Source organism: Sphingomonas sp. OTU376, assembly GCF_038440415.1.
GTDB lineage: Bacteria > Pseudomonadota > Alphaproteobacteria > Sphingomonadales > Sphingomonadaceae > Sphingomonas > Sphingomonas kyeonggiensis_A.
In genome coordinates this window covers 1-48,604 of sequence record NZ_JASATQ010000040.1, presented here as the reverse complement: position 1 = coordinate 48,604, position 48,604 = coordinate 1, and the positions used below count along the sequence as shown (strand labels likewise).

Here is a 48,604-nt window from a genome sequence, read left to right as displayed (position 1 = left end):
CCGCGGGGGCCCCGGGTTTCCTCTCCCGCCCCGCGCGGTACCCCGGGCCCCGGGCTTGCCCCGGGGAACGGAAAGCTCAGCGCACCACCGGCACCCGGCTCGCCACCACCTGCCGGGCCTTGCGCTCGATCGACCAGAGCGTGCGCGGCTGCACCGGGTCCCAGGTCACCGCCTGGCCATTGGTCGGGATCGGCACCGTCGCCACCCATTCCAGCAGCGTGCCCGCCTCGGGCAGCTTCACCGCATAAAGCTCGGGCCGGTCATGCCCGGTCACATAGAGCAGCCCGTCCTTGCCCCAGGAACCGCCCGAGCTGCTCATCGGCGCGAACCGCGCGAGCAGTTCCGGCGGGAAGTGCCAGGAGCGGAGCGGCTGGAATTGCGCATCCAGCTCCATCAGCACCGTCCAGCGATGATCGCGCCCGCCCTCGCCGCCGTGATCGGCCGGATAGTTGGCGAACATCGCCCACCATGTGTCGCCCTTGCGCTCGATCCAGGTGAGCGAGCCCGGGAATGGCGCCAGCGCGACGCTCCTCACATGCCGCATCGTGCGCGTGTCGAAGAACTCCACCGCGCTCGCCATCGGCACGGCGGGATAGTTGGACGCCGCGCATACCAGCATCGCACCGTCGATCACGCAGGAGTTCATATGCGGATAGAGCCGCTTGTCGCCCTCCCAGCGGGCGATGCGCTTGCCCGTCTTCTTGTCGTACTTGCCGATCAGGTTGTTGCTGATCGCGTAGAAATGCCGGGCATCGGCGACGACGCCCTGCTTGGCTTCCTCGGCATCCCAGCGCGCAGTGACTTCGGCCGGCGCGAGCATGGGGGCTTCGCGCGCCGGCGGCGATGCGTCCTGGCCGCCGGGTGCGGCGGCCAGGAGCAGGATCGAGGCGATCAGCATCAGAACTTCGCCGACACGCCCATGTAGAACGTCCGCCCATAGCGCTCGTTCTGGATGATCCAGTTGGTGTTGCCACCCTGATACTGGCGGGTCGGCTCGTCGGTCAGGTTCTGCGCCTCGGCGAAGATGCGCACGCCCTTCAGGATCGCGACGCTGGCCTTGGCATCCAGGCGGCGCAGATCGTCATTATACTGGTCGTTGTAGCTGGGATCGCCGACCGCGAGCAGCGCATGGCCGGTATTGTGATAGGCGATCGACGCTTCCACCGGCCCGCGCTGGTAGAACAGCTCGGCGCCGTAGAGGTAGCGCGACTGGCTCGGAAAGGTCGAGGTGCGGCCGTTGGGCAGCTTCAGATTGGAGTCGGTCAGCGTGCCGGTCAGCTGCACGCCCAGGCCCGACAACAGGCCCGGCAGGAAGGTGAACTGCTGCTGGTACTGCGCCTCGATGCCGATGATGTCGCCGCGATCGGCGTTGAACGGCTGGCTCACGCTGATCGTGGGATAGGTCACGCCCAGGATCGTCGCGTTGGTCAGCACCGTGGCCTTGCTGAAGATCGGGTTCTTGATGAACTTGGCGAAGGCGCCGACGCTGAACAGGCCGCCCGGCGCGAAATACCACTCGGCCGTCGCGTCGAGATTGTCTGCGCGATAGGGCTTCAGGTCCGGATTGCCGAATGAGGCGCTGTTGTCGGTGCCGAGCGCACTGATCGACCCGCCGGGGTTGAGGCTCGAATATTCCGGCCGGCCAAGGCTGCGCGAATAGGCCAGGCGGACGATCACCTGGTCCGACGGCGCGATCTTGACGATCAGCGACGGCAGGAAGTCGTCATAGCTGTTGCTGACCGTCACCGGCACGATCGCGGTGCCGCCACGCAGCGCATTGCCGCGATCGTCCAGGCTGGTGCGCTCGTAGCGCACGCCCGGCGTCACGGTGACCGCGCCGAACGTCAGATTGGCCATTACATAGCCGGCCCACACCTTCTCCTTCAGGCGGAAGTCGGACAGGCTGTTGTTGGCGAGCGTGGTCGCTGCGTCGAGCGGCATCAGCGCGTCGCCCAGATGCTGGGCCGTGAACGCCTGCAGCGCCGGGATGTTGAAGGTCGGGCCGTTGCTGAAGCAGCGGCCGGTGTTGTCGGGATATACGCACACCGCCGCACCGCCCAGGCTGTACTGGCCCAGCGTCCAGCGGTTCGCCGTTGCCGAAGCACGCACCCAGGTCGGGGTGTCCTGGTCGAACTTGCGGTCGGTATTGCGGTACTTCGCGCCGAACTTGATGAAGCCGATGTCGCGCACATCGATCGTGCCGTCGACCTTGCCCTGCCAGATCGTCTCGTCGTTGAGCTGGTGCGAATATTGATACTGGCGGAACTGCAGCTGGTTCGCGGCGCACTCGGCATCGGGCTTTGCCACGTACAGCGGCTCGCTGAAGTCGAAGGTGACGCGGCCCGGGTTGCAGCGGAACTGCCAGATCGGGAACTGGTCGAGCGTCTGATTGCGGCTGTAGCCGCCCTCATAAGCCAGCTTGAAGCCGCCGAAATCGGTCGTGCCGCCGACCATGCCGCTGGCCAGCCACTTGGCCTTGTAGTCGAGGCGGAGGTCCTCGCGGCGCTCCGGACCCGAACCGGGCGTGCCGGTGGCGCTGCTCGCCACGCCGTTGGTGAAGCCGGTCAGGCCGTCGGGATTGACGGTGAAGGCCGTGGTCGTGAAGTCCAGACGGTAGCGCGGACGGATCTCGTCCTCGGTGAACTTCGAATAGAAGCCGCGGACATAGAAGGTCTGGCGATCGCTGGGATGCCAGTCGAACGATCCGGTGCCACCCAGGCGGCGGCGGGCCAGCGAATATTCGGTGTACTTGATGTTGTCGGGCGTGCCGCCGCGCGCGAACCGCGCATCGGGCTTCCAGTTGTCCGGGTAGAAGCCTTCGCTGTTGAAGTCGCGATAGGAATAGCTGACGCCCAGCACTAGGCCGAACTGCTCGTCGGCGCCGAAGCGCGCCGCGAGGCTGGCGTCGCCCTGCACCGGCACCTTCTTGTTCAGCTCCTGATAGCCGGCCTTGGCGCTGGCCGAGAAGGCGAAGGCCTCCTTGAAGTCGAACGCGGTCTGCGAGACCAGGTTGATCGCGCCGCCGATGCCCTGCCCGTCCATGTCGGCGGTCTTGACCTTGGCGACCTCGACCCGGTTGAGCAGCTGGCCCGAGACGATGTCGAGTGGCAGCGAACGGGTGGTGCCGTCGGGGTTGCCGATCTCCATGCCGTTCAGCGTGTAGCCGTTCAGGTTCGACGGCACGCCGCGAATGGCGACATAGCGGCCCTCGCCCTGGTCATAGGTGACGCCCACCGCCGGAAGGTGCTCGACGACTTCGGAGACGTTGCGGTCCGGCAGGCGGCCCATCTCGTCGGCGGCGGCGACGTCGAGGATGCCGATCGCGTCGCGCTTGGCCTCGATCGCGCGCTTCTGGCTGGCGCGCTGGCCGGTGACGACGATCTCTTCCCCGTCACTTCCCTCGCTCACCGCGCTCTGCGCGTGCGCCGCGTTGGCGATGGTGAAGGAAAGCAGCGAAATGCCGAGCATTCCCAGCGTGCGTACCGTATGCATTTTGTCGATCCCCAATCCTTGGCAGGCGCCAGGCGGCGCGCGCAGCGGGGGCTTCGCAGTTGCAGCATGCCCCCGCCGCGCCCATCGGGGACGGCGATGACGATGGCGTTGCGGAAACACGACAGTTCCGCGACGCAGCAATAGTTTATGCGCGGGTGACATTGCCCATTGCGCATGGCGGCGCGGGACCGGAAAAGAGTTCCGGGCACATATCGGTTTCGAAAAGGGGGACAGGGCTTGAACTTCGCAATGGCACGCATCGCAAGGTTTCGCGCGTGAACCTCGGCAATAGCGGCCTTTCCGACGCGCTCGTCATCCTCGGTGCCGCCGGGCTGGTGATCCCCGCCTTCGCGCGCTTCCGGATAAGCCCGGTGATCGGCTTCATCCTGGTCGGCGCGCTGGTCGGCCCGTTCGGCCTCGGCAGCCTCGTGCCCCGCTACCCCTGGCTCTACCACATCACCATCTCGGACGCGCATTCAATCGAGCCGTTCGCCGAGTTCGGTATCATCCTGCTGCTGTTCTCGATCGGCCTCGAGCTGTCGTTCAAGCGCCTCTGGTCGATGCGCACCCTGGTGTTCGGCGTCGGCGCGGCGGAGCTGCTCGGCGCCGGCCTGATCCTCGCCGCCGTGCTCTACCTCACCGGCCTCAGCACGGGCGGGGCGATCGGCCTCGGCCTGGCGCTCGCGCTCTCCTCCACCGCGATCGTGCTGCCGATCGCCGGCACCACCAGCGCGGTCGGCCGCTCGGCCTTCGCCATGCTGCTCTTCGAGGACCTCGCGCTCGTCCCGATCATCTTCCTGCTCGGCGCGCTGGCCCCGGCGGCCGGCGGCGAGGACGGCTGGATCAAGCTCGGCCAGACGCTCGGATTCGGCATCGTCACCGTCGCGATCCTGTTCGTCGGCGGCCGCATCCTCCTGCCCCGCATGTTCGCCCAGGCCGCGCGCACCAAGAGCCCCGAGCTCTTCCTCGCCGCCAGCCTCCTCGTCGTCATCGCCGCCAGCCTCGCGACCAGCGCGGCCGGCCTCTCGCCGATCGTCGGCGCGCTGATCGCCGGCCTGCTCATCGCCGAGACCGAATATCACGGCGAAGTCGAGGCGATCACCGCACCGTTCAAGGGTCTCGCCCTCGGTGTGTTCCTGATCACCGTCGGCATGCGGCTCGACCTCAGCTTCATCGTCCACAACTGGGCGCCCCTGCTCGGCGCCTCGCTGGTCGTGATGCTGGTCAAGGCCGCGGTCACCACCGGCCTGCTCAAGCTCTCCGGCGCGCGCACCGGCACCGCGACCGAGGCCGGCGTGCTGATGGCCAGCCCGTCCGAGACCACGCTGATCGTGCTCGGCGTCGCCGGCGCGGCAGGGCTGATCAGCCCGAGCACCGGCGCCTTCTGGACCACCGTCACCGCGATCGGCCTCACCGCCACCCCGCTGCTCGCCAAGGCCGGGCGGATGATCGCCCAGCTGATCGAGCGCACCAAGACCGAGGAAGGCCCCGACGCCGACCTCGCCCATGTCCAGGCCGGCACGGTGGTTATCGGCTTCGGCCGCGTCGGCCGCACGGTGGCGGACATGCTGCGCCGCCACGGCCTGCCCTATATCGGCGTCGACGCCGACATCGACAACGTCAACGCCGCCCGCCGCGGCGGCTACAACGTCCTGTTCGGCGACGTCACCCGCTCGGAGCTGGTCGACAAGCTCAACCTCGGCCATGCCAAGGCGCTGGTGCTGACAATGGACGATCCCGTCCTCACCGTCCGCCTCACCCGCCGGGTGCGCGGCTGGGTGCCGGGCCTGCCAATCATCGCCCGCGCCCGCGACACCGCGCACGCCGCCGAGCTCTACCGCGCCGGCGCCAGCGAAGCGGTGCCCGAGGCGCTCGAAAGCTCGCTCCAGCTCTCCGAAGTGGTGCTGGTCGATCTCGGCATGGCCGTCGGCCCGGTGATCGCCTCGATCCATGAGAAGCGCGACGAGATGCGCAAGAAGATCAAGGACGTCGCCGGGCTCGACCGCGAACCGCGCTTCCGCCGCGTGAAGCTCGACCGGAACGGTGCCGACGAGGACGCCGACGCGCCGGCCTGATCGGCGGGCACCGTCTCGAAATGCGCATTTCCGGACAGACTCCGCTTGCCCGCCGCGCGGCCCCGGCGCATCTCATGGGCTACATCCTGTTCGGGAGTTTCGATGATGTTGACCAGCCTGCTTCTCCTCGCCGCCGCTGCCGCCGGAGGGCAGGCCGACGATCCGGTCGCTCCCGCCCGGGCGGGCAAGACGCAGTGCGTCGTGCCGGATCAGGCGAAGAAGACCTGCGTCGGCACGACGAGCTACAAGATCAGCGGAAACAGCTATGAGGCGACCACGCGGCTGTTCCTCGCGCCCACGCCGCTGATCACCATGGAGATCCGCACCCGGGGCACGGTCAGCGACGGCCAGCTCTGCGAGACGATCAAGCTGGCCGATTTCCAGGCCGGCACCGTCTACATGAACGGCAAGCCTGCCGAGGACGCCACCGCCAACGCCGTGAAGAGCCAGCTCACCGCCGCAGTCGCGCCGCTCGACGGCAAGAACACCTGCACCACGATCAAGCCGGCCGAGAACGGCCTGCTCCTCAACGAGCTCAGCGTCGATGGCGCGGTGCGCCCCGATCTCAGCCAGAAGTTCGTCTGGGTGAGCGACAAGGACGGCTACAAGCTGGGGAACTGACGATGATCGCCACTCTGCTCCTCCTCGCCACCGCGGCGCCGCAGCCGGCGCCTGCCCCCGATCTGCTCGACCCGGCCCGGACCGGCAAGATCCGCTGCGTCAGCCCGGATACCCGGCAGCGCACCTGCACCACCATGGTCCGCTACACCGTCCATGAGAACGGGACCTTCGACGCGACCGTCACCGGCGTAGTCTCCACCGAACCGACGATCCTGCTCGAATATCATATGTCGGGCCAGATCGAGGACGGCGCCGCCTGCTCCACCGTCCGCCCGATCGACTTCAGCTCGGGCAAGCTCACCAAGGACGGCGCCCCGCTCGCGACCGCGGTCGAGACTTCGGTCCGCCAACGCCTGATGCTCGCGCTCCAGCCGCTCGCCGGCAGGAAGCGCTGCTACCGCGACAAGGCGGACGGCGAAGGCATCATCTCGGACGTGACGATCGACGGCCTGGTCCGCAGCGACATGACCCAGCGCGCGCTCTGGGTCTCGCCGGAGGACGGCTGGGCGCCGGGGATGTGATCTCTAAAACTCCTCCCCGTTCCGGGAGGGGGACCACCGCGCAGCGATGGTGGAGGGGTTGCGCCAGAAGCGCGATCAGCGGGTTTGGAAGCACCGCTCAAATAGCCGCTCCCCCAGCAAGCTGGAGGAGGAACTGGGAAGCTCAAACCCCCGCCAGCGCCTCGGCCAGCGCAGCCTTCACCGCCTCGAGCGCCTCGGCGCCCTTGTCGCCATCCGGGCCGCCGCCCTGGGCCATGTCGGGACGGCCGCCGCCGCCCTGCCCGCCCAGCACCGCCACGGCGACCTTGACCAGGTCCACCGCGCTCGCCGCCACACCGGCAGTCACGCCGACCGCGACCGAGGCCCGGCCGTCATTCACGGCAACCAGCGCCACCACGCCCGAACCAACCCGCTGCTTGGCCTCATCGACCGCGCCGCGCAGTTCCTTGGGCTCGAGCCCATCGATCACCTGGCCGATGAAGTTGATGCCCGCGACCTGCTCCGGCCCAGCCGCCTGCGCGGTACCGCCGCCGCCCAGCGCCAGTGCCTTCTTGGCCTCGGCCAGCTCGCGCTCGAGCTTGCGGCGCTCCTCGACCAGCGCAGCCACACGGCCCACAACTTCATCCGCCGACGTCTTGAGCGCCGCCGCCGCCTCGCGCAGTTGCGCGTCGCGGCCGTTGAGCCACAGCCGCGCGCCTTCGCCGGTCAGCGCCTCGATCCGGCGCACGCCGCTCGACACGGCGCTTTCCGAGACGATCTTGAAGATCGCGATGTCGCCGGTGGCGTTCACGTGCGTGCCGCCGCACAGCTCGACCGAATAGGACGCATCCTCGCCCAGCCCCATCGACAGCACGCGAACTTCGTCGCCGTACTTCTCGCCGAACAGCGCCATCGCGCCGGCGGCGATCGCGTCGTCCGGAGTCATCAGCCGGGTCTCGACCGCGCCGTTGTGGCGGATCTGCGCGTTCACATCGGCTTCGATGTCCGCGATCTCCTCGGCCGACAGCGCCGAGGGGTGCGAGAAGTCGAAGCGCAGGCGATCGGGCGCCACCAGGCTGCCCTTCTGCGTCACATGCCCGCCCAGCCGCTTGCGCAGCGCCGCGTGCAGCAGGTGCGTCGCCGAGTGGTTGGCGCGAACCCGATCACGATGATCGGCATCGACGGTGAGCTGCACCGCGTCGCCGACCGCGACTTCGCCGGTCTCGATCTTGGCATGATGCGCGTGAAGCCGCCCAAGCGGCTTGGAGGTGTCGTTCACCGCCGCGCTCAGCTTGTCGTTCGAGATCACGCCGACATCGCCCATCTGGCCGCCGCTCTCGGCGTAGAAGGGGGTCTGGTTGGTCAGGATCGTCACGCTGTCGCCGGCAACTGCCTTGTCGACCTTGGCGCCGTCCTTGACGATCGCCACCACCTGGCCTTCGCCCTGGGTGCCGGCATAGCCGGTGAACTCGGTGCCGCCCAGCTCGTCGGCCAGGTCGTACCACAGCTCTTCCGAAGCCTTCTCGCCCGAGCCCTTCCAGGCGGCGCGCGCGGCAGCCTTCTGCGCGGCCATCGCGGTGTCGAAGCCGGCGCGATCGACGTTGATCTCCTGCGCGCGCAGGGCGTCCTCGGTCAGGTCATAGGGGAAGCCGAACGTGTCGTAGAGCTTGAACGCGGTCTCGCCGGGCAGCGTGTCGCCCGCCGCCATGCCGACAGTCGCCTCGTCGAGCAGCCGCAGGCCATTGGCCAGCGTCTGGCGGAAGCGCGTCTCTTCCTGCAGCAGCGTCGCTTCGATCAGCGGCTGCGCGCGGACCAGCTCGGGGAACGCGGCGCCCATCTCGGCGACCAGCGACGGCACCATGCGGTGCATCAGCGGATCCTTGGCGCCGAGCAGGTGCGCGTGGCGCATCGCGCGGCGCATGATGCGGCGGAGCACATAGCCGCGGCCTTCATTGGCCGGCAGCACGCCGTCGGCGACGAGGAAACCGGCCGAGCGCAGGTGATCGGCGATCACGCGGTGGCTCGCCTGGTTCTCGCCGGTGGTCGAGGCGCCGGTCAGCGCGCCCGAGGCGGCGATCAGCGCCTTGAACGTGTCGGTATCGTAATTGTCATGGACGCCCTGCAGCACCGCCGCGACGCGCTCCAGGCCCATGCCGGTATCGATCGAGGGACGCGGCAGGTCGCCGATGATCTCGTCATTCTCCTGCAGGAACTGCATGAAGACGAGGTTCCAGATCTCGACGAAGCGGTCGCCATCCTCTTCCGGCGATCCCGGCGGGCCGCCCCAGATATGGTCGCCATGGTCGTAGAAGATCTCCGAGCACGGCCCGCACGGACCGTCCGAGCCCATCGCCCAGAAATTGTCCTTGGTCGGGATGCGGATGATCCGCTCCTCGGGGAGCCCCGCGATCTTCTTCCACAGCTCGAACGCCTGGTCGTCGGTGTGATAGACGGTGGCGGTCAGCTTCGACGCCGGGATGCCCCATTCCTTGGTCAGCAGCGTCCACGCATGCGTGATCGCCTGCTCCTTGAAATAGTCGCCGAACGAGAAGTTGCCGAGCATCTCGAAGAAGGTGTGGTGGCGCGCGGTATAGCCGACATTGTCCAGGTCGTTATGCTTGCCGCCGGCGCGGACGCACTTCTGCGAGCTGGTCGCGGTCGAGTAAGGGCGATTCTCCAGGCCGGTGAACACGTTCTTGAACGGCACCATGCCCGCGTTCACGAACATCAGGGTCGGGTCGTTGTGCGGCACCAGCGGAGCGCTGGGAACGCGGGCATGTCCCTGGCCCTCGAAATAGTCGAGGAACGAACGGCGGATATCGTTGGTCGAAGTCATAAGCCGCCGACTTAGTTGCGGACAGGCTTTCGCTCAAGCGAAACACTTCGATCAGGGTAAAAGGTCCGCTATCTCACCGATTTGTTGCGGGCGCCGGCGCGCAGGCCTTGCAGGATATGGTGGCCGTCACTGCCCCTGAACGGCACGAGATTGGCGATTCCCATCCCCGCCGAGAGCAAGGCGAGCGCGCCGAGCAGCGCGCCGGCCAGAGTCGCGCTGCCGATCAGGGTGGCGCCGGTGCCGGCCAGCAGCGCGAGCAGCAGGTTCGCGATCGGCCCGGCGGCGGCGATCATCATGTGCTTGCGGCGCGCATCGATCCGGTCGAGCACATAGGACACATAGCCGCCCAGGTCGCCCATCCCGGCCCGCCATTTCAGCCGCAGCCGGCGCTGCCGCATGCTGTATTCGAAGGGCAGCACCACGATCGAACGGATATCGGCGCCCAGCCGGTGCGCCGCGGCGGCATGGCCCAGCTCGTGCACCAGCACCGCGATGAAGCAGAGCAGCGCGTCGACGATCAACCGCGCGGGCAGTCCGGCATCGCCCCGGAAATGCTCGCTCAGCACCCCCATCACGCCAAAGGCGGTGAGGAAGAAGATCACTATCGCCAGCGCCCGCATCGTCCCGTCCCCTGCCGCAGGTACCCTGTCAGCACCGGCCCGGATTGCAATGTAGGATTTCACCTGCTTCGCTCGCGCCGCCGGGTTTCATTCCCGCCGCTCTTTGATCCGTAGGAAGGAGAACAAGTTCTCGCCGGCGCGGGAAACTCAGCCCATCGGCGCGTCGATCGAGCGGGGCGGCTCGCTGAACCATTTCGGCCCGTTCTCGGTCATGTGGAAGCAGTCTTCCAGCCGCACGCCGAAGCTGCCCGGGATGTAGATGCCCGGCTCGTTCGAGAAGCACATGCCCGGCGCCAGCTTCGTCGCCTCGCCGCGCACCAGGTTGACCGGCTCGTGCCCGTCCAGGCCGATGCCGTGGCCGGTGCGATGCGACAGGCCCGGCAGCTTGTAGTCCGGTCCCCAGCCGAGCGAGGCATAGTAGCGGCGCACCGCGTCATCGACGCTGCCTGCGGTCGCGCCGAGCCTGGCGGCGGCAAAGGCGGTCTGCTGGCCCTTGGCGACCTGGTCCCAGACCTTGCGCTGCTCGGCATTGGCGCTGCCATGCACCCAGGTACGCGACACGTCGGACTGGTAGCCCTGCACCGTGCACCCGCAGTCCATCAGGATGATTCGGCCATCGGCAACCGGCGACGGGGTCTTGGTGCCGTGCGGATAGGCCGCGCCCTCGCCGACCAGCACCATGCTGAACTCGGGGCTGCCGCCAAGCTTCTTGGTGGCGGCGTCCATCAGCGCGGAGACGTCGCGCTGGCTCATCCCCTTCTCGACGCGCGGCTGGACCCAGCGATAGGCGGCGATGGTCACGTCGGTCGCGAGCTGCATCAGTGCGATTTCCGGGGCCGTCTTGATCATCCGGCAGCCCCGAACCACGGGATTGGCGGAGACCACTTCGAATCCCTCCTTCTGCAGCCCCCCGACTGCAAAATATCGAACGGTTTCCTCGATGCCGACGGGCAGATGCGCGAGCTTGCGGTCCTTGAGGAACACGGCAACGGTCTTGAGTGGGTCCTCATCCTCGTTCCACACCCGCACCTCGGCCGGGATCGCCAGCCCCTCGCGGGTGCGTGCTTCCTCAAAGTATGGGGTGACGATACACGGCTCGCCCTCGGCCGGCAGCACGACCGCGGTCAGCCGCTCGCTCCGCCCCCAGCGCAACCCGGTGAAATAGACCAGCGAAGATCCGCCCTCGATCAGCACCGCGCCGATGCCGTTCGCCTGCATCAGCTTCTGCGCCCGGGCAAGCCGCGCGGCGCGCTCTTCATTGCCGATCGGCACCGCCCCCTTGGTGATGTCCTGCAGCGCCGAAAGGTCCGGCTCGGCGGCACGCAGCACGCCCGGCAGGGCCAGCAAAGGCGCGGCGGCGGCGGCGCGGACGAGGGTACGGCGGTCGAGGCGCATCGGCATTCTCCGGACAGGACGGCGCATGCGATAGGGCCGCTTCCAAGGTCGCTGCAATACCCCCTGTGCATAGGGCAGCGCGCATCGGCTGGCCGCGCAGGGCTTGACCCGGGGCCCGCAATCCCCTTTGCCTGCGCCAAAGGATTTTAGGGGGACCCTGTTTTGGGCAAGCGACTTACCTGGTTCATTCTGGCAGCACTGCTGCTCGGCGGCATATTGGGCTATGTGCTCAACATCTCGCTCTCGGGCACGCCGGAAGGGGCGAAGGCGATCGAGAACTGGGCATATGGGCTCGACATTCCGACCCAGATGTTCCTCCACCTCATCAAGATGATCATCGCGCCGCTGGTGGTTTCCACCCTGGTGGTGGGCATCGCGCATATGGGCGGCGGCGGCGCCATCGGCCGCGTCGGCCTGAAGGCATTCTTCTGGTTCGTCTGCGCCAGCCTCGTCTCGCTCACCCTCGGCCTGATCTTCGTCAACCTGCTCCAGCCCGGCGTCGGCCTCAACCTGCCGATCCCGGCGGCCTCGACGTCCAGCGGCGTCGATCGCTCGAGCTTCGATGTCGCCAAATTCTTCATCCACATCATCCCCACCAGCGGGATCGATGCGATGGCAAGCAACGACATCCTCCAGCTCGTGATCTTCTCGCTGTTCTTCGGCGTCGGCCTCGCGGCGATCGGCGAAAAGGGCGAGCCGCTGGTCAAGGGCCTCGAAGCGCTCGTCCAGGTGATGCTCACCGTCACCGGCTATGTCATGCTGTTCGCTCCGGTCGCGGTGTTCTGCGCGGTGGCCAAGGCGCTGGCGACCAAGGGCATCGGCGTGGTGGGCGACCTCGCCTTCTTCATGGGCAGCTTCTACCTCGGCCTGTTCGCGCTCTGGGCGGTGCTGCTCGGCGCCTGCTTCCTGATCGTCGGCCCGCGTACCGGCACGCTGCTGCGCTATCTGCGCGACCCGATCCTGCTCGGCTTCTCCACCGCTTCGTCGGAAGCCGCCTATCCGCGCACGCTCGACGCGCTCGACCGGTTCGGCGTGCCCCCGCGCATCGCCAGCTTCGTGCTGCCGCTCGGCTATTCGTTCAATCTCGACGGCTCGATGATGTACATGACGTTCGCGTCGATCTTCATCGCCCAGGCGTACGGTATCCACCTCGACTGGATGACGATGATCCAGATGCTGCTGATCCTCATGGTCACCAGCAAGGGCATCGCCGGCGTGCCGCGCGCCAGCCTGGTCGTCATCACCGGCACGCTCAGCCACTTCAACATCCCCGAGGCCGGCATCCTGCTGATCCTCGCCGTCGATCATTTCCTCGACATGGGCCGCACCGCGACCAACGTGATCGGCAATGCCGTCGCCAGCGTCGTCGTCGCCCGCTGGGAAGGCAAGCTCGACGCGCCGGGCGATCCCGAGCCGGCTGTCCTGCCGATGCACGGCACCACCACCAAGACCGACAGCTTCGAGGATTATGGCCAGTCCTGATCCCGCGGCAGTGCCCGGCGCGGACCTGCCCGTCCGCGTCGCGGCACTCTACCAGTTCACGCGCTTTCCCGATGTCGAGAGCCTGAAGGCTCCGCTCCTCGCCTTGTGCGAGGGGCTGGGCATCAAGGGCACGCTGCTGCTCGCCAATGAAGGGCTGAACGGCACCATTGCCGGCAGCGACGACGCGATCGCGCAACTGCTCGACCATGTCCGCGCCCTGCCCGGCTGCGCTGGGCTCGACGTGAAATATTCGCGCGCCGCGGCGATGCCGTTCGACCGGATGAAGGTCCGGCTCAAGCGCGAGATCGTGACGATGGGCGAGCCGGACATCGATCCGCTCACCGATGTCGGCCATTATGTCGCGCCCGCGGAGTGGAACGCGCTGATCGACGCGCCGGACACCATCGTGATCGATACGCGCAACGCCTATGAAGTCGCGCTAGGAACGTTCGAGGGCGCGATCGATCCGGAGACGCGCAGCTTCCGCGAGTTCCCCGGGTGGTTCCGCAAGTTCCGCGCCGCGCGCGAGGCGGACGGTCCGATGCCGCGCGTCGCGATGTTCTGCACCGGCGGCATACGCTGCGAGAAGTCGACCGCCTTCCTCAAGGCGGAGGGCATCGACGAGGTCTATCACCTCAAGGGCGGTATCCTGGCCTATCTGGAGCAGGTCCCACCCGAGCAGAGCCGCTGGCAGGGCGAGTGCTTCGTGTTCGACCAGCGCATCACCGTCGATCATGCGCTGCAGCCGCGCAACCGCAGCCTCTGCCCACGCTGCCAGGGCCTCATCGCCAGTGAGGATGCGCCCTGCCCTGCCTGTGACGATCTGGCCTTCCGGGATCACGCATAGGCATAGGGCCCGCCGGCGGTCAGCGCCGCCTGATAGGCCGGGCGGGCGTGAATCTTCGCGATCCAGCCAGCGATGTGCGGGCGGCCTTCGGTGGCATTGGCACGGCTGACCGCGGCTTCCAGCGGGAAGCTCATCATCACGTCCGCAGCGGTGAATTCGGCCCCGGCGAACCAGGGCCGCGCGCCCAGCTCGCCCTCGACATAGTCGAGATGGACGTCGATCATCGGCTGGAACTTCTTCTGCGCCATCTTGCCGAACAGCGGCACCCGGCTCAGCACCAGCTTGGTGAAGAGCGGGGGCATGAGCGAGCCCTCGGCATAGTGCAGGAAATGCCGCCAGCGCAGCGCGTCTTCGCGGTGTCCCGGCGCGCCCAGCTTCCCATCGCCCAGCGCGACCAGATATTCGACGATCGCCCCGGTCTCCGCAATCGCCTGCCCGCCATGTTCGATCACCGGCGACTTGCCGAGCGGGTGCACGTGCCTGAGCTCGGGCGGCGCCAGCATCGTCGCCTTGTTCCGCTCGTAGCGCCGCACCTCATAGGGCAGGCCGAGTTCCTCAAGCAGCCAGAGCACGCGCTGCGAACGGGAATTCTCGAGATGGTGGACGATTACGGTCATGCAGCTTCCCCTGGACGGCGCGGGCGTTGCCGGGCCGAGATCGACTTGACGATGGTCCGCCCGCCCTGTGGCGGCAAGAGGCGCTTCGCGCGATCGAGCGCTGCGTCGATCAACGCGATCACCGCCGGTTCGTCGAGCAGCGCCACGTCCTTGAGGCAGACATAGCGTCCCACCTTGCCTTCGCCCTGCAACAACCCTTCCGGATCGGGCAGGCCGACGCCTGGGAGGAAATAGAGCAGGATGTTTCGGGGATAGATGGCGAGGCTGAACACGGCCTCGGACGTCTTCTCGCCAGGGCCGTAGCCGATCGCCAGCGCGTTGTAATTATCGTAGACGAGTTCGGTGGCGCCGGGCAGCCGGCTCCGCAACACCGTCCGGGCGGCGCGAACACGGTCGGCAATCTCCGATGTGAAGCGATCGATGAAGACCTCCACCTGGGCCGCAGTCGCCGCGGAATCCCCAGGATCGGCGGGTGTCATGCCCCACCCCCGACTGCTTCGAACTGGAGCGCGCGCTTCGCCGGATCGGCATCGACCAGCTTCACCTGCAACGCGGTGCCGGGCGCCGCGCCGGGCGCATCGATCCGGGTGACCACCGGCAGGTCGGAGAGCTGCATCCGCGCGCCGCGCATGTCGACATCGGTGACAACGGCGGCAAAGGTCTCCCCTTCGCGGCCATCAAGGATCACGGCTTCGGCAAGGTCGATCACCGCGCGGTCGATCTGGCCGCCCAGGGCATCGGCCCGGCCCATCACCTTGGGCAGACGTGCAAAGGCGTCGCTGACGGCCCCGGGCACCGGCTGGCCGTTCATCACCGCGAGCGTGGCACGGATCACATAGCGATCGGCGAGCCGGCGAAGCGGCGCGGTGGCATGAACATAGGGCGCGGCGACCGCGGCATGCCACGGCGCCGCTTCGGCGCTCCATGGCGCATAGCTCGCGCCCTGCCCTGCCCGGCGGATCGCAAGCATCAGCGCCGCCTGATGCGGATCGGCCGCATCCAGACCGTCGCGGAAGCGCTCGAGCGGCAGAGCCTCGGGCCATGCGATGCCGAACGCCCGGGCGCTGTTGCGCAGCCTGGCGACCGCCGCGGCATCGGGCTCGGCCATTACCCGGAACAGGCCCGTGTGATGGGCCTGCAGCACCTCCGCGATCGCGAGGTTCGCCGCGAGGGACAAGGCAGCATTCTGGTCCTCGGACGGATGCCGCGCGCGGAAGGCCAGCGCATAGCCGCCATTAGAGCGGCGGGCGACTTCCTGCTCCGGCGGATCGACCCGCGACGCACCGCGTGCGGCTTCGGCCAGCGCGATACGGCGTGCCAGTTCGGCGAACTGGGGTGGTAGCTCGCTGTCAGCCACTGTTTCATAGGCGAGCTTGGCGCGGCTGCGGACCAGCGCGCGCTCTGCTTCCTCGAGCTTCACCGCACCATCGGGAGCGACGCGGACGGTGAAGATCACGGCGGGACGGGGGCCATCGGGGAGGAGGCTGGCCGCGCCTTCGCTCAGCACCGGCGGATAGAGGCTGGCCTTGCCGTCGGGCAAGTAGAGCGTCGTGCCCCGGCGCCAGGCCTCGGCGTCGACCGGATCGCCGTCCGTGACGAACCAGGCCACGTCGGCGATGGCGTAGCGCAGCAGCAGGTCATTGCCGCTGGTCTCGATCGCCAGTGCCTGGTCGAGGTCGGTGGCGCTGGCGGGATCCAGGGTGACGAAGGGGATGTCGGTTCGGTCGACATGCTCGTCTGGTATCCGCCGGGCAGCGGCTTCCGCGGCTTCGAGTACCGGCTGGGGAAAGGCGCGCGGTACCTGGTACTGGGTTCGGATCGCGGTGAGGCCATTGGCCAGCACGCAATCGGGATCGAGAACTGCCTTCATCCCTGCATCTTAGCGCCCCCCGCAGCGGTGCAAATTCCAAAAATTCGCCGCCGGTCGCGCAAGGCGAGGGATTCGAACCGCCCTCCTCCACAAACGGGAAAGACCCGGCGCGGGGCAACGCGCCGGGTCTTCCGATGGGGCTGAGCCCGTGACCGCTGCCACACGCGTCGCACGCGGGCGCGGCCTGATATTCCATTATAGATCGTCGTCGCCGTCCTCGGCGTCGGGACCCGCCATAAGTCCCTCGGCAACCTTCTCGGTGCGCGCGCGGATCGCCTTTTCGAGACGCTCGCGCAGCTCGGGATTGTCGCGCAGGAAGTTCTTCGAATTCTCGCGGCCCTGGCCGATCCGGACGCTGTCGTACGAGAACCAGGCGCCCGACTTCTCGACCAGCCCGGCCTTGACGCCGAGATCGAGGATCTCGCCGATCTTCGAGATGCCCTCGCCATACATGATGTCGAACTCGACCTGCTTGAACGGCGGGGCGACCTTGTTCTTCACCACCTTGACGCGGGTGGTGTTGCCGATGATGTCCTCGCGGTCCTTGATCTGGCCGGTGCGGCGGATGTCGAGGCGGACCGAGGCGTAGAACTTGAGCGCATTGCCGCCGGTCGTCGTCTCCGGATTGCCGTACATCACGCCGATCTTCATGCGCAGCTGGTTGATGAAGATCACCATGCAGCGCGAGCGGCTGATCGAGCCGGTGAGCTTGCGCAGCGACTGCGACATCAGGCGGGCCTGGAGACCGACATGGCTGTCGCCCATCTCGCCCTCGATCTCGGCGCGCGGCACCAGCGCGGCGACCGAATCGACCACCAGCACGTCGATCGCGTTCGAGCGGACCAGCGTGTCGACGATCTCGAGCGCCTGCTCGCCGGTATCCGGCTGCGAGACGATCAGCTCGTCGATATTCACCCCGAGCTTCTTGGCATAGACCGGATCGAGCGCATGCTCCGCGTCGACGAACGCGGCGACGCCGCCGGTCTTCTGCGCCTCGGCGATCACATGGAGCGCCAGCGTGGTCTTGCCCGAGCTTTCCGGACCATAGACTTCGATCACGCGGCCGCGCGGCAGGCCGCCGACGCCGAGTGCGATGTCGAGCCCGAGCGAGCCGGTCGAGATCGCCTCGACCTGCATCGCCTCCTTGGAGCCGAGCTTCATTGCCGAGCCCTTGCCGAAGGCGCGGTCGATCTGCGCCATTGCGGCGTCGAGCGCCTTCTGCTTGTCCGAAGAAATCGCCATGTTGCCGTCAATCACCTTGAGCGAAGCTGCCATTGGAAGTCCCCGTCGCTAGAAGGTTTAGCACGCTGCATCAACCTGTGTTGGAACGCCGTGTATCGCCTTTGTTCCGCAAGAACAAGAGCGGAACGAAATTTTTGTTCCATAATCGTTCCACCTGCCCGGCAACGGGGCCGCGCCGGGCTTTCCCTGCCCCCTTCGCTTCAATAGGCTGGGCCCGAATACAGGGGGGAATGCAATGCGCGTGGCGACCGGAACGCTGTTCGGCAGGAAATCGCTCACGCTTGTCGAAGCGGGCGAGCCCGGCGCCGACCCCTGGCATTTCCTGGCATTCGAGGATGTCGAGGCACGCGAAATCATCCGGTTGGATGCGCGCTACCTGCTCGTGATCGGCTGCCGCGCCGCGCCCGAAGTGGATCCGGTCGCCCTGTTCGACCTGGTGGAACGGCGGCGCGTCTTCGAGATTCGCAGAAAGCGGCTTTCCTCGAATCGCTGGTGCTATTCGCCGGCGCGCCGCGCGTTCTTCTTCGCCCAGCATGACAAGGACTGGCGCTTCGACACCCTTTACGAGCGAGCGATCGACGGGGAGATCGATCAGCAACATCGTATCGACGGCTTCCGGATCAGCGAGTTCGAGGCCCGCGAAGACGGTACCATCGCGTGCGTGGAACAGGGCCTGCACGAGGACCGGATAGCGATCCTCGATCCCGCGACCGGCGAAGTGCGAATGACCCATCTCCCGCACCCGCCGCATGGGAGCCAGCCCGAAACCCGCCTGCGCTGGCTGAGCCCCGACGGGCGCTGGGCGCTGCGCAACCATCTCGACACCCTGCCCCGCGCCAGCGGGCGCACCGGCCTGCTTGCGCGTTTCCTGCGCAGCGCCCCCGCGGACAAGGCGCGCCACCCGGACCTGAGCGATGGCGAGCGGCGCTTCGGGATCGCGCTGGACCTGGTCCCGCTCGATCCCGAGGGAGCGAAACGCACCATCGTCATCCGCTACATGTCGCTCGCCGAGTTCAAGGGACTGCCCAGCTTTGGCGAAGTGCTGGATGCGCTGGCCAGCAGCGGCGAGCCCCTGCTTCCGCTGCGCGAAGGCAGCGAGGAGCCGATAGAAGACAAGCTGTTGCTGCACCTGCTGCACCATCTGCACGGCCTGGCATGGGACGCGGACAGCAAGGGGTTCACGGTATTCTTCGTCGATGTGCAGCGCCATGTGACGATCGACGGCGAGATCGGACCGCTCGAGCCGGTGACGGACTGGCGCAATCGGGACAAGCTGCCATCGCTGTCGGCGGACGTTGCGCGCGAGACAGCCAAGCCCATCTTGCGCGGCCGATCGAGCCAGCAGGTGGCGCTGGCCGACCTGAGCGGCCCCGCCATCACGGCCGCGCTGGACGAAATGCGCCAGCGGATCGAGACGCAGGGACCGGAGGCGCTGTCCTTTGCCGGGGTGCTTGCCTTCCGCTTCAAGACGGGTGGCAAGTCGATCGGCGAGAAGGCGCTGTTCCAGGCGGTGCGCGACCTGCCCGCCGACGAGCAGGCGGCGCTGCTGCCGGCCTTGCGGGCCTTGCTGGCCAGCTATGGCAGGACGGCGGGCAGCCCCTCCTGGCTCTCTTCGGGCAGTTCGGACACTGCCCCCGGCGCGCTTGCCGAAGCCGCGCTGGCACTGGCCGAGCTGGACGAAAATGCCTTCCTGTATCTGCGCGAATGGATCGCCGCGCTCGATCAGGAACATGACCAGATCGCCTCGGAAAAGCTGTTTCCGATCATCGCGCGGCGCACGCGCTTTGCGACGCCCGAGGCGCTGCGCTTCGGCCTGTGGTTCTTCCTCCAGCAATGGCAGACGGTTTCCTATCAGGACCACTGGCTGGGCCTGTTCGCGGCGGCGCCCGGCGTGATCGAGCCCGCGCCCTTCGCCCGGATGGCGCTGGAGGAAAGCCGCGCGGTGGTGGCTGCCAGCGAGGGCGCCAGCAGCCTTGAAAGCGGCCTGGTCAATCTGTGCGAGGCGATGCCGGACGATTTCTGGGGCAAGGCGGCCACGCGCGAGCTGGAACGGCTTTTCGGCGAGGCGATTGCGATGGAAGCGGACAGTCGTTAGCCCGGCGCAATGACCCGCATCGTCGGCCATGTCAGCGCGCTCAATCGCTATCCGGTCAAGTCGATGGCCGGCGAGCGGCTGGCCGCGGCCGAACTCGACTGGCAGGGGATCGAGGGCGACCGGCAATATGCGTTCGTCCGCGCCGCCAACGGCACGCGCTTCCCCTGGCTGACCGCGCGCGAGGTGCCGGCGATGGTGCTGCACCGGGCGCGGTTCGAGGAGCCAGGCAAGCCCAAGACCAGCGCGGTGACGGTGGACACGCCCGACGGCGCGACGCTGGGGCTGCGCGATCCGCTGCTGATGGCGCGGCTGGAGGAAGCGGCGGGCGAGCCGGCCTCGCTGATCCAGGTGGCGCGCGGCGTCTATGATTCGATGCCGGTATCGATCCAGACCAGCGCCGGCCACGCCGCGCTGGAGGCGGCGCATGGTGAAACGCTCGCGATCGACCGCTTCCGGATCAACGTGATCGTGGAGAGCGATGCCCTGCCCGGCGATTGGCAAGGCAAGCGGCTGGCGTTCGGCGACGGCGATACCGGCGCGGTGGTGCAATGCGCCGACCCGATCCAGCGCTGCGTGATCGTGACGATCGATCCGGTGACCGGCGCGAAGGAACCGCGGGTGCTGCGGACGGTCGCCCGGGAATTCGGGGCTTGCTACGGGATCTATGCTGGGCCTGCGCGGCCGGGGGTGATCCGGGTTGGGGATGTGGTGCGGGTGGTGGATTAGGGCCTCGGGTGGCTAGCAACTATTCCGACGGTAACTCGGCGCGACAGGTATGCGTTGCAATATCTGCCATCTCGCACGAGTAACCTCCATCCTAAAAACCGCCATTCATTACAACCGCGAGTGAAAAATTATGGCTTTAGTTATAATTACTTAATTTGAAATTATAGCAATCAAATTAAATATTCGAATATTTTGATGACATTGAAATTCTTCAGTTCGGCACCACCTTTTCTGAAAGGTGGAATCGCATGAAAGTCGGCCGTAATATCCGCTGCCCCTGCGGCAGCGATAAGAAATTCAAGCATTGCCACGGGGCTTCGGGTGTACGCCATTTCCCGCATATGCCCGACATCTCCCGATTGCGGCAGAACATGGCGGCGCAGGAACGCATTCGGCAGAATCAGCAAGGCTTTGGTAAGCCAGTAATTTCTGCTCACTGGCAGGATTACCAGTTCGTCGCAGTTGGCAACGAGCTTCATTACTCAAAGGCTTGGAAGACTTTCATCGACTTTCTGGGCGACTATCTAAAGTCAAAGATCGGTTCCGATTGGGGCAACGCGGAAATCACCAAGCCACTCGCCGAACGGCACCCGCTGATGCAGTGGTATGACGGGCTATGCCGGTTGCAGAGGGAGCACATCACCCAGCCCGGTCAACCTACCCAAATGCCAGTTACAGGCGTAGTCGCCTGCTATTTTTCAGTCGCGTATGGGCTCTATCTACTTGATCATAACGCAGAGTTGCAGGCCCGACTTATCCAGCGCCTCAAAAATCCCGGCAATTTCCAGGGCGCTTACTATGAAATTCAGGTTGCGAGCGCCTTCCTACTGGCAGGGTTCACACTAGCGCTCGAGGATGAAACTGACCCCAACCAAAGGCATTGTGAATTTAACGCGACCTCACCCGTGACAGGAAAGAAATATTGGGTCGAAGCAAAAATGCGCGCCGTGGCTGGCGAACTAGGCCGAACGACCGCCGACGGCACGATCTCGCCCAAACCGCTTTCCAGCTTCGTCAAGCAGCTCAACGCCGCGCTGGCAAAACCCGCTAACTGCGAACGGATGATTTTTATCGATCTGAATACGGAAATGCCCGCGGACGTCAGCGACGACAATCGCCCAGCCTTTATCGAGGCCGTAAACAAACGGCTTGGCAAATACGAAAAAGACGAGTTGCCAGAGGGTGAGAAGGCCTATCTGTTCGTCACCAACCTGAGCTTCCACAAGGATCTGGAGGGCTTGGCCCAACTGGTCGCGTGGCCGATAGGCCTCGGCATTCCAGATTTCAACCGTCCGGGCCACTATAGATTGTCAGAAAGGTACTTACAGGAACAGAAGCATGCGGATGCGCTGAAGGTTGCCGAGGGGCTATCTAAAATCCTGACTTGGCCCACCACCTTCGATGGCTCTCTCCCGTCGGTTGGATTGAAAGGGGAAAGGCCACCAATCCAGATTGGGGAAACGTACAATTTTGAAGGCGCCGGACCAGACGGCGGGGATATGGTTGGCACGGTCACCGCCGCCACCATGCTGGAAGCCGAAAAGGCCGTAGTAGTCGGCGTCAGTTGTGCGGAGGGCAAATCCTATTTGCTCAAGGAGCCGGTCAGCGATGCGCAGCTTGCCGACTATCAAGCGCATCCTGATGCATATTTTGGAACGATCGTGCGTCCCCCGACCGAGACGAAAACGCCTCAAGATCTGTTCGAGTTTTTCATGTACGCCTATGCGGAATTACCCCGCGAAAAGCTGCTGTCGCGCTTGCAGGGGCGCCTCCCCGGCGCAGAGAACATGCCTGTTGGTCAACTCCGTGCTGTCTATTGCGAAGGGCTCGTTAGTGCGTCGGGGTTTTTCGAGGTCGTGGATGGTGTCATCACGTCGCAACCCGCCAAAAGAAAACCACTGGCAGCGGGTACGCCCTGAGCATTAAATAACGCTAGGAACTGGCACGCTTGCTATCAGTCCGCTCTTATCAGTCTAGGGCCCCGAGCGCGCCAGCAGAGAAACCCTGGGCCCCGGCTTTCGCCGGGGAGCTGGATGGGAACAGCGCTTCCCCCATGTCGTCATTCCGGCGGACGCCGGGATCTCAGGCGAAGGCGCGGGAAGGAGCAACATACCCCTTGCAGGAGCGGATTTGCCGGATGCCCGCAATCTCTGCGGTGCCCCGGCGAAGGCCGGGGTCCAGTTGCGATGTCGTTCGCGAGGTTTACCCGGCTCACCTGCTGCGCCGAGACTGGGCCCCGGCCTTCGCCGGGGATCAGGGGAGGAAGCTCAGTCCGCCGCGACGAGGCTGTCGAGGACCTTCTCGACGCTGTCCATGGTGAACGGCTTGGAGAGCACCGGACGGTTGCGATAGTCCTCGCGGATCATGTCCCCTGCCCCGCCGGTGGCGAGCACGAAGGGGATGCCGCGCGCGGCGAGCGCGTCGGCGATCGGCCAGCTGGTCTCGCCGCCGCGCAGGTTCACGTCCATGATCGCGGCGTCGATTCCGCCGGCCTCGACCAGCGCCAGCCCGGAGGCGACGCTGTCCGCCGTACCCGCGACGACGCGATCAAGCGCGTCGAGGAAATCCTCGAGCATCATCGCGATGAGCGGCTCGTCTTCGACGATCAATACTTTCTGGGGCCCCGACATATGCGCGTTCAATCGCAAAAAAGTTCCGGGCCGCCAAGAGCTTATTTCGGGCCAAGCACATCGCGGGCGGCTTCGGCAAGTTGCTGGACCGAAAAGGGTTTCGGCAGGAATGCAACTTGCTCCAGATCAATCGACTTGCGGAGCTGTTCTTCGGCATAGCCCGACATGAACAGGATCGGCAGGTCCGGATATTTGGCGCGGATGCGGCGCGCCATGCTCGGCCCGTCCATCACCGGCATGACCACGTCGGAGATCAGCAGGTCGGGCCGGTCGATCGTCTCGATCAGCTCGAGCGCGGCCTCGCCATTGTCGGCGGTGACCACGGTATAGCCCTGGCGGGTGAGCGCGCGCTCGGCGATGGCGCGGACCATGTCCTCGTCCTCGACGACCAGGATCGTGCCGGTGCCCCAGGTGTCGGCGGGCTTTTCCTTGATGCCCGGCACCAGCGCGGTCACCGGCGCCTCGGTCGCGGCATGGACCGGGAGGTAGATGGTGAACTCGGCGCCGCCGTGGCGGCCATTGTCGGCGAAGATGAAGCCGCCCGACTGCTTGATGATGCCGTAGACGGTGGAGAGGCCGAGGCCGGTGCCCTTGCCGACTTCCTTGGTGGTGAAGAAGGGCTCCCAGATCTTGGCGAGGATCTCGGGCGGGATGCCGGTGCCGGTGTCGGAGACGCGCACGGCGGTATAGTCGCCGACGGGCAGGACATCGTCGTCCATCTGGCGGACTTCGGATGCGGGCACCGCCATCGTCTCGATCGTGAGCGTGCCGCCGCCATTGGGGCTCTTCGAGAGCATCGCGTCGCGGGCATTGACCGCGAGGTTGACCACGACCTGCTCGAGCTGGCCGGGATCGGCGCGGACCGGGCCGAGGTTGCGGCCGTGCTTGACCTCGAGGCGGACCGTCTCGCCGAGCAGGCGCTTGAGGAGGTTGGAGACTTCGGAGATCACGTCGGGCAGCTGGAGGAGCTGCGGGCGCAGCGTCTGCTGGCGCGAGAAGGCGAGCAGCTGGCGGGTCAGCGAGGCGGCGCGGTTGGAGTTGGCGCGGATCTGCTGGATGTCGTCATAGTCGCTGTCGCCGGGCGAATGGCGCATCAGCATCAGGTCGCAATGCCCGATGATCGCGGTGAGGATGTTGTTGAAGTCGTGCGCGACACCGCCGGCGAGCTGGCCGACCGCCTGCATCTTGGTCGCCTGGGCGACCTGGCGCTTGAGCTTGGACTCCTCGCCCGAATCCTTGAGGCTGATCAGGACCGCGGCGTCGCCGAGGCCGCGCGCGCCGGCGATGCCGATCGAGACGGGCTCCTCGGGCGCGTCGGCCATGCGGACGGTCATCTCGGCCGATTGCGGCGCGCCGCCGGCGAAGCGGCGGACCGCGTCGGCGAGGGCGGACTTGTCCTCGCGGACGACCAGATCGCCCGGGTAGAGCGGCGGGGCGGCGGCGTTGACCCGGGTGGCGCGGACGAACGCGTCGTTCATGCTGACGAAGCGGCCGTCGCGGTCGACCAGCGCGAGGCCGAGCGGCAGCAGCGCGATCAGCGAGCGGACATGCGCGCCGGCGCTGGCGCCGATCGCGGGCGTCGGCGCATGGCCCTGCTCCTCCTCGTCGAGCAGGGCGACGAGCAAGGGCGCATCCTCGCCGTCGAGGAACGGGATCTGCAGGACGCGGAGCGGATTGCCCTCCAGCCCCTCGCGCTCGAAGCGGACCAGGCCGAGGCTGTCGGTGATCAGGAAGCGGGCGAAGTCCCTGCCCTCCACCGCCGCCTCGCCGCTGCCCATGGCACGCAGGCGGAACACGCGGTTGGCGGCGCGGACCCGCCCCTCGGGCGAGACCATCGCGGTCATGATGCCGGAGGACCCGAGCCGGTCGCCGGTATGGCCATCGATCAGCGCCCGGACCTGGCTGGCGAGGTCGAGCGCCTGGACGCCGATGAAGCGCCAGACCAGCGACTCGTCGCCCACACGCTGGACGCGGACGGAGACGGGGGCGCCGAACACCTGGATGCCGTCCTCGCGCGCCTCGCCATCGCGCCAGGCGGTGCGGGCGGCGGTGCCGAGCGCGGCGACGGCGGCGTCGCTGATCGGCAGATTGGGCGGGGTCGGCCAGCCGGCGAACAGCGCCTCGAACCGGTTGTTGGCGCAGACCAGGCGGCCGGCGCGGTCGGTGACCGCAAGCGCATCGTCGCTGGCGGCGGCAAGCGCCTGGGCGACCGACCAGTCGACCGGCTGTTCGGCGGCGGTGTCGCTATGGAAGAGCCTGCGCGCGCCGAGCAGGACGCCGGCGGCAAGTACGCCCGCCGCGACGAAACCCACCGCGACGGCGCGGTCGTTCAGCGTCAGCAGGATCACCGCGCCCGCGAGGATGCCGGCCAGGATCGCGCCGGCATAGGGCAGCCAGCGGCGGGACGGCGATACGGGGGTGTGAACGGGCAGCGTGGCCATGCGCCCGTGTGAGGCGGCGCCGCTTGCGGGTCAAGCGGCGCCGTACGTCACTTTACCAGATCCGGACGCGCTTTTCGGGCGTCAGGAACAGCTTGGTGGTCGGATCGGGGTTGTAGGCGCCGTACCAGGGATCGAGGTTGCGCACGACCCAGGCGCGCTGCTGCGACGGCGAGTGCGGATCGGTGAGCAGGCGCTGGCGCAGATTGGCCTCGCGATAGTTGCGGCGCCACACCTGGGCCCAGCCCTGGTAGAAGCGCTGGTCGCCGGTGAAGCCGTCGAGCACCGGCGCGGCCTGGCCGTTCAGCGAGTGCTTGTAGGCGTCATAGGCGACGGTGAGGCCGGCCAGATCGGCGACATTCTCGCCGAGCGTCAGTGCGCCCTTCACATGCATGCCCGGCAGCGGCTCATACTGGTCATACTGGGCGACGAGCGCGTCGGTGCGGTCCTTGAACGCCTTGACGTCCGCCGGCGTCCACCAGTCGGTCAGGCGGCCTTCCTTGTCGTACTTGGCGCCCTGGTCGTCGAAATGGTGGCTCAGCTCGTGGCCGATTACCGCGCCGATGCCGCCATAGTTGACCGCCGGATCGGCGTTGGGATCGAAGAAGGGCGGCTGCAGGATCGCGGCCGGGAAGACGATCTCGACCATGCCGAAATTGGCATAGGCGTTCACCGTCATCGGGGTCATCCCCCACTCCCAGCGGCGGATCGGCTGGCCGAGCTTCGAGACATTGTCGTCATACTGCCAGTTGTTGGCGCGGACATTGTTGCCGAACGCGTCGCCAGCGGTGATCGTCAGCGCCGAATAGTCCTGCCAGCGGTCCGGATAGCCGATCTTCGGGGTGAAGGCGGCGAGCTTGGCATGCGCCTTGACCTTGGTCTCGGGCGCCATCCAGTCGAGCTGATCGATGCGGCGGTCCATCGCGGCGATGACGTTCTTGACCAGCTGGTCCGCCGCCGCCTTGGTCTCGGGCGGGAAATACTTGGCGACATAGAGCTGCGACAGGTCGTCGGACAGCGCGCCGGTGGTGAAGTCGGTCGCGCGCTTCCAGCGGGCTTCCTGCTCGGGCGTGCCCGACAGGGTGGTGCCGTAGAAGGCGAACTGCTCCTTGTCGAAGGCGCTGGGCAGCACATCGGCGAAACCGTCGAGCGTGCGGACGAGCAGCTGGTCCTTGAGCACCGCGAGCGGCGCCTGCTGGATCGCCTTCGCGATGCCGGTGAAGGCGCTGGGCTGGGCGACGATGACGGTGTCGACGTTCATCTTGCCGGCGGCGAGCATCGCCTTGAAGTCGAAGCCCGGCGCCAGCTTCTGCAGCTGGGCGACGGTCATCTTGTTATAGGTCTTGTTGCTGTCGCGGCTCTCGACCCGGGTCCACTGGACCGCGGCGATCTTGGTCTCGAACTCGACGATCGCCTTGGCGCGGGCGGCGGCATTGGGCTCGCCGGCATTGGTCAGCTGGGTAGCGAGATGCTTCTCGTACGCGGCCTTGGTCTCGACGAACTTGGCGTCCTTCGAGAGGTAATAGTCGCGATCCGGCATGCCGAGGCCCGACTGGGACAGGTTCACCGCATAGACTTCGGGGTTCTTGTCGTCCTGGCCGATAAAGGCGGCGAACGGGCCGCCGACGCCGTTGCGGCGGGCGGCGGCGGTGAGCGCCGGATAGCCGGCCTTGGTGCTCAGGCCCTTGATCTGGCCGATCCAGGCCTGGGCGGGTGCCAGCCCCTTGGCGTCGATCGCCGCGGTATCGAGATAGGTCGAATAGGCGGTGCCGATCTTCGACGACGGATCGTTCTTCACGCCCTCGAGGATTTCCTGGGTCTGCTTCTGGGCATTGTCGGCGAGGATGTTGAACGCGCCGTAGTTCGACTTGTCCGACGGGATCGGCGTGTTCTTCGCCCAGGTGCCGTTGGCGTAGCTGTAGAAATCGTCGCCCGGCTTGATCGCGCTATCCATGCCGGCGATGTCGAAGCCGTAGCTGCCATAGACGGGCTTGGGCTTTTCGGGCGGCGCCACCTCGGCCTCGGTGACCGGCGCGGCTTCGACCGGGGCGGTCGGCAGCGGCTGGTTGTGCGCGCAGCCGGCGAGCAGCACGGGCGCGGCAAGGAAGGTAGTGGTCAGGAGCGACAGGCGCATGGGAAACCTCTGGGTCGGTTGAATGCGCGCTGTCTTATACCGTCGATACGCCTCGTCAATCGACTGGGCGCAACATTGTTACGCTTTGGCGACTGATTGTGTTTCTCCCCTTTCTCCTCCCCTCCCTGCAAGGGAGGGGCTGGGGGTGGGTTGCGAGCGCAGCGAGCTCAGCCACTGGCCGGGGATAAAAGAAAAGGCCGGGCATCGAGCCCGACCTTTTCTAACCCACCCCTAACCCCTCCCTTGCAGGGAGGGGAATAGTTTCCTGTCAGGCTGCAGCCCCTGCCCGCGCCGCCTGGCGCCGCTTCCATTTGCGCGCGATCCACAGCCGCCATGCCAGCGCGGTGCCGAAATAGCCGACCAGCGCGAGGATGAAGGTGATCGTGATCAGCCCGGTCAGCGTCGCCGGGCCAGCCTGGTGGACCAGCCAGTCGCTCCAGCTCTGCTCGATCACCTGCGCCTTGGCCACCACTTCGCCCGGGCCGATCATCCAGCTGCCGAGCCAATAGGCCGCGACCCACAAGGGCGGCGTGGTGAAGGGATTGGTGACGAAGGTGGTCGCGGCGGCGGCCGGGATATTGGCGCGCAGTGGCAGCGCTAGCACGGCCGAGGCCGGGATCTGCCCCATCGGCACCAGCACCCCGGTCACCATGCCGAGCGCGACGCCGCGCGGCACCGAGCGGCGGGTGAAGCGCCATAGCGACGAATGCATCACCCGGTTCGCCACCGGGCGGAGCCAACGATTGGTCTCGACCGACTCGCGGCTGGGCATCGCCTTGTCGAGCCAGCGGCGGAAACGCGACGTGTGCGCCGTGGGCACGGGCGCGGGATCAGTCACGGCCGCCGCGGAGCAGGCGTCCCTGCTCACGCTTCCAGTCCCGTTCCTTGATCGACTCGCGCTTGTCATGCGTCTTCTTGCCCTTCGCCAGCGCGAGCTCGACCTTCGCGCGGCCCCGTCCGTTGAAATAGATGGACAGCGGCACCAGGGTCATGCCCTCGCGCGCCACCGCGCCATGAAGCTTGTTTATCTCCCGCTCATGAAGGAGCAATTTACGGGGGCGCTTGGGCTCGTGGTTGAAGCGGTTGCCATGGCTGAATTCGGGGATGTTCGAATTGACCAGCCAGACGCCGCTGTCCGTCACTTCGGCATAGGCTTCGGCTATCGATCCCTCGCCGAAACGCAGCGACTTCACCTCGGTGCCGGTCAGCGCGATGCCGGCCTCATAGGTGTGCTCGATGAAGTAATCGAACCTCGCGCGCCGGTTCTCGGCGACGGTCTTCACTTTTTCCTGGGCGGGACGTGGGCGGGCCATAAGAGGCGCGATGTAGGCGCGGAACGCACGAAGCGCCAGCCCGGTCCGGCACGAAGCGACGGCGTGCCGGAAATGCGGTGAAGCGAGCAGCGCTCTTGATGCAGGTTGTCGCCGAAATCTGCAGATTGGCGTATAAACAATGCATTGGCGTCCCCGGAACCGAGCACGGCGCCGAATGACAGCAACTGGAGAGCTGCCGCTTGAAGCCGGAGCTTTACCATGCCCCCGCCGAATGACCGAGAATATCTCGAACGCCGCCAGCGCATGAGCGAGGAAAAGGCGCGTACCGCAAGCGACCCGGGCATTGCCCGCATCCATGGCGAATTCGCCGCGGCCTATGCCCGCCGGCTCGCCCAGCAGGCGACGCCGCTGGCCGAATAGCGCCCGGCACGCGATGGACAGGGCCCCTGCCCTGTTCCATAGCTGTTCCGATGTCCGTCGTACTCAATATCCAGCGTTCGATCACCGGCCAGCCCTGGCACTGGCGGGGCCTTGCCGGCGACTCGCGCGGCGGGCTGGTGCCCGACGACCTGGTGACGCAGCTGCTGCTGGCGCGCGGCGTGGCGCGCGAGGATCTCGACATGCACAAGGCGCCGAGCATCCGCGCCTTCATGCCCGATCCCTCGATCTTCCGCGACATGGACAAGGCGGCCGAGCGCCTCGCCGACGCCGTGGAGAAGCGCGAACAGGTCGCAATCTTCGGCGATTATGACGTCGACGGCGCCACTTCCGCCGCGCTGCTGATCCTGCTGCTGCGCGACCTGGGCCTCGAGGCGCGGCCCTATATCCCCGATCGCCTGATGGAAGGCTATGGCCCCTCGGGCGAGGCACTGGTGCGATTGAAGGGCGAAGGCGCCAGCCTGATCGTAACCGTCGATTGCGGCGCACAGGCATTCGAGGCGCTGGAGATGGCGCGCGACGCCGGCGCCGAAGTGATCGTGGTCGACCACCATAAATGCACCACCGAGCTGCCGGTCGCCCTCGCCCTGGTGAACCCCAACCGGCTCGACGAGGACGAAGGCGCGGCGCACGGCCATCTGGCTGCGGTCGGCGTCGCCTGGCTGCTCGGCGCGGCACTGGTCCGCGTGCTGCGCGCGCGCGGCTGGTTCGCCAGCCGGCCGGAACCCAAGCTGCTCGACCTGCTCGACATCGTCGCGCTCGGCACCGTGGCCGATGTCGCGGCGCTGCGCGGGCTCAACCGGGCGTTCGTTGCCCAGGGGCTCAAGGTGATGGCCCAGCGCCGGAACATCGGACTCAACGCGCTGATCGAGGCCTCGCGCCTCACCCGGGCGCCGACCTGCACCGATCTCGGCTTCGCGCTGGGGCCGCGGATCAATGCCGGCGGCCGCGTCGGGCGTTCGGACCTGGGCGTGCGCCTGCTCACGACGCGTGATCCGCAGGAGGCGCGCGAGATCGCCGAGGAGCTCAATCTCCTCAACGAGGAGCGCCGCGCGATCGAGGCGAGCGTGCAGGCCGAGGCCGAGGAAATCAGCCTGCTCAAGGCCAATCATTCGGTCGCGGTGATCGCCAGCAAGGGCTGGCATGCGGGCGTGATCGGGATCGTCGCCGGGCGGCTCAAGGAAAAGCTCGGCCGGCCGGCGATCGTGATCGCGCTCGACGAGGACGGCATCGGCAAGGGATCGGGCCGCTCGATCCCGGGCGTCGACCTGGGCGCGGCGGTGCTGGCGGCCAAGGATGCCGGCCTGCTCAAGGCGGGCGGTGGCCATGCCATGGCGTGCGGCGTGACGATCGAGGCGGACAAGCTCGACGCATTCGCCGAGTTCCTCGAGGAGCGGCTCTCGGAACGCGTGACCCAGGCGATGGGCGAGCGAGCGCTGCTGCTCGACGCGGTGGTGGCGCCCGGCGGCGTCTGCCCCGACCTGGTCAATGCGATGGAGGCCGGCGGCCCCTATGGCATGGGCTGGCCCGCCCCGCGCGTGGCGGCCGGGCCGGTTACGGTGATCAAGGCCGATGTGGTGGGCAGCGGCGGCCATGTCCGCCTGATCGTGGCTGGGCCGGACGGGCGCAGCATCAAGGCGGTAGCCTTCCGCCAGGCCGATACCGAGCTCGGCCAGGCCCTGCTTTCCGCCCCGCGCCACCGCAAGCTGTGGCTCGCCGGGCGGGCCAGGATCGACGACTGGGGCTCGCGTCCCGCCGCCGAATTGCATGTCGAGGATGCGGCCTGGGCGGATTGAGCAAATAATCGGGAAATGGTGCGATGAAGCGCTTGACCGCGTGCCGATCCTTCCCTAACTGGCCGCCTCCACGCTTCGGCATGGCCCCTTCGTCTAGCGGTTAGGACGCGGCCCTTTCACGGCTGAAACACGGGTTCGATTCCCGTAGGGGTCACCATCCTGAGTCTGTCGGCGACCAGGGTGGCGTTCGGGCGCGTTGTCTCTCAGTATATTCTCACATTATTGGCAGCGACGATCGCTGGCGGGGCCCCTTTGCACGTTGCGCTTGATGAAGCCGGACATGCGATCGCGACGCGCGCGAACGATTCGACGCGCCGGCGCGATCCCGCATCCGGGATCTTGGCGGCGGCAGTGTCGCTTCACGGGTTTTCAACCAACGCCGTGCGTCATTGCTACCGAATGGCACTTCACCGCCGCGTTCAACTTAGACATCAAGGATGGCCAACGCTAAGGCCCGTGTCGTGATGCACGGCCAGGGTGGCGGTGTCGCCGGAGGATCACATAGAAGCATGACGGCCTGTACCACGCTCTGGATAGGCCCCTCCCTTTCCCCGCTGGAAAGGGCGTGCTTCCGGTCGGTGATGCGCGCCGGACATCCGCTGATCCTGTATTGCTATGACGAGCCGGCGGGAATTCCGGAGGGCGTGGAAGTACGCGATGCGGCAACGATCCTGCCGCGCGAAAGCATCATCCGGCATCGGACCGGCAGCGTGTCGCTATTCTCGAACTGGTTCCGCTACGAACTCCAGCGCCAGGGCGCCGGGATCTGGATCGATTCGGACATCTACCTGCTGCGCCCGATCACCGAGAACCGCAGCTTCCTGTTCGGCTTCGAGGATGTCGGCATCATCAACACGGCGATCCTCCGGCTGCCGCCGGACTCTTCGCTGCTGACGCGCCTGCTCAAGATCTTCGAGGAGGACAGCGTGCCGGCCTGGCTTCCGCGCCGCCCCCGGCTGAACGCCTGGTGGCGCCTCAAGACGCAGGGGCGCACCGGCCTTTCGGAGATGCCGTGGGGCGTGACCGGCCCGCGCGCGCTGACCGCGCTGGCGGCCGAGGAAGGCGTGACCCATTGGGCGCTGCCCCCGCACATCTTCTATCCGCTCCACTACACCCAGGCCGACCGGATACTGGATCCCGCATTCTCGCTGGCGGACATGACTGCCAGCGACAGCGTCGCGATCCATCTCTGGAACGAGAATATCAAGCATTTCAAGGACAAGCCGGCACCGCCCGGATCTTTCCTGGCCCAGCTGCAGGCAGAGGGCGCCTAGCCGATGCCCGGCACCAGGCCTTTGTCGGACGAGACCTTCTTCGCCATTGCCCGGCGCCTGTGGCAAACCATGAACCAGCGCCGCCGGCGGCAGTTCTCGCGCACGCTCGGCCTGATGGCGATCGCCAGCGTCGCCGAGCTGGTCACCATCGGCTCGCTGCTGCCGTTCCTGGCGCTGCTCGTCGCCCCCGAACGGGCCGGCCGCATGGCGGGCGTCCGTTTCTTCGAGCGCCTTGCCGGCCAGGGAAACCTGCTCGACGCCGCGATCATCTGCCTCGTCGTCGCCAGCGTGGCGGGGGGCGTGATCCGCCTTGCCCTGCTCCGCGCCACGAGCAAGCTGACCTTCGGCCTGGCCCATGACGTGGGATCGGAGATCTTCCGCCGGACCCTGCTCCAGCCCTACCTGCTGTTCGCGTCGCGCAATCCCAGCGAGGTCGTCGCCGGCATCGACAAGGTGAACGTGCTCGCCAATTCGGCCTTCCAGCCGGTGATGCAGGGCCTGGTCGCTGTGTTCCTGACCTCGACGATCCTGCTCGCCCTGGTCCTGGTGGCACCGCTGGCGACGCTGGGAGCGGCGGGCCTGGTCATCGCGGCCTATATCCTGTTCAGCGTCACGGTGGGCGGCCGGCTTCGCGGCAACTCGGCCACGGTGGCACGGACGGCAACCGCGCGCATGAAGGCGCTGCGCGAAGGCATGGGCGCGCTGCGCGACGTGCTGATGTGCCAGGCACAGGGGGAATTCCAGGCGCGGTTCGACAAGCTGGACATCGCATTGCGCGAAGCCCAGGCGCAGAACACCTTCGTCACCTCGGCGCCGCGCGTGGTGGTGGAGAGCTCCGCCGTGGCTATCCTCGGGCTCAGCGCGCTCTATTTCAGCACGGTCGAGGGCGGGATCACCGCCGCGCTGCCCACCCTCGGCGCGCTCGGCTTCGGCGCGATCCGCATCCTGCCGCTGGTCAACAGCTCGTTCGTCGGCTGGAGCATGTTCACCAGCAACAAGCGGGTCTTCCTCGACGTGCTGGCGCTTTCGCAGACCCCGGTGATCGCCCAGCACGACGCACCCGCGGTGCCGCTGCCGCTGCAGGAGGGGCTGACCTTCGAAGCGGTGGGCCTCGAATATCCCGGTCGCGGCGCGGTGCTGCACGATATCGGCTTCCATATCCCCTATGGCACCTGGACCGCGCTGGTCGGCCCGACCGGAAGCGGCAAGAGCAGCCTGCTCGACCTGATCGCCGGGCTGGTCGAGCCGAGCTCGGGATCGATCACGGTCGGCCGCCAGGTGCTGGATGCCAGCACCCGCTCGGCATGGCAGGCAACGGTGGCTTATGTCCCGCAGCAGATATTCCTCTCCGATGGGCCGATCGCCGAGAACATCGCCTTCGGCACCGCCCGGGAGAATATCGACATGGACCGGCTGCACGCAGTCGCCGAGCGCGCCCAGCTGACCCAGTTCATCGCCGGCCTTCCCCACGGGATGGAGACCCCGGTCGGCGACGCGGGCATCCGCCTCTCCGGCGGGCAGCGCCAGCGCATCGCCATCGCCCGCGCTTTGTATCGCGAAGCCCGGCTGATCATCCTGGACGAAGCCACCGGCCAGCTCGATCGCGGCACCGAACAGGCCGTGATCGAAGGCCTGCGCGCGAGCATCGGCAGCACGGCGAGCGTGCTGGTCGTCACCCATAATCCGGCGGTGGCCGCGGTGTGCGACCAGGTGCTCACCATGACCATGGGCAGGGTGACCAGCGAAACGCCGCCCGCAGCGGCACCAGCCGGCCGGAACGGCAGCGCCGGCTAGCGCAGCGCGCGCAGCACCGACCTTGCGATCCCGGGCAGCGACCCGTCCTCAAGCTCCGCGATCCGGTCGACGGGACCGGCTTCGGCCAGGTAGCGCTGCTTCCATTCGGCGCTCAGCTCGTCGCGCATGACGCGCCCCGACACCTTGGACCAGTCGATCTGCACGTCCGACACGCCGACCAGATCGGCGATGCGCGTCACCACGTCCTGCGGCTTGTCCACGATCTCGTCATAGGAAATGCTGAGCGGCCGGATGCCGTGGGTCGCGAACCAGACGCTCCAGCGCGCCTGCCCCCGCGCGATGTCCTTGAGGGTCGCGGTGATCTGCGCGCGATCATAGGCAGCCGGGCGGGCCTCGCCGGCGCTGCTCTCATATCGCGAGGTCTGGGCGGCGCGCGCGAGCGATATCGCCTGGTCCAGCAGGTCGGCGCGGGTGATATGGACGAACGACAGGTTCGGCAGGTCGCTCACCCAGCGCCACCGGTCAGCCACCCGGGCATGCACCGAGAAGATCTTGAGGCCGTAGACGCCGTTGTCGCTGGAGGCGCGGGCCATCATCATGTCGAGCAGGCTCTCGCCCTTGCCGAGCTGCGCCTCGAAGCGGGGATGGAACCATTCGAACGGATGGCCGAGCACGCCAGTGGACGCGATGGCCTGCTTGAGGAACGTGGTTCCCGACCGTGGTTCGCCACATAACGCATAGCCCCGCATTGCATTCTCCGCTCGATCAGCCCGCGCGCCTATCGCGAAAAAACGACAATGTCAGTCGATTAACGCGCCGCATCCCGGCGACGGAACGATTTTCCCGAAAGGGCGGGCGCCACCCGGAAACCGCATTGACACGGAATTTCCGTGGCCTAACCGGAATCCCAATTCCGTAATTCTGGGGGAACCGTCAATGCGGTCTGGGGATCAAGGGGCCAGTCCTGCCATGTCTGTCCGCGATGTGGCGTGCCTTCCGAACGAGGCCGGCAAGGCTGGGCGGGCGCACGCGTGACGACCGCGAACGAACCGGTGACGGCGCCTTCCCCGGCAGCGGCTGCCGCCGGCGACGGGACCGGGATCTTCGATCCCCGGCCGGTCGCCCTGCCCGACCGCAGCGACGTCGGCGCGCCGGCCTGCTCGGTGGTGATGACCGCCTATAACGACTTCCGTTTCCTCGACGAGGCGGTCGACAGCGTCCTCGGCCAGGATTTCCAGGATTTCGAGCTGATCGTGATCGACGACGGCTCGGACGATCCCGAGCCGGTCAAGGCGCTCGCCGCGCGCGACCCGCGCATCCGGGTGCTGCTCAACGAGACCAATGTGGGCACCGCAGTGTCCGCCAACCGCGCGATCGCGCAGGCGCGGGGCGACATCATCGTTCGCCTCGATTCCGACGACGTTTCCGAACCCTCGCGGATCGGCAAGCTGGTCGAGGCACTGCGCGCCGATCCCGAGCTCGGCCTGGTCGGCAGCGCGGTTACCCTGATCGACGAGGCGGGGCGTGCCCATCGTGTCGAGATCATGCCGGAAACCGATCTCGCCATCCGCTGGACGCTGCTGTTCCACAATCCCTTCTACCATTCCGCAACGGCCTTTCGCCGCGCCGCGTTCGAGGCTGCGGGTGGCTACCGCGAAGACGAGCCGGTCTCGCAGGACCATTATCTCTGGTTCGACATCCTGCCGCACACCCGCGCGCGCAACCTGGCCGAGCCCCTTACCCGCTACCGCGTGAACTCGCAGGGGCTGACCGCGACCCATCCCACCCACAGCCGCAAGCGCACCGATCCGATCCGCGAGGCGATCTGGCGCGACCTCGGCCTGACCTATGACCCGCACAAGGTGCAATTGGGCGGCGATGCCAGCAATTTCCTGCGGGGCGTGGATATCCGCGAGCCGGAACGCCGCGACGCGGCCGAAGCCCATATCCTGAAGATGCTCGATCACCTGCTGGCCGAACGGCCGGCGCTGGCGCGGCCCAATGAGCAGCTGGCGATCGACCGGTTCATCACCAAACTTCGGCAGCGCTTTGCCGCGGGGCGCCGCTCCACCCTTGTCCCGCACAGGCTCCGCCGGGCGTGGCAGCTCTCGCGCACCATCGGCGTGGCATCCACCGCGCGCCTGGTGATCGACCGCCTGTCGCGAAAGGCCACCCCTGCCGCACCGCGATCCGTCCGCCTGACCAATGTCGGCGAGATGGATCCGGTGACCGCATTGTTCCACCAGGTCTCCCCCTATGAGGGGTTCGATCCGAGCGCCTGGCCCGCCGATGTGCAGGGCTGGGGCTCGGAAGACCCGGTGTTTCTCGAGGTCATGTCGAAGGTGAAGCCGAAGCTGATCGTCGAGGTCGGCAGCTGGAAGGGCGCCTCCGCGATCCACATGGCCCGGATGGCGAAGGCGCTGCGCCTCGACTGCCGGATCATCTGCGTCGACACCTGGCTGGGTTCGGCCGAGCACGCCCTGGGGCAGCGGCCCGAATGGCGTGAATCGCTGCAATTCAGGCATGGCTTCCCGCAGCTATATTTCACCTTCCTGGCCAATGTCGTGCGCGCCGGCGTCGCCGACCGGATCGTGCCGCTGGCGAACAGCTCCGACAATGCCGCGCTGATCCTCGCCGCCCGTAACGTCGCGCCCGATCTCATCTATATCGACGGCGCGCATGAGGAGGATCCCGTCTATCGCGACCTCCACAATTATTGGCGCCTGCTGGCCCCCGGCGGCGCGCTGATCGGCGACGATTTCGGATGGGAAGGCGTGCGGCGCGCCGCCGAACGCTTCGCGGCGGAAACCGGCCTGGAGATCGATGCGCGCGGCGAGAAGTTCATCCTTTGGCGGGCGCAAGGCGAATGAGCGGAAACATCGAACGCGTCCTCGTGACCGGAGGCGCCGGGTTCATCGGTTCGCACCTTGTCGATCGGCTGATCGATCGCGGTGCCCATGTCATCTGCCTGGACAACCTGCTGACCGGCGCGATGGGCAATGTCGCGCATCTCGCCCGGCATCCGCGCTTCGAGTTCCTGCAGCGCGACGTCTGCGAGCCGCTCGATCTCCAGGTCGATGCGATCTACAACCTCGCCTGCCCGGCATCGCCGGTTCAGTACCAGCGCGATCCGGTACGGACGACCAAGACCGCAGTGCTCGGCGCGCTCAACATGCTGGAACTGGCCAGGCGGAATACCTGCCCAATTCTCCAGGCCTCGACGAGCGAGGTCTATGGCGATCCGCTCGTCCATCCCCAGGACGAAAGCTACAGCGGCAATGTGAACTGCACCGGGCCTCGCTCCTGCTACGATGAAGGCAAGCGGTGCGCGGAGACGCTGTTCTTCGACTATCGCCGGCAATATGGCCTGGCCGTAAAGGTAGCGCGGATCTTCAATACCTATGGCCCGCGCATGCAGCGCGACGATGGCCGCGTGGTCAGCAACTTCATCACCCAGGCGCTCGTGGGCGCGCCGATCCAGCTCTATGGCAATGGCAGCCAGACCCGGTCCTTCTGCTATGTCGACGATCTGGTGGAAGGCCTGTTGCGGCTGATGGCGACGCCCGATGATTTCACCGGGCCGGTCAATCTCGGCAATGCCGCCGAGATCTCGATCAGCGCGCTGGCGGAGCGGGTCTTGTCCCTGACCGGCTCGGCGTCGCCGCTGCAGAACTCGCCCCTGCCCACGGACGATCCGCGCCGGCGCATGCCGAACCTCGCGCTTGCCGAGCAGGTGCTCGGATGGCGGGCGGCCATGCCGCTCGACAAGGGCCTGATGCACACCATCGACTATTTCTCGCGCCAGCCCGTGGCGTGATCGAAGCGCGATCGGAACCGGCGCAGCCGCGTCGGTTCCGGTTCACGCCCCCTCGGGACCGAGACCCAGCCGGGCGAGCACCGCCTTCCCATAGCTGGGGCCCACCTGCACCTGCGCGCCGTCCCGCATCTCGAGCGCGATCAGCCCCTTGCCCAACCGCTGGACGCCGCTGACAAGCGCCGGGCGGATGAAGGTCGAACGGTGCACCCGCATGAGCCCGCTCGAGATCAGCAGGGAGTCGAGCACCTTCATCGAGATGCGGTGGATGAAGCTGCGCGTCGCGGTGTGGAGGATGACATAGTCCTTGGCGGCCTCCACCCACTCGATCTGGTCATGGGGCAGCCGCAGCTGGCCGTTCGCCACCTGCACCCAGATCGCCGCGTCGCACGCATCGGGCACGGGATCGGGCAAGGCGGCGAACCGGTCCGCCGCCTCGCGCTGCGCCTGCCGGCGCCGCGCCCGCTCGACCGCCTGGCGCAGGCGATGGAAGCGCACCGGCTTGAGCAGATAGTCAGCCGCCTCGACCTCGAACGCATCGGGCGCATATTGCTCGAAGGCGGTGACGAAGACGATTTCCGGCCTGGCTTCGGCCGGCAGATCCGCCGCGACGCGAAGCCCGCTCTTCCCCGGCATCGAGATGTCGAGCATCACCAGGTCCGGCGTCGTAGCCGCGATCCGCGCCTCCGCCTCGCCGCCGGTGGCCGCGGTGCCAACCAGGTCGACGCCGTCGATATCGGCAAACAGCGCCGCCAGCCGCTTCAGTGCCAGCGGTTCGTCGTCGACGAGCAGAACGCGCAGCGGCTTCATGCAGCCTCTCCCTGTTGCGGCTGATGAGTCAGCGGCAGGCGAAGGGTGGAGAGGAAGCCCGGGCTCCGCCGCGCGGTCTCCAGCGATCCCTGGTCGCCATAGAGCGCCTCGAGCCGCTGGCGGACATTGGCGAGGCCCACGCCCGTACCCGGCTTGGCGGCGCCACCGGTACCGTCGTCTTCCACGGCTATCACGAGATGGCTGTCCTCGACCCTGGCCTCGACCCGGATCGTCACCGGCACCGCGCTAGTCGCCACCGCATATTTGATCGAATTCTCGACCAGCGGCTGCAGCGTGAAGCCGGGCAGCAGCGCGTCCTCGAGCTCGGGCGGGCAGACGAACTCCACCGCCAGCCGATCCCCGAACCGGATGCTCTCGATCTCGAGATAATGCTGCAGCGTCGCCAGCTCGTCTTCCAGCGCGATCACCGCATCCGGGTCCACCGCAAGCGTGGCGCGCAGGAACTCGGAAAGCTCGGCCAGCATCGCATCGGCCGGCTTGTAGTCGCGGGTCACGATCAGCGAGGAGATCGCGTTCAACGTGTTGAACAGGAAATGCGGATTGAGCTGGTAGCGCAATGCGGCAAGGCGCGCGGCCGTGGCCGCTGCCTCCGCTCGGCTCGCCGCCTCCCGCACGGCCGCAAGCTCCCGCTCGCGCAGGCGGGCGAGGTTGTTCGCCTCGATCACCGTGAACGCGGCACCGAGCAGCGCGAACTGCCAGACCAGCGCGACGAAATTGGTGAGCGCCCGGATGCCGAACGGCGCGGGCGGCTGGGTCGATGCCATCAGCCGCGCGATCCACTGGCTGGTCACGCCGTCGATCACCGCCAGCACCGCCGACGCCAGCACGACGGCACCGCCGGCAATGGCGAAGCGAAACACCGGGCTCCGCCCCCGGGCACCGCGCACCGCCAGATACACGCCGCCCGAAAGCAGCGCGCCCAGCAGGCAGATCAGGATGACCGAGACCAGGACATAGGCGGAGAGGCCGGTGAACACCTGGAACGGGATCAGGTAGAGCACCCCCGACAATATCCAGGTCAGCGCCACCAGCCAGGCGGCCTGTCGTATCTCGGGTACCAGTTTCATCGGTGTCGCGCCCCTTCCGCCCGCGCCCATAGGGCATCGCCGGGGCGCTGACGTCCACCTTCGTCTCATCCCCGTCCGCTTTTGTCGCATGACCTCGCCCGCGCCGCCAGAGCGCCGGGCCCGGTCGCGGCGCTGCGGCGCGGCACCCTGTCCGTCCCTAGGAAGAGCCTGGGCGTCCGGAGAAAGTAATGCACAACCGCGGCTTGCACCGAAGCATCGCCCTGCTCGGCATCGTCCCGGCGCTGGCGACCGAGCCGCCCCAGACCGCCGCCTGCACCACCCCGCCCCGCGCGTCGGAAAAGGGGCCAGCAACCGCTCCCGTCAGCCTGAGAGACCAGGCCCGGCGCACCGGCGCGGGCAATTTCCTCGGGCGCGGCCTGATCCCGGCCTCGCCCGGCGAAGCGCCTGCCGGCAAGCGCCAGGACGAAGCCGTGCGCGCCAGCCGACCGGCCGCCTGCCAGTCCGCTCCGAAGCGCTAGGTGAACCGCCCCGCCGGCACCGGCTCTTTCGCCAGCCCTTCCGCCGCCAGCTTCACATCGGCGGGGGTGAAGAACGGCCTGAGCGGCGGCAGCGTGGCGCCGCGGCGATGCGGCAGGTTGAGCTTGGGGAAGAGCAGCTCCGCCACGCGGTACGCTTCCTCGAGATGCGGATAGCCCGATCCGATGATCGTATCGATCCCGATATCGGCATATTCCTGAAGTCGCTCGGCCACCGTGTCCGGATCGCCGACCAGTGCCGTGCCCGCGCCGGTGCGCACCAGCCCGATGCCCGCCCACAGGTTCGGCGCGATCTCCAGGTTCGCGCGGCTGCCCTTGTGCAGCGCCTGCATCCGCGATTGCCCCACGGAATCGCTGCCCTTGGTGAGGAAGGACTGGAACAGCGCGATCTGCTCGTCGGTGACGTGGCGGATCAGGTCGTTGGCGGCATCCCAGGCCTCGGCCTCGGTCTCGCGCACGATGAAGTGGATGCGCAGCCCGAAGCGGATCGTGCGGCCGCGCTTCGCCGCGCGTCCGCGGACATCGTCGATGATCTCCTTGAGCTGCGACGGCGGCTCGCCCCAGGCGAGATAGACATCGACATGCTCGGCCGCGATCTCGCGCGCGATCTCCGAGGATCCGCCGAACCAGATCGGCGCATGCGGCTCCTGGACGAAGGGGAAGATCAGCCGCCCGTCCTCGATGCTCAGATACTCGCCCTGCTGCGTCACCGTCTCGCCGCGGGCTAGCCTGCGCCAGATGTCGAGGAACTCGGCGGTCTGCTCGTAGCGCTGGGTGTGGTCGAGGAAGATGCCATCCTGCGCCAGCGCCTTGGGGCTGCCGCCGGTGACGACGTTGAGCAGCGCGCGGCCGTTCGACAGCCGGTCGAGCGCCGCCGCCTGGCGCACCGCCTCGGCCGGCGCGGTCAGGCCCGGGCGCAACGCCACCAGCAGCTTGAGGTTCTCGGTAAAGGGCGCGATCGAGGCGGCGGTGATCCACGCATCGGCGCACATCGCGCCGGTGGGCATCAGCACGCCATAATAGCCGAGCCTGTCCGCCGCCACCGCCACCTGGCGCAGATATTCGGGATCGGGCGCACGCTCCCCCTCGGGCCAGGCGAGCCGGCGATTGTCGCCGCCCGAGGGGATGAACCAGAGGAAATTGAGCGGACTGCGCTTCGCCGCGCCTGCACCGATGAAACCCGCCATGGCCGTCACTCCTGCCCTTGGGATGGAGTGCACAGACCAGCCTTTCCGCCGCCGATCGGCAAAGCAGGATTAATTGTCTACATTATAAGTAGAGTTTAGTGCCTCGGGCAGCGGATTGGCCAGGGTGACGCCGTCGAGGATGCGCGCGGTCTCGTCGCGCAGATAGAGCATGAGGTGGTGCAGCCGGCATTCCTCCTCGGCCACGCAATTGTCGCACTTCTCATAGGCGAAGCGGCTCGCACAGGGCACCAGCGCCAGCGAGCCATGCGTCTTGCGGACCAGATCGCCGATGCGGACCTGCTCGGGCGGCTGCGCGAGCATATAGCCGCCGTCCCTGCCCCGCTGCGAATTGACCAGGCCCTCGCGGTTCATCTCGGAAAGGATGACCGTCAGGAACTTGCCCGGGATGTTCTGCTTCTCGACGATCTCGGCCAGCGGCACCGGCCCCTGGCCATAGCGATCGGCGAGATGCTGGAGCGCGCGGATGGTATAGCGGGTCTTCTGCGAAAGCATGGCGCCGCTCTATGCGCGAGCGGCCCGTCCGATACAATCGCTCCGCCGTCTTCGGATATCCCCGGAGAGCCGCGAGGGCTCCCCGGGGATGCCGCGTCAGAAGCGGAAGTCCACGCCCGCATAGAGCAGGCGGCCATAGAGGTCATAGGTGGTCGCCGAGGTCTGGGTACCCGGGAAGGTCACCAGGCTCGTGTCGCTGAAGATCGGCGGCTTCTTGTCGAACACATTGTCCACGCCGAGATAGAAGGCGTAGCGCGTGCCCAGCGGCTCGAAGCGCACCTGCGCGTCGTGGTACCAGAAATCGCCGGTCCGCCGCGGCGTTGCCGAAGTCAGGTCATCGACCACCGACGACAGGTAATTGACCCGCCAATTGACCGACACGCCGTCGAAGCCGAGCGTTGCCGACGCATTGACCTTGTCGCGGAAGCCGGTGCCCAGGCGGCCGCAGGCATAGCAGTCGAGCTGGCCGAGTTCGTCCTGGGTCGGACCGCCCGGATAGGAGGTCTGCTCCTGCTTGAGCAGGTGCGTCCAGCGCAGGTTGAAGTCGATCTTCGCGAACGGCAGCTTGGTCGAATATTGCGCCTGGGTGTCGATGCCCGAGACTTCGAACGAGCCGGTGTTCAAGTTGATCGCGTTGACGCTGGTCAGGTGGCCGGTGTTGTCGCGGATGATGTTGTTGCAGAAGATCGCCTCGCCGCCGCCGGTGTAGCACTCGTCGAGCGAGGTCTGCTGGCCGATGATGCCGATCGCGTTCTCGACCTTGATCTGGTAATAATCGACCGACAGGCTGAAGCCGCGCGCGAAGCGGGGCTGGAAGACGCCGCCCAGGGTGAGCGTCTTGGCGGTTTCCTCGCGCAGGTTCGGATTGCCGCCGGTGAAGCCGTTGATCGTCTGGATCTGCGCGGTCGAGTAGACGAAGCCGCCGCCAGCCGCCGCCGCGGCGATCGCCGGGACCGCGCGGCACGCCGCCGACAGGTTGGTCACCGAGATCGGCGCGCCGTCACCATTGCCCGCGCGCTGGTCGCACGGATCGATCACCGCCGGGAAGGTCTCGTTCTGCGCCGAATAGAGCTCCGAGATGTTCGGCGCGCGCGTCGCCTGCGAATAGACGCCGCGGAAGCGGATGTCGGGGATCGGCGCCCATTCCGCGCCGGCCTTCCAGCTCCACACGCCGCCGACCGTCGAATAGTCAGCATAGCGCGCAGCACCTTCGATGCTCAGGCTGTGGAAGAAGGGCTTGTCCTTCAGGATCGGCGCGTTGAGCTCGATAAAGGCTTCCTTGACGTTGTACGAACCGCGCGTGTCGCTCAGCTGGTTGCCCAGCGTCAGGCCCAGATTGGTCGCCTCGTCGAAATCCTCGGTGCTCTTCTCGTGGCGATACTCGCCGCCGATCGCGAAGCCGAGCGGACCGCCCGGCAGGCGGAACAGGTCGCCCGAGACCGTCGCCGAGACGACGTCCTGCTTCACCCGCGCCTCATAGCGGGTCTGCTCGCCATTGCGCGTCACATAGGCCGCGGCCGCGGCCGAGACGGTGTTGAAGCCGAAGATGTTGATCGGCACGCAGGCAGCGTCGTTGTTGTTCGGATTGGCATCCGCGTTGATCGCGCAGACCGGCCCGTTCGGCCCCGCCACCGCGTTCAGCGCATTGGCGTAGTTCGGGCCATAGACGGTGCCCGACTGGGTGACGTCGCGGGTCTCGCCATGCGTGTAATAGACGTCATAGCGCAGCGTGGGCGACAGTTCGCCGCGCACGCCGGCGACGCCGCGCCAGGTCTCGCGGTCGTTGCGGTTGCTGCGATCGAAGATGTCGTTCGAACGGCGGCGGAACGGCAGCGCGGTTACGCCGGCAGTGATCATCGCATTGCGGATCTGGGTGGGGATCAGCGGGTTGGTGATCGGGATGCCGGCAAAGGCCGATCCATCGGCATAGACCAGGTCGGTCGAGGCCACGGCCTGCGGCTCAAGCGAGCTCTGCGACTTGGACTTGGCGTACTGGAATTCGCCATAGACGGTCGCGGCCGGCGCGATCTCGAACTTGGCGAGCGCCGAGCCGAGATAGCGCTCCACCGGCAGCGCCAGATAGCGATCGAAGTTGCGGTTATAGCCGTCGATGTTCGCGCTCTGATACTGCTTGAGGTTGTTCAGCGCGTCATAAGTGAAGGTGCCCGCGCCCGGCGCGAAGGTGCCGCTCGGGCTGAACAGGCCCTGTGCCGAGAAGGAGCTGCGGTTGGGATTGTCCGTCGCGGAGAAGCTGCGGTCGCGCGAGCGCAGGCCATGGTCGAAATCATAGCTGCCCGACAGCACGATATGGCCGCGGCCATCGGCGAAGCTGGCGCCGGCCACAGCCGAGACCAGCTGGCGGGGCGCATCGCCCTTGTCGCTGACCGTCCCCTGCCCGTGCAGGCGCAGGCCGACGAACTCGTCGTCCAGGATGAAGTTGACCACGCCCGCGATCGCTTCCGAGCCATAGACGGCCGAAGCGCCGCCGGTCACGACGTCCACGCGCTTGATCAGGTCGGTGGGGATGGTGTTCAGGTCGACGATCGACGTGCCCGGAATACCGGCGACGTAGCGACGGCCGTTCACCAGCACCAGGGTGCGCGACGAGCCGAGGCTGCGCAGGTTCACCGAAGCCTGGCCGTTGCCCGTGGTCGAGAAATTGGTCGAGGTGCGGCTGATGTTCTGGCCCACGGCCGGCAGGTCCGCGAGCACGTCCTGGATGTTGGCGGCGCCGGTGCGCGCGATATCCGCGCTGCTCACCACGGCCACCGGAACCGACGCTGCAAGATCGGAACGCGCGATGCGCGAGCCGGTCACGACGATGTCACCCTGTGCTTCCTGGGCATCCGCAGGCGCGGTGGGACCATCGGCCTGCTGCGCATGGGCGACGCCGCCCGCGCAAAGCGCAAGCGCGGTCGCCACGGGCGAGACCGCCCGGAACAGAGCCTGTCGATTAGGAAATTGACGCATGTTTCCTCCTGTTGATGCCATTACCCGAAACCCCGCGCGCATGGCTCCGACACACCGTGGTAACGCGGTTGAAACAAGGCTAGGTCAAATCCCACTGGATTAATATGGTATTTTGTGAACGATTGTTTTCGGGTTCGAAACAATTGATTGCTGCCCGGTCGCAGCCGCTTGCGCATCCTTGCGCCGGTCCGGCGGTATCGAGTCGGGCAGTTCCTCGGGAGAAAAATGCATGGTGACGCGGCGCGGCGCAGTGATCGGAATGGCGACGACGGCTCTGGCGGCGCCGATGCTGGCCCGGGCATCGCGGGCGCCCCGGCTGTTCTTCGATTCGCTGAGCTTCCTGCCCGAAGACCTGAACGAGATCACCGCCGCGGGGCTGGGCGGGATGATCGCCGACGTCTCCGACCTGATCGAGGTGCGCGGCGCGGACGGCGTGCCGCGCTACAGCCGCAACTTCGCGGCGAACGATCCCGCGATCGACCGTGCCGTGGCGAAGCTCAAGGACTCCAAGGTCGCTTGGCTCGCGCGCAAGGGCAGCGAGATCGGCACCCGCCCCGGCTGCGCGGTGTTCCTGCAATTCCAGTCGACCGAGATGATGGGCGACGATCTCTCGCGCATCGCCCATTTCCACGACAAGGGCCTGCGCGTCCTCCAGTTTACCCATCACAACAACACGCAGTACGCCGGCGGCGCGCTCGAGACTGTGCAGACCGGGCTCACGCCTCTGGGGATCGAGGGGTTGGCGGAGATGAACCGCCTGCGCATCCTGCCCGACGTATCGCACGGATCAGTGCCGACGATGCTCGAGGCGGCGCGTCGTTCGAAGACCCCGATCGCGCTCAGCCATGGCGCCGCGCGCGCCATTGTCGACCACCCGCGCTGCGCGCCCGATGAAGTGATCCGCGCGATCGCCGAGCGCGGCGGCGTAATGGGCATCTTCATGATGAGCTTCTGGCTCACCCGCAACAAGGTGCCGACCGTCGCCGACTATGTCGCGCAGATCCGCCATGTCGCGCGGGTCGGCGGGATCGACGCGGTCGGCGTCGCCAACGACTTCCCGATGGCCGGCCAGACCAATCTCATCAAGCTGAACAACGACAATGCCAAGGGCGTCGAGGAATATCTCGAATGGTGGCGCGCGCTGCGCCGGCAGGGCGTGCCCGGCTTCGAATGGACGCCCGAGCATGTCGTGATCCCCGAGCTCAACCGCATCGATCGCATGCAGCGCATCGCCGCCGCCCTCACCGCCTCGGGCTTCCGCGCACGCGAAGTCGACAAGATCATGGGCGGCAACTGGCGCCGGTTGCTCACCGACGTGCTCGGCTGAGCTACTCGCCGCACGGCATGTGGATATTATGCCCGCATCCCGCAAAAACTTCGCGAAACCCGATTTTCGTCACATCCCTTGCACATAGCGCGCCTAGGCGCGACCAAGTCTCGCCGGCACGCCGCCGGGCCGGGACCAATGCGTACGGGAGTAGTCATGCCGATCGATCGCCGCACCTTCATCCTCGGCGCCTCGGGCGTTGCCGCCGCCGAGACGGGCGCCGCGACCGGCCTTGCCCGCGCGGCGAAGGGCCGGAAGGGCTCGATCCAGGATATCGAGCATGTCGTGATCCTGATGCAGGAGAACCGCTCCTTCGATCATTATTTCGGTACGCTGCGCGGCGTCCGCGGCTTTGGCGATCCGCGCCCGATCGCGCTGCCCGGCGGCAAGCCCGTCTGGGCGCAGCGCCGCGCCGATCGCGACGGCGGCCAGGTCGCCTGGCCCTTCCGCCTCGACTATAACGGCAGCAACGCCCGCTGCTTCACCGGGCTCGACCATAGCTGGAAGGACAGCCAGGCGCGCTGGCGCAACTGGGACGTCTGGGCCGACCAGAAGGGCCCGCTGACCATGGCCCACCTCACCCGCGAGGACATCCCTTACTATTACGCGCTCGCCGACCAGTTCACGATCTGCGACAGCTATCACTGCTCGCTCCAGGGGCCGACCGGCCCGAACCGCCTCTATCATTTCAGCGGGACCAACGGCCTGAGCGTCGGCCAGGAGGGCGAATATTGCGTCACCAATGGCGGCACCGATCCCAATCCGGGTGCAGACATGGCGAAGGACGACGCCAGCGAGGGCCTGCCCTGGCGCAGCTATGCCGGCCGGCTCGAGGAAGCCGGCATCTCCTGGAAGCTCTATCAGGAGATCGCAAATTATTCGGACAACCCGCTGGGTTACTTCAAGGAATTCCGTAAGCTCGACCGCGCCTCGTCGCTCTACAAGCGCGGCCGCGCCTATGTCGACTGGGTCGACGGCATCGCGCCGAAGAACCCGGAGACGACCCGTGCGAAGCACCTGATCGCCGCCTTCGCCGCCGATGTCGCCGCCGACCGGCTGCCCGCCGTCTCCTGGATCGTCCCGATGATGGAGATGAGCGAGCATCCCGACGCGCCCGTCCCCTTCGGCGAAGTGCTGATCTCCAGCCTGGTCGCCGCGCTCGCCGCCAATCCCAAGGTCTGGGCCAAGACCGCCTTCATCCTCAACTATGACGAGAATGACGGCTTTTTCGACCATGTCCCCGCCCCGATGCCGGCGATCGCCCCGCAATATGGCGCGAGCAATGTCGATGTCCGCAGCGAGACCTACCAGGGCGAGCCGGTCGGTCTCGGCCCGCGCGTGCCGATGATGGTGATCTCGCCCTGGACGCGCGGCGGCTGGGTCAACTCGCAACTGTTCGACCACACTTCGGTGCTGCGCTTCCTCGAGAAGCGCTTCGGCATCGCCGAGCCCAACATCTCGCCCTGGCGCCGCGCGATCTGCGGCGACCTCACCTCGATGTTCGATTTCGATGTGACCGAGCGCCAGCGCCTCGACACGCGCTGGGCCGCCGCCCTGCCCTCGGTCGCCAGCTATTTCGAAGAGACGGAGAAACTCTGCAAGACCGCCCCGCCGCCGAAGATCGCGACGGGCAAAGGCGTCCCGGCCCAGGAGCCCGGTACCCGCCCGGCCCGCGCTTTGCCCTATCGCTTCACCGTCGAGCCGATCTGGTCCGATGCCGGGCTGACCCTGCGCTTCGTCAATGAAGGCCCCGAGGGGATCGTGTTCGGCGTGCAGGATGAGACCGCCTTTCCCGGCTGGCGCTATTTCACCGTCGCCGCCCAGTCGAAGCTCGAGGAGCATTGGCCGCTCCGCCGCGACCGGGCGCATGCGCTGGTGGTCCAGGGCCCGAACGGCTTCCACCGCGAATATCGCGCGAACGGCGCCGCCCGGATCGAAGCGACGATCGCATGGCAGGGCACCACCGGCACGCTCCACCTCGCCAATCGCGGCTCTGCCCCGCTGACCCTGGCCAGCCACTGCGCCCATAGCGACGCGCGGGCCAGCCACGACCTCGCGCCCGGCGCCGAGGTCCAGGCGCCGGTGCCGCTTGCCGAGCATCACTGGTACGACCTGTTGCTCACCGGCGCAGACGGCACCCGCCTGCGCCTCGCCGGCCATGTCGAGACCGGCAAGCCCGGCACCAGCGAACCGGCGGCCGCCTTCCCGCACAAGGCTTGAGCCCCCCTTTCTGCTTCCCCGGCGGAAGCCGGGACCCAGGGG

The 48,604-nt window shown here is 67.1% G+C and carries 37 protein-coding genes and 1 tRNA gene; 18 read left to right on the top strand and 20 right to left on the bottom strand.

What is annotated here, in order from left to right; translation table 11 throughout:
- Window positions 1-76: 76 nt before the first annotated feature.
- Both AAHM44_RS16205 and AAHM44_RS16200 read right to left on the bottom strand, forming a co-directional pair.
- Complete coding sequence (locus tag AAHM44_RS16205; RefSeq protein ID WP_342250632.1) at window positions 77-898, bottom strand: hypothetical protein; 822 nt, start codon at window positions 896-898, stop codon at window positions 77-79.
- Complete coding sequence (locus AAHM44_RS16200; RefSeq protein WP_342250631.1) at window positions 898-3,492, bottom strand: TonB-dependent receptor; 2,595 nt, start codon at window positions 3,490-3,492, stop codon at window positions 898-900. Before AAHM44_RS16200 ends, AAHM44_RS16205 begins: the two co-directional genes overlap by 1 nt.
- Before the next feature lie 275 nt (window positions 3,493-3,767).
- Between AAHM44_RS16200 and AAHM44_RS16195 the strand changes: the two genes are divergently transcribed.
- The 3 genes from AAHM44_RS16195 (at window position 3,768) to AAHM44_RS16185 (ending at window position 6,709) form a co-directional block, all read left to right on the top strand.
- Window positions 3,768-5,567, top strand: a complete 1,800-nt coding sequence (locus AAHM44_RS16195) for a cation:proton antiporter domain-containing protein (protein ID WP_342250630.1) — start codon at window positions 3,768-3,770, stop codon at window positions 5,565-5,567.
- Window positions 5,568-5,672: 105 nt separating this feature from the next.
- On the top strand, window positions 5,673-6,188 hold the full coding sequence (locus tag AAHM44_RS16190) for a hypothetical protein (RefSeq protein WP_342250629.1): 516 nt from the start codon (window positions 5,673-5,675) through the stop codon (window positions 6,186-6,188).
- Between the two features lie 2 nt (window positions 6,189-6,190).
- The gene (locus AAHM44_RS16185; RefSeq protein WP_269575450.1) at window positions 6,191-6,709 is read left to right on the top strand and encodes a hypothetical protein; all 519 of its coding nucleotides are present in this window, start codon (window positions 6,191-6,193) and stop codon (window positions 6,707-6,709) included.
- Between the two features lie 142 nt (window positions 6,710-6,851).
- Here AAHM44_RS16185 and alaS read toward each other — a convergent pair whose 3' ends face one another.
- The 3 genes from alaS to AAHM44_RS16170 all read right to left on the bottom strand — a co-directional run bounded on the left by alaS (window position 6,852) and on the right by AAHM44_RS16170 (window position 11,524).
- The gene (gene alaS / locus AAHM44_RS16180) at window positions 6,852-9,503 is read right to left on the bottom strand and encodes an alanine--tRNA ligase (protein ID WP_342250628.1); all 2,652 of its coding nucleotides are present in this window, start codon (window positions 9,501-9,503) and stop codon (window positions 6,852-6,854) included.
- Between the two features lie 68 nt (window positions 9,504-9,571).
- A complete protein-coding gene (locus tag AAHM44_RS16175; RefSeq protein WP_342250627.1) occupies window positions 9,572-10,123 on the bottom strand; it encodes a site-2 protease family protein in 552 nt (183 codons plus the stop codon).
- Between the two features lie 147 nt (window positions 10,124-10,270).
- Window positions 10,271-11,524 (bottom strand): M24 family metallopeptidase, encoded by a 1,254-nt coding sequence (locus AAHM44_RS16170; protein ID WP_446745999.1) that lies wholly within the window; start codon window positions 11,522-11,524, stop codon window positions 10,271-10,273.
- 156 nt (window positions 11,525-11,680) lie between these two features.
- Between AAHM44_RS16170 and AAHM44_RS16165 the strand changes: the two genes are divergently transcribed.
- Both AAHM44_RS16165 and trhO read left to right on the top strand, forming a co-directional pair.
- Window positions 11,681-13,000: a dicarboxylate/amino acid:cation symporter gene (locus tag AAHM44_RS16165; RefSeq protein ID WP_269575454.1), complete on the top strand. Its 1,320-nt coding sequence runs from the start codon at window positions 11,681-11,683 to the stop codon at window positions 12,998-13,000.
- Window positions 12,987-13,847 carry an oxygen-dependent tRNA uridine(34) hydroxylase TrhO gene (trhO, locus tag AAHM44_RS16160; protein WP_342250625.1) on the top strand — a complete coding sequence of 287 codons (861 nt, stop codon included), beginning with the start codon at window positions 12,987-12,989 and terminating at the stop codon, window positions 13,845-13,847. The genes AAHM44_RS16165 and trhO overlap by 14 nt, the downstream gene beginning before the upstream one ends.
- Here the strand turns inward: trhO and AAHM44_RS16155 are convergent.
- The 4 genes from AAHM44_RS16155 to recA all read right to left on the bottom strand — a co-directional run bounded on the left by AAHM44_RS16155 (window position 13,838) and on the right by recA (window position 17,609).
- On the bottom strand, window positions 13,838-14,464 hold the full coding sequence (locus tag AAHM44_RS16155) for a glutathione S-transferase family protein (protein WP_342250624.1): 627 nt from the start codon (window positions 14,462-14,464) through the stop codon (window positions 13,838-13,840). The genes trhO and AAHM44_RS16155 overlap by 10 nt on opposite strands.
- Window positions 14,461-14,943, bottom strand: coding sequence for a DUF1801 domain-containing protein (locus AAHM44_RS16150; protein ID WP_342250623.1), 483 nt, complete (start codon window positions 14,941-14,943; stop codon window positions 14,461-14,463). Before AAHM44_RS16150 ends, AAHM44_RS16155 begins: the two co-directional genes overlap by 4 nt.
- Window positions 14,940-16,334, bottom strand: a complete 1,395-nt coding sequence (locus AAHM44_RS16145) for an RNB domain-containing ribonuclease (protein ID WP_342250622.1) — start codon at window positions 16,332-16,334, stop codon at window positions 14,940-14,942. The genes AAHM44_RS16150 and AAHM44_RS16145 overlap by 4 nt, the downstream gene beginning before the upstream one ends.
- Before the next feature lie 195 nt (window positions 16,335-16,529).
- Window positions 16,530-17,609 (bottom strand): recombinase RecA, encoded by a 1,080-nt coding sequence (gene recA / locus AAHM44_RS16140; protein ID WP_269575459.1) that lies wholly within the window; start codon window positions 17,607-17,609, stop codon window positions 16,530-16,532.
- Window positions 17,610-17,811: 202 nt separating this feature from the next.
- Here recA and AAHM44_RS16135 point away from each other — a divergent pair, with 202 nt between their 5' ends.
- From AAHM44_RS16135 to AAHM44_RS16120, 3 genes are all read left to right on the top strand, one after another.
- Entirely contained in the window at window positions 17,812-19,671 is a 1,860-nt protein-coding gene (locus AAHM44_RS16135) for a hypothetical protein (RefSeq protein WP_342250621.1), read from the top strand.
- A gap of 9 nt (window positions 19,672-19,680) precedes the next feature.
- On the top strand, window positions 19,681-20,397 hold the full coding sequence (locus AAHM44_RS16130) for an MOSC domain-containing protein (RefSeq protein WP_342250620.1): 717 nt from the start codon (window positions 19,681-19,683) through the stop codon (window positions 20,395-20,397).
- A 341-nt stretch (window positions 20,398-20,738) separates the two neighbouring features.
- A complete protein-coding gene (locus tag AAHM44_RS16120) occupies window positions 20,739-22,316 on the top strand; it encodes a hypothetical protein (RefSeq protein WP_342250618.1) in 1,578 nt (525 codons plus the stop codon).
- Window positions 22,317-22,664: 348 nt separating this feature from the next.
- On the opposite strand, the gene AAHM44_RS16115 is transcribed toward AAHM44_RS16120, so the two are convergent.
- From AAHM44_RS16115 to smpB, 5 genes are all read right to left on the bottom strand, one after another.
- Complete coding sequence (locus AAHM44_RS16115) at window positions 22,665-23,027, bottom strand: response regulator (RefSeq protein WP_184165754.1); 363 nt, start codon at window positions 23,025-23,027, stop codon at window positions 22,665-22,667.
- Between the two features lie 41 nt (window positions 23,028-23,068).
- Complete coding sequence (locus AAHM44_RS16110) at window positions 23,069-25,468, bottom strand: hybrid sensor histidine kinase/response regulator (protein ID WP_269575465.1); 2,400 nt, start codon at window positions 25,466-25,468, stop codon at window positions 23,069-23,071.
- A gap of 52 nt (window positions 25,469-25,520) precedes the next feature.
- Window positions 25,521-27,599 carry a M13 family metallopeptidase gene (locus AAHM44_RS16105; protein WP_342250617.1) on the bottom strand — a complete coding sequence of 693 codons (2,079 nt, stop codon included), beginning with the start codon at window positions 27,597-27,599 and terminating at the stop codon, window positions 25,521-25,523.
- A gap of 268 nt (window positions 27,600-27,867) precedes the next feature.
- Window positions 27,868-28,371, bottom strand: coding sequence for a DUF2062 domain-containing protein (locus AAHM44_RS16100; protein ID WP_269576461.1), 504 nt, complete (start codon window positions 28,369-28,371; stop codon window positions 27,868-27,870).
- Window positions 28,372-28,429: 58 nt separating this feature from the next.
- Window positions 28,430-28,912, bottom strand: a complete 483-nt coding sequence (gene smpB, locus AAHM44_RS16095) for an SsrA-binding protein SmpB (RefSeq protein WP_184168263.1) — start codon at window positions 28,910-28,912, stop codon at window positions 28,430-28,432.
- A 219-nt stretch (window positions 28,913-29,131) separates the two neighbouring features.
- Here smpB and AAHM44_RS16090 point away from each other — a divergent pair, with 219 nt between their 5' ends.
- The 5 genes from AAHM44_RS16090 (at window position 29,132) to AAHM44_RS16070 (ending at window position 34,175) form a co-directional block, all read left to right on the top strand.
- The gene (locus tag AAHM44_RS16090) at window positions 29,132-29,293 is read left to right on the top strand and encodes a hypothetical protein (RefSeq protein WP_269575468.1); all 162 of its coding nucleotides are present in this window, start codon (window positions 29,132-29,134) and stop codon (window positions 29,291-29,293) included.
- Between the two features lie 50 nt (window positions 29,294-29,343).
- Window positions 29,344-31,107, top strand: coding sequence for a single-stranded-DNA-specific exonuclease RecJ (gene recJ / locus AAHM44_RS16085; RefSeq protein WP_342250615.1), 1,764 nt, complete (start codon window positions 29,344-29,346; stop codon window positions 31,105-31,107).
- Between the two features lie 82 nt (window positions 31,108-31,189).
- Window positions 31,190-31,264, top strand: a tRNA-Glu gene (locus tag AAHM44_RS16080).
- 424 nt (window positions 31,265-31,688) lie between these two features.
- The gene (locus AAHM44_RS16075) at window positions 31,689-32,381 is read left to right on the top strand and encodes a hypothetical protein (protein ID WP_269575470.1); all 693 of its coding nucleotides are present in this window, start codon (window positions 31,689-31,691) and stop codon (window positions 32,379-32,381) included.
- 3 nt (window positions 32,382-32,384) lie between these two features.
- Window positions 32,385-34,175: an ABC transporter ATP-binding protein gene (locus AAHM44_RS16070; protein WP_342250614.1), complete on the top strand. Its 1,791-nt coding sequence runs from the start codon at window positions 32,385-32,387 to the stop codon at window positions 34,173-34,175.
- On the opposite strand, the gene AAHM44_RS16065 is transcribed toward AAHM44_RS16070, so the two are convergent.
- Window positions 34,172-34,885: a Stf0 family sulfotransferase gene (locus AAHM44_RS16065; protein ID WP_184165733.1), complete on the bottom strand. Its 714-nt coding sequence runs from the start codon at window positions 34,883-34,885 to the stop codon at window positions 34,172-34,174. The genes AAHM44_RS16070 and AAHM44_RS16065 overlap by 4 nt on opposite strands.
- Window positions 34,886-35,167: 282 nt before the next feature.
- On the opposite strand from AAHM44_RS16065, the gene AAHM44_RS16060 reads away from it, so the two are divergent.
- Together AAHM44_RS16060 and AAHM44_RS16055 are read left to right on the top strand one after the other, a co-directional pair.
- Window positions 35,168-37,006 (top strand): CmcI family methyltransferase, encoded by a 1,839-nt coding sequence (locus tag AAHM44_RS16060; RefSeq protein WP_342250613.1) that lies wholly within the window; start codon window positions 35,168-35,170, stop codon window positions 37,004-37,006.
- Window positions 37,003-37,953, top strand: a complete 951-nt coding sequence (locus tag AAHM44_RS16055; protein ID WP_269575473.1) for a UDP-glucuronic acid decarboxylase family protein — start codon at window positions 37,003-37,005, stop codon at window positions 37,951-37,953. The genes AAHM44_RS16060 and AAHM44_RS16055 overlap by 4 nt, the downstream gene beginning before the upstream one ends.
- A gap of 42 nt (window positions 37,954-37,995) precedes the next feature.
- Here AAHM44_RS16055 and AAHM44_RS16050 read toward each other — a convergent pair whose 3' ends face one another.
- Together AAHM44_RS16050 and AAHM44_RS16045 are read right to left on the bottom strand one after the other, a co-directional pair.
- Window positions 37,996-38,760 (bottom strand): LytR/AlgR family response regulator transcription factor, encoded by a 765-nt coding sequence (locus AAHM44_RS16050; RefSeq protein WP_342250612.1) that lies wholly within the window; start codon window positions 38,758-38,760, stop codon window positions 37,996-37,998.
- The gene (locus AAHM44_RS16045) at window positions 38,757-39,848 is read right to left on the bottom strand and encodes a sensor histidine kinase (RefSeq protein WP_342250611.1); all 1,092 of its coding nucleotides are present in this window, start codon (window positions 39,846-39,848) and stop codon (window positions 38,757-38,759) included. The genes AAHM44_RS16050 and AAHM44_RS16045 overlap by 4 nt, the downstream gene beginning before the upstream one ends.
- Window positions 39,849-40,036: 188 nt before the next feature.
- Between AAHM44_RS16045 and AAHM44_RS16040 the strand changes: the two genes are divergently transcribed.
- Window positions 40,037-40,327 (top strand): hypothetical protein, encoded by a 291-nt coding sequence (locus AAHM44_RS16040; RefSeq protein ID WP_342250610.1) that lies wholly within the window; start codon window positions 40,037-40,039, stop codon window positions 40,325-40,327.
- Here AAHM44_RS16040 and ssuD read toward each other — a convergent pair.
- The 3 genes from ssuD to AAHM44_RS16025 form a co-directional block, all read right to left on the bottom strand.
- Window positions 40,324-41,532, bottom strand: a complete 1,209-nt coding sequence (gene ssuD / locus AAHM44_RS16035) for an FMNH2-dependent alkanesulfonate monooxygenase (RefSeq protein ID WP_342250609.1) — start codon at window positions 41,530-41,532, stop codon at window positions 40,324-40,326. The genes AAHM44_RS16040 and ssuD overlap by 4 nt on opposite strands.
- 69 nt (window positions 41,533-41,601) lie before the next feature.
- Window positions 41,602-42,045: an RrF2 family transcriptional regulator gene (locus tag AAHM44_RS16030; protein WP_184165713.1), complete on the bottom strand. Its 444-nt coding sequence runs from the start codon at window positions 42,043-42,045 to the stop codon at window positions 41,602-41,604.
- 96 nt (window positions 42,046-42,141) lie between these two features.
- Window positions 42,142-45,015, bottom strand: a complete 2,874-nt coding sequence (locus AAHM44_RS16025; protein ID WP_342250608.1) for a TonB-dependent receptor domain-containing protein — start codon at window positions 45,013-45,015, stop codon at window positions 42,142-42,144.
- Between the two features lie 229 nt (window positions 45,016-45,244).
- Between AAHM44_RS16025 and AAHM44_RS16020 the strand changes: the two genes are divergently transcribed.
- The gene (locus tag AAHM44_RS16020) at window positions 45,245-46,342 is read left to right on the top strand and encodes a membrane dipeptidase (RefSeq protein WP_342250607.1); all 1,098 of its coding nucleotides are present in this window, start codon (window positions 45,245-45,247) and stop codon (window positions 46,340-46,342) included.
- A gap of 156 nt (window positions 46,343-46,498) precedes the next feature.
- On the top strand, window positions 46,499-48,562 hold the full coding sequence (locus tag AAHM44_RS16015) for a phosphocholine-specific phospholipase C (RefSeq protein WP_342250606.1): 2,064 nt from the start codon (window positions 46,499-46,501) through the stop codon (window positions 48,560-48,562).
- Window positions 48,563-48,604: the final 42 nt, after the last annotated feature.

Bases quoted from the DNA above. Each gene is read 5' to 3' on its own strand.
- AAHM44_RS16205 (WP_342250632.1), bottom strand. From the start codon at position 898: ATGCTGATCGCCTCGATCCTGCTCCTGGCCGCCGCACCCGGCGGCCAG.
- AAHM44_RS16200 (WP_342250631.1), bottom strand. From the start codon at position 3,492: ATGCATACGGTACGCACGCTGGGAATGCTCGGCATTTCGCTGCTTTCC.
- AAHM44_RS16190 (WP_342250629.1), top strand. From the start codon at position 5,673: ATGTTGACCAGCCTGCTTCTCCTCGCCGCCGCTGCCGCCGGAGGGCAG.
- AAHM44_RS16185 (WP_269575450.1), top strand. From the start codon at position 6,191: ATGATCGCCACTCTGCTCCTCCTCGCCACCGCGGCGCCGCAGCCGGCG.
- alaS (WP_342250628.1), bottom strand. From the start codon at position 9,503: ATGACTTCGACCAACGATATCCGCCGTTCGTTCCTCGACTATTTCGAG.
- AAHM44_RS16175 (WP_342250627.1), bottom strand. From the start codon at position 10,123: ATGCGGGCGCTGGCGATAGTGATCTTCTTCCTCACCGCCTTTGGCGTG.
- AAHM44_RS16170 (WP_446745999.1), bottom strand. From the start codon at position 11,524: ATGCCGATGCGCCTCGACCGCCGTACCCTCGTCCGCGCCGCCGCCGCC.
- trhO (WP_342250625.1), top strand. From the start codon at position 12,987: ATGGCCAGTCCTGATCCCGCGGCAGTGCCCGGCGCGGACCTGCCCGTC.
- AAHM44_RS16155 (WP_342250624.1), bottom strand. From the start codon at position 14,464: ATGACCGTAATCGTCCACCATCTCGAGAATTCCCGTTCGCAGCGCGTG.
- AAHM44_RS16150 (WP_342250623.1), bottom strand. From the start codon at position 14,943: ATGACACCCGCCGATCCTGGGGATTCCGCGGCGACTGCGGCCCAGGTG.
- AAHM44_RS16145 (WP_342250622.1), bottom strand. From the start codon at position 16,334: ATGAAGGCAGTTCTCGATCCCGATTGCGTGCTGGCCAATGGCCTCACC.
- recA (WP_269575459.1), bottom strand. From the start codon at position 17,609: ATGGCAGCTTCGCTCAAGGTGATTGACGGCAACATGGCGATTTCTTCG.
- AAHM44_RS16135 (WP_342250621.1), top strand. From the start codon at position 17,812: ATGCGCGTGGCGACCGGAACGCTGTTCGGCAGGAAATCGCTCACGCTT.
- AAHM44_RS16130 (WP_342250620.1), top strand. From the start codon at position 19,681: ATGACCCGCATCGTCGGCCATGTCAGCGCGCTCAATCGCTATCCGGTC.
- AAHM44_RS16120 (WP_342250618.1), top strand. From the start codon at position 20,739: ATGCCCGACATCTCCCGATTGCGGCAGAACATGGCGGCGCAGGAACGC.
- AAHM44_RS16115 (WP_184165754.1), bottom strand. From the start codon at position 23,027: ATGTCGGGGCCCCAGAAAGTATTGATCGTCGAAGACGAGCCGCTCATC.
- AAHM44_RS16110 (WP_269575465.1), bottom strand. From the start codon at position 25,468: ATGGCCACGCTGCCCGTTCACACCCCCGTATCGCCGTCCCGCCGCTGG.
- AAHM44_RS16105 (WP_342250617.1), bottom strand. From the start codon at position 27,599: ATGCGCCTGTCGCTCCTGACCACTACCTTCCTTGCCGCGCCCGTGCTG.
- AAHM44_RS16100 (WP_269576461.1), bottom strand. From the start codon at position 28,371: ATGCCCAGCCGCGAGTCGGTCGAGACCAATCGTTGGCTCCGCCCGGTG.
- smpB (WP_184168263.1), bottom strand. From the start codon at position 28,912: ATGGCCCGCCCACGTCCCGCCCAGGAAAAAGTGAAGACCGTCGCCGAG.
- AAHM44_RS16090 (WP_269575468.1), top strand. From the start codon at position 29,132: ATGCCCCCGCCGAATGACCGAGAATATCTCGAACGCCGCCAGCGCATG.
- recJ (WP_342250615.1), top strand. From the start codon at position 29,344: ATGTCCGTCGTACTCAATATCCAGCGTTCGATCACCGGCCAGCCCTGG.
- AAHM44_RS16075 (WP_269575470.1), top strand. From the start codon at position 31,689: ATGCGCGCCGGACATCCGCTGATCCTGTATTGCTATGACGAGCCGGCG.
- AAHM44_RS16070 (WP_342250614.1), top strand. From the start codon at position 32,385: ATGCCCGGCACCAGGCCTTTGTCGGACGAGACCTTCTTCGCCATTGCC.
- AAHM44_RS16065 (WP_184165733.1), bottom strand. From the start codon at position 34,885: ATGCGGGGCTATGCGTTATGTGGCGAACCACGGTCGGGAACCACGTTC.
- AAHM44_RS16055 (WP_269575473.1), top strand. From the start codon at position 37,003: ATGAGCGGAAACATCGAACGCGTCCTCGTGACCGGAGGCGCCGGGTTC.
- AAHM44_RS16050 (WP_342250612.1), bottom strand. From the start codon at position 38,760: ATGAAGCCGCTGCGCGTTCTGCTCGTCGACGACGAACCGCTGGCACTG.
- AAHM44_RS16045 (WP_342250611.1), bottom strand. From the start codon at position 39,848: ATGAAACTGGTACCCGAGATACGACAGGCCGCCTGGCTGGTGGCGCTG.
- AAHM44_RS16040 (WP_342250610.1), top strand. From the start codon at position 40,037: ATGCACAACCGCGGCTTGCACCGAAGCATCGCCCTGCTCGGCATCGTC.
- ssuD (WP_342250609.1), bottom strand. From the start codon at position 41,532: ATGGCGGGTTTCATCGGTGCAGGCGCGGCGAAGCGCAGTCCGCTCAAT.
- AAHM44_RS16030 (WP_184165713.1), bottom strand. From the start codon at position 42,045: ATGCTTTCGCAGAAGACCCGCTATACCATCCGCGCGCTCCAGCATCTC.
- AAHM44_RS16025 (WP_342250608.1), bottom strand. From the start codon at position 45,015: ATGCGTCAATTTCCTAATCGACAGGCTCTGTTCCGGGCGGTCTCGCCC.
- AAHM44_RS16020 (WP_342250607.1), top strand. From the start codon at position 45,245: ATGGTGACGCGGCGCGGCGCAGTGATCGGAATGGCGACGACGGCTCTG.
- AAHM44_RS16015 (WP_342250606.1), top strand. From the start codon at position 46,499: ATGCCGATCGATCGCCGCACCTTCATCCTCGGCGCCTCGGGCGTTGCC.